The sequence below is a fragment of the Bacteroidales bacterium genome (assembly GCA_035299085.1).
In the GTDB taxonomy this organism is placed as follows: Bacteria; Bacteroidota; Bacteroidia; order Bacteroidales; family UBA10428; genus UBA5072.
Genome location: DATGXG010000059.1, coordinates 1 through 54,368, shown reverse-complemented (window position 1 = coordinate 54,368; position 54,368 = coordinate 1). Strand labels below are relative to the sequence as shown.

Below are 54,368 nucleotides of genomic sequence, written 5' to 3'. Positions count from 1 at the left end.
AGCCCTGACTTACTTTTTTTCTGCAGCAAAAAAAAGTAAGCAAAAAATGCCGCCGCTGCTGAAAAAATCGCTAAAAATTAATTCACTACGCTAAAAGAAAAGAACTCGTCCGCAGGAATCGGACTCAGACAGCTTTTCTTTTTTAACGCTGCGTGAATTAATTTTTTTAACGCGTTTTTTCAGAGGCGGACGTGACGGTCCCCAGGCGTAATCTCTATGTTCAATGAGGAGGATAGTCATTAACATTATCTCACCGCTTTGTTATAAATCACATACGATAATCGAAGCACCGTGGGTTGGCCGGGACAAAACGTGGAGCCGGCGTGGCGGTGAATGCTGCAAGGCATGGAATTTCTACAAACGAGCTTGCGACCGTTTGTTTGAAATTCCTGCCTTGCAGCAGAGCGCGCCGGGAGTCGTTTTGTCTGGTCTTTTCTTTGTTACTTTCTTTGTGACAGGACAAAGAAAGTAATGGGGTTCGGGGCGAAACCCCGGAAATAATCTATCTTTAAAATATCAGAGGTTGTAAAAGCCTGCGCTTATACAACCTCTGCATCATTTACAACCTCTAAAAAACTTCAGGAAATAATCTCGGCCCGAATCAGGTTAATTTGCTTGCTGATCTGGTCAACCTTCTGAAGATAGGTCTGAATTTCTTTTTTGCCTGCAGGCGAAGTGGCGTTGAAATTGCCGTCCATTTCAACCACAAACGAATCGAACACCGGCTGAAGTTCTTTCAGCTTCTGCAGGTTTTTATTAATGTCAACATCCGAGCTGTAATCATTCAGCATGTTGATCACATTGGTGAGCGACTGCTTCTGATCGGCCAGCCGTTCAATCACATCAAGGTCCTTGGTGCTTGTAGCCACATTGGCAGCAATGTGAATGGCTTCAACCCAACCGCCGAGTATAATCTGTGCTGAAGCGGCATACCTTTCATTTTCGCGCAGGTAATTGTCCGAAGCCATATACACTTCATTGGCAATAGCAATAAGAGAGTCCTTGTTATCGATATTCTTGTCGAACCGCTGAGCTGTGTTCTTGAAATAATCGGATGGAATACCCATTTCTTCTGCCATTTTCTGCATGGCATTGAAATAACGTCCCGCTGTTTCGAGCTGTTCACTTACTTTGGCATAACTCAGATCAACTGCATAAACACCCAGGTTAAGGGCTTTTTTGGAGCTGGTTACGTAATTGCTCAGCTTATCCGGACTATTCAATATATCCTGTTTGAAAACGGCACCTGACGTTTTAAAGAGAGATGACATTTCCACTGACAGGTACATATTGTAGAAAATCGGTAATCCTTCTTTCATAGTATCGATCTGGTGAACCAGTGGCTTCACTTCGCCGAGACTGATACTGTCCAATCCTTCGGTGTTGGTAGTTTTGCCGGATTTACAGGATACACCTAACACGGTGATTATCAGCAGGAACAAGCCAGCACGTAAAAGTTTCTTCATATTATCCAGATTTTCGTGAGACGCTGTATTAACGGCATTAAATCTATTAATTATTTCATTTAATTATTAACCGTTTTATCATAACTTTTGAACAATTAGTCAAATTGGAAGAAGTCTTTTAGTCAGTTAGTCAGTTAGTCTGTTAGATCAAAGCCGTCATTGCGAGGCGCATGACAATCATAAATGTATCAAGCGCCTCGCAATGACGGTATTAATCCATTCTACACCAGACTCTTCTTCATAAACTGCACCCTTTCGAAGGCGGCAGTGTTTTCATCGTTTTCAGCCACAAGGCCACGAAAGGAAGGAAGGTTTTCATACCCTTTCTGCATCATCCAGTTTTTAAGATCAGCCAGTATGTTGCTCAGGTACGACAGTCCATTCAGGTACAGAGTTGAGCAAACCTGTACCGAAGTGGCACCGGCCAGAAGCTGTTTCACCACGCCATTTGCGTCATGAATACCTGTTGCAGCAACGATTTCGGTATGAATTCTTTTTGAAACCAGGGCAATCCAGCGCAGGGACAGGGTTAATTCATGAGGTGAACTGTATACATTCTGCCCGATTACCCGAAGGTTTTCGATATCGATGTCCGGCCTGTAATAGCGGTTAAAAAGCACCAGGCTGTTCACATCAAGATTGCTGATCTTATAGATCATCCGGTAAAGGTTGGTGAAGAAATAGCCTACCTTGACACCCACAGGAATCTGGACATTCTTGCGTACCTCGTGTATGATATCGATATAGGTTTCCTCCATTTTATAACCCGTAAGATTGATGTTAGTAGGAGGAATGAAAATGTTAAGCTCAATGCCGTCTGCCCCGGCTTCGGCAATTTTTGATGCAAATGCAGGCCACTCGTTAGGAGTGACGCAGTTTATGCTTGCGATAACCGGAATGTTCACTGCTTTTTTGCACTCTTCAACGAGTTTCAGGTAAGCGGAGAGGCCGACTTCCTTAGAAAATTTGTTCACAAACTGAATGGCCTCCGGATACCAGAAAAACATGTCATCCTTGTTTTCCATTGTTGATTTGGGACTGATCATCTGCTCTTCGAAAAGCGATTTCAACACTACTGCCCCGGCGCCGTTATCTGCACAGGCTTTTACTTTCTCAGCCGTATCGGTAAGTCCCGAACTGGCAACTATCAAAGGATTGGCAATCTTAATGCCCATGAATGTTGAGGAAAGGTCCATGTGGTTTGCGGTTTGAAGTTTGATGTTTGAAGTTCGATGTTTGAAGTTTGATGTTCTTAATCGGTGTTCGGTGTTTGGTGTTTGTCTCTGGGACCTATAGGACGCATGGGACGTATAGGACATTACTGATCCCTGATCCCAAGTAAAGTTACGAATTTTTATTGTTCATATTCATGCAGAGCTAAAACCTGACAGCGTCGAAAACCTGTCAGCGTTGGTTTTTATAACGTTCAAACGCTGACAGGTCCTTTGCCAGGCGAAGTCTGTGACTTCGTCTTACCGGTAAATTTTCAAGCGTAGTTGCAAACTACGCTTAGCTCTTTAAAAACGCCTTCACAAATTCCACCGCCTTTTCAAGGTTTATTTTCGCCGGAGGGGTCATATTGTTCATGAATTCCCAGCTGTAGCCCTTGATATGAAGCAGGTAGGTATCGGGAAAACGGTTAAATGCCTCGTGGCATAAATGCAGGATAAATGCCGGTGAAACAGCATGCATGGTAAATTCTACCGAAGCCGAAGGTACAAGAGGGGAAAACAGGTAATCTGCGATATCCTCCTGTGAAGCATCGGCAAAAATTACGGTATCATAGCCTGAAATAGCTTCGGCATCTTCGAGATTGAGCTGGTAATTTGAATCGGTGACAATGCCTTTCAATCCTTCCTCAGCCGCCCATTTTTCAATCCTTTCAGCCAACAGAACACCCAGACCGTCATCCTGGCGGCCCGGGTTTCCGTATCCGTAAATGAGTATCCTTTTTTCGCTTGTCAACCCCTGTACTTCCTTTCGATCAGTTGCTCTGAAGCATTGTAAATTTCAAATTCAAGCGGCATCTTGCCCAGTGCATGTGTGGCGCAGCTCAGGCAGGGATCATAAGCCCTGATGGCCACCTCAACAGCGTTCATCATGCCTTCGGTGATCTCTTTCTTGCCTGTCATCACTTTTACTGCCACCTGGTTTACCGCAATATTCATCGGCTGGTTGTTATTGGTAGTTGAAACGATCAGGTTGGCCATGGTGATCATATCATTTTCCCCGATCTTGTAATGGTGGAACAGTGTTCCGCGGGGCGCTTCTATGAGGCCCACACCTTCGTATTTCTTTGTGCCTTTTGTCACCAGTTCGCCTTCCATCAGGTCGGGGTCATTCAGCAACTGTTTGATTTTTTCAGCGCTGTGCAGGATCTCGATTAACCTTGCCCAGTGTGCGTGCATCGGACGGTTGCTTGGCTTACCGTTATTATAGCTCCTGAACTCTTCAAATTCCTTTTGTGCCAGGGGAGTGTCAATGAAATCGGCCGTATTCAGTCGTGCCAGGGGGCCTACGGAATACCAGCCGTTTGTCTTCCCGATTTCCTTCAGGTAGGGAAATTTCATATAGCTCCATGATTTTACTTCCTCATCGATGTACTTGTTGTATTCCTGGTAATCCACATCGTGAAGGATTTTTTTCCCTTCGGTATCAACAGCCCTGAGTACACCATGATAAAGGTCGAGTGCACCGTCCTTGCGGACAAGGCTCAGGTAGCTCGACGGAAACTCGGCAAAACCATCAATGACAGCGGTGTTTTTCTTGTGATATTCCTTGAAGAATTCAAGCGCATCCTGTGCCCATCCGATCATTTTATCAATGTTCATGTATTCGTTGCCATGAAGCAGGTAGTCTCTTTCTTCTTCGGTTAGATGCTTGTTGATTCCGCCGGGAATGGCTCCGGTGCCATGAATCTTCTTACCGGCTGTGGCTTTTATCACTTCCTGCCCGTATTTGCGCATCATCACGCCCTGAACGGCCAGGTCTTTGTATTCAAGGGCCACGCCGATTACATTCCTTTTGAGCGGATCTGAATCAATGCCAAAAAGCAGGTCGGGCGAGGCGAGATGAAAGAAGTGGAGAGAATGCGACTGGAACATCTGTCCGTAATGCATTAACCTGCGCATTTTTTCACCGGTGGGAGTGAGGCCTTCCCCTGTGCCGGCTCCTACAATTACATCAAGGGCTTTGGCGGCAGCCAGGTGGTGACTTACAGGGCAGATACCGCACAAACGCTGAACAAGCACCGGCATCTCCCAATAGGGACGGCCCTGGACGAACCGTTCAAAACCACGGAATTCGACTATATGCAGACGTGTCTGTTCTATTTTTCCTTCGTTATCCAGGTGAATGGTAACTTTACCATGTCCTTCAACGCGGGTTACCGGTTCAATGGTTATCTTTTGTCCCATAGTATGCTTGATTTAATCAAATTTGACAACTTCATAAGGTAATTTCATTTCATCGCCGGTCACAAGGGCAACCAGTGCTTCCCAGATGAGATCTGCCCTTGGCGGACATCCCGGAAGGAAGTAATCGATTTTTACGATCTCGTGGCAGGGATATACCCTGTCAAGGATCATCGGCAATTCAGGATCATTGGGTATGATTCCGGCATCATTGCCAACAACTGTGGGACCGTTAAGGTATGCTTCGTTGAAACATTCTTCAATCGGAATGCCGTTACGCATAGCGGGCAATCCACCCATAATGGCGCATTCACCAACGGCTACGAGAATTCTGCAATGTTCACGGAATTCTTTCAGCACATGAACATTCTCACTGTTACAGCACCCGCCTTCAATAAGGCCGATATCGCACTTCTTCGTGAATTTCTTGATATCGTCGATGGGTGATTTGTTGAACTCGACAAGCTCAATCAGCTCCAGGATCTTTTCATCGATATCGAGCACTGACATATGGCATCCGAAACATCCGGCCAGCGATGTGGTAGCTACAATAGGTTTACTCATGGACTTGAAATTTAAATTTTAGTACTTTGCATATTCTCAATATCGCTTCCGATAGGAACTTTGTCGTATTTCCTTTCACCGATCGGCACATGGAATCCTTTTTCCTTAACAAGGATTGAACCTACAGGACAAACGTCCATGGCTTTCTGGGCGAGGTCTTCAGTAAGCTGCTTGCCGAGCTTGGGGTCAACAACCACTTCGACGCTGGCGCTGCGTTTACGGTAAGCGAAAATGCTTCTGCCGCTTTCGTCAGTGATTACCCTGATACAGCGTTTGCAAAGAATACAGCGGTTATGATCTTTTATAATCCTCGGGTGGGAAGCATCCACTGCCCTGTTGGGGAACTGGAAAGGAAAGCGGGGTACCATCATACGGAAACGGTATGCCAGCGCCTGTAATTCGCAGTTTCCGCTTTTTTCACAGGCCGGGCAGAAATGATTTCCTTCAACAAACAGCAGTTCAATAATCGATTTTCTCAGTTCATTAATGTCTGCCGATTCGTTTTCAATGTTCATGCCTTCAGCGACCGGTGTGGTGCAGGCCGTCATCAGTTTTCCGTTTACTTTAACAGTGCAAATCCTGCAGCTGCCTTTTGGCTTAACACCCGGGTAATTACACAGGGTGGGAATGAAAACACCGTTTTCGCGGGCTGCATCTACCAGGTACTGGCCCCTCGAAGCCATACATTCGGTGCCGTCTATTGTAAATCGAACAAATTGACTCATGATGGAATGTTTTAAATATTAGGAACTCTACCGGTTACTTGACACGATTCTTTAACGGCCAGGCTCAGATCGAAACCGCAATCGTATTCTTTGTTTTTCTGGATTTTCTCCTCGTACAGGTGCCTGAAATTTTTAAGGCTCGAAAGGATGGGATTGGCGGCAGTCTGCCCCAGTCCGCATCGGCTGGCCTTAAGAATTTTCCCCCATTCGACGATATCCTCGATATCCTGTTTCACCCCCCGGGCATTCAGAATTTTCAGCAGCTTATTGCGGAGAAGGGTAGGAGTGATCCTGCACGTGGAACAGCTTCCGCAGGATTCGTCAATAAAGAAATCCATAAAATTCAGAACGATATCATTGAGGATATCCCTGTGCTTACTGATGATAATCAATGATCCTCCTGTTGCAAGATCTTCATAACCAAGAATACGGTTAAATTCATTCCGGCCGATGATAGCACCCGAAGGACCTCCGACCTGAACGGCCTGAACATCCTCGCTGTGAGCACCCACCATATCAAGTATATCATTAATTGAAAACCCCCAAACCACCTCATACACACCCGGGAATTTGCAGTCGCCTGAAATACTCAGCAACTTAGTCCCGGTGGATTCAGTAGTTCCGAGCGATTTATACCATTCACCGCCATTCAGCACGACTTTTACAACGGCACAAAGCGTTTCCACGTTATTTACAACGGTAGGCATGTCGAGATAGCCTTTCTCAACCGGGAAGGGCGGTCTGTCGCGCGGTTCACCGCGTTTGCCTTCGGCTGACTCAATGAGGGCTGATTCTTCGCCGCAAACATAAGCGCCAGCACCGAACTGGATACGGATATCAAAGTTAAAACCCTTCTTACCCTGGATATTTTTACCCAGGTAATTGGCGTCGCGGGCCATCTGCAGTATCGATTCGAGATGGGCCTGGAGGTACTTGTATTCATGGCGGATATAGAGGATACCTTCCGTAGCTCCGATGGCATACCCGGCAATTACCATTCCTTCAAACAGAAGCCTGGGTCTTTCGGTAAGGATCACACGGTCCTTGAATGTTCCGGGCTCACCTTCATCGGCATTGCAGAAGATGTATTTCTTTTCACCCTTGGCATTACGGCCAAATTCCCATTTGAGTCCTGTAGGAAAGCCTGCTCCGCCGCGTCCGCGCATGTTTGATTTTTTTACTTCCTCAATTACCTGCTCGGGTGTCATTTTAATGAGCTTGTCGATGGCCTGGCCGGCAGTGAAAGTTCTTTCAAGCACGGGACCGATTTTGCGGATGTTATTGGACACAACCGATTTGATCAGGTCAGAGCGGTTTTCGCCGTCACCCCAGTCCTGCACGAACATATCGTTCACGCTCTTTCCTTCACGGATATCGCGTACAATTTCTTTGGCCCTGAAAGGGGTAAGCCTTGTGAAGATCTGATTATTGATGATGGCGGCCGGTTCCTGGTCGTTCATGCCGATGCAGGCAGTCTCGAAGAGCCCTACAAGCCCGTCGGGTGTGACTTCACCGAATTTAATACCCAGTTCCTTCATGAAGGCAGCGGCAACGTCATTCCGCCCCATCATATTGGCCACAGCGCTATTGTTTAAATAGATGTGATACTTTCCTGTCGGTTTCTGTGAAAAGAAATGATAAAACGAGATGGTCTGGTCAACGTCGACTTCCGACATGCCCAGCTCGTCCGCAATTTGAACGGTGATTTCACGGGGAATAAAGCCAAACTCATTCTGGACATCGATGAGGATGTCCATGAGCCGGGTTTTATCTTTCCCGTATTTCTCCAAGATTCTTTGAGCTCCGGTTTTCATAGTACACGTATTAATTGAGACAGTATTGTTACTTAATGTCGCTTTTGCTCTATTTATCTGTTATTCAAAACACAGCGCTTTTAAAAAGGCCTACGCTAAAGGGTTTTAAAAGCTGTTAATTAATTCACAACTAAAAATAGTTATCAAAACTCATTTTACCAAATGAAAAACGAAATTTAGAATGAGTTTAAGAACCGGTATTAATGAATTGACAAAGAGAAGGTAAAGCAAATTTTTGGCTTAGTGCCTGAGAAAAATCATATCATGCCAGAATCAGTGAAATTGACCGGATTACAAGAATAGTGTGAAGGAATGTTTTGAAAAAGAAAAGAATCTGTTAATATATTAACAAATAAAAGACCTGACAGCGCCCGGCCGGACAAGTCAGCGTCTGAAAAATCATATATCAGCGCTGACAGGTCTTCGACGCTGTCAGGTTGATATATAAAAAAAAAGAGCCCCGCTTTTGGCGGGGCTGGACACTTATTTTAATAAGCTGTCTATGGGGACGCAAGGCATGTTGAATGCCTTTGAAACGTTTTCATACACAAGTTTGCCCTGGTAGACATTGATACCGAGTTTCAACGCCCGGTTTTTCAATGCTGCTTTTTCAAGTCCGTTTTCGGCGATCAGCAATCCATAAGGCAAAGTGGCACTTGTAAGCGCCTTTGTGGATGTGAGTGCCACTGCACCAGGCATGTTAGCAACGCCGTAGTGAACGATCCCGTCAATCACATAAACCGGGTTGTCATGAGTTGTCGGTTTGATGGTTTCAACACAACCACCCTGGTCAACGGCTACGTCAACGATAACGGCGCCTTTCTTCATGATGGACAGATGTTCGCGTTTTACCAGTGTCGGAGCCTTGGCACCGGGAAGGAGAACTGCCCCGATGATCAGGTCGCATTCTCTCAGTATTTTTTCAATATTGGCATCTGTGCTGTACAATGTGGTTACCCGTGATCCGAAGATATCATCAAGGTAAGCCAGCCGGCGTGCACTTATATCGAGTATGGTAACTTCAGCACCCATTCCTGTTGCAATCTTGCAGGCGTTTGTACCTACTACACCGCCGCCGATAATGCCAACCTTTCCGCGCTCAACACCCGGAACACCGCCAAGAAGAACGCCACGGCCGCCAAATGTCTTTTCAAGAAATTTTGCACCTTCCTGAACTGAAAGCCGGCCGGCGATTTCACTCATCGGCTGCAGACAGGGCAGTTGTCCGTCTTCGGTTTCGATGGTTTCATAAGCAACACCCTTAATACCTGCTTTAAGCATGGCATCAGTCAGGCGCTTGTCAGCTGCCAGGTGAAGATAGGTGTACAGGATCTGATCCTTGTGAAATAATTCATACTCCTCGGGAAGCGGTTCCTTTACCTTAATGATCATGTCGCAGGAGTCGAAAATCTTTTTGCGGTCTTCTTCAATCTTTGCTCCTGAAGCCAGGTATTCGATATCAGTAAAACCGGCAGCTTCACCGGCATTCTGCTGTATAATAACTTCATGACCCCGCGAAACATAGGATTTTACATCCGAAGGTGTAAGTCCCACGCGGTATTCATGCGTCTTTATTTCCTTAAGGCATCCGATCTTCATGTTGCTAATGTTAGTGATTAAGCAATTAAGTGATTAAGTGATCAGGTAAAAAACCTTAGCACTTAGGCAAAATAAGACAAGCGCTGCAAATAAAGCTATGATTTTGGTCAGGAAGAAAACTGAGTTTAGTCTGTTAGTCTGTTGGTCTGTTAGTCTGTAGTCCGTAGTCTGTTAGTAATTAAGTAATAAGGAGGTTAAGGCCTAAGAGATTTTTCTGAAATCAAAAATCAGTGTTCGGTGTTCGGTGTTTTTAGGCTATTAGGTTATTAGGCTATTAGGCTATTCGGCAGTTAGTGAACTTCCTAATCGTCAATAGTATTCCTTTCCATTCTTCATCTTTTCATTTTTTCATTCTTCATTCTTTCATTCTTCATTCTTCATTCCTGGGACCTATGCGACTTATGGGACATATGGGACCGCAGGCATCCAGCATCCAGCATCCAGCTCAATACTTCTTCCCCCTATAGTACACATTATTATTATTCATCCCCTTATTCACAACTATCACGTCGCGGTAGAGATTGGTCTCTTCGGCGATGTCGTAGGTAAGCACTTTGGATTCCCCGGCTGAGAAAACTTTCACATTCCGATTCACATCACGGTAAACAATGGTGCTCCATTCGGCCTTGAAATCGCCGGGAGTGAAACTTTCAAGGGTATAGAATTGGTCGTTATACCATACTTTAAAATATCCCTGTTCGCCATATATGACCATTCCGTTAACCACCCTGTAGAAATCGGGTTTAAATGAGCTGATTGTAACCACATCACCCTCCGTGAATACTTTAAAGGAGCCGGTGTTATCAATATAGGCCACAATCCCGTCGCCAACCTGGTACGAAGCAGGAGGAAAATCTTCGACATCATATATTTCACCTTTCAGAAACACGCGCATTTTCTGGTCACCCTGGTTCACCCAGGCTACGACATCCCTGCCGGTTTTGAAACTTCCTCCTGAAATGAACGGTTCGATCTCACGGTTTTCTCCACCGTAAAATATCTTAAAATCTTTAGTCCGTGATGAAACGTAAGCAACCAGGTTACTGCCGGTCCGGAACTGGTTTGCTGGTGATCCGGCAAGGCCGTCTTCAAGCATATGAATTTCACCTTTATAATATACAGCAAGCAATTGTTGTGAGACATCATAAAATGTAACCAGGCTGTCTTCCGCCGCCCAGGTAACCGAATTTGTACTCACTGTAAATACCCTGCCGTTATCGATGATCCGCACAATGCCTCCGATTGAGTATACTGCCAGATAGTCCTTAGCTATATATTTGGTTGGATTGCTTACTTCAAGTTCAGAGACCTGACCATTGTGGTACATTTTAAGATGATTCCTGTTATCCACGTATAACAGGCAATTGCCGCCGACGCTGAAGCTGTTTACCGGCAGGTATTCGGCTTCGGTAAGTTTTCCCCTGTCGAAAATATGAAATTTATCCTGGTTGTCGTGGAATGCCGCCAGTTGGGCATTTGCAGCAGCTGTTGCAAAAAGGAGTAATGCGGTGAAGTTAATCCATGATGAAAAAACCGATTTCTTCAAGCGAAGTGATGATGTCATAATCTTTTAAATAAATTCCGGGTGGAACATCAAGATGCACTGATGTAAAGTTAAGAATTCCCCGGATTCCCGACTGGATTAACATATTGGCTGTATTTACGGCAGCTTCGGGAGGTACAGTGAGTATGGCAATATGAATATCCTGCTTTTTTATGATTTTAAGCGCACTCCTGAGACTGTAGCAATGAACGCCTGCAAACTCGGTCCCGATTTTTACAGGATCAATATCAAAGGCAGCCACCACATGCATTTTGGTGTTGGCCTTACGGATGAAGCCCAAAACTGCTTTACCCAGGTTCCCGATGCCCACAATGGCCACTTTATGGCCTTCCTGCCTGTCGATTGTTTCGCCAATGAGTGAAATGAGCGACCTGATGTTATATCCCTTGCGGTTATTACCGCTGATTCCAATCAGCATGAGGTCACGCCGTACCTGTTCGGGCGTCAGATTCAGCATGGCAGCCAGCTTATGCGAGTGAATATGCGCATCCTCCATATCCTTGTACCTGTCGAGCAGCCTGCGGTATTTGCTCAGTCTTTCAACGGTTCTCGATGGCAATTTTGAATTCATACGGGCTTTTGGTCGTGTTAAATATAGGTTTAATATATCTAAAATTTGTTACTTTTAACATGACCGGCTTAAATATTGTTATTTTTTTCACATTTGAATTCTGATTATTCGAATCATTTTATTGCCCTTACCATTCACATCAAGGGACTGGTTCAGGGAGTGGGGTTCAGACCGTTTGTATACCGCCTGGCCAGGGAACATCATTTAAACGGGTGGGTTGTAAATGGCACCGATGGAGTGACAATCAAAGTTGAAGGGGCCGCCGGCAACATGGCTCCTTTTGTTGAAAACCTGAGGAACAAAGCGCCCGTTGTATCTGAAATTGATGAAATTCTTGTTGACCAGGATTTACCGGAAGGTGTAAACGGATTTTACATCCTGGCCAGCCAGGACATGACGGATGAAACGTCTGAGATCAGTCCGGATATTGCAGTTTGCAACGAGTGCCTGGCCGACATGAAAACTCAGCCGCATAGGGTTTCCTATGCATTTATTAACTGTACCAACTGCGGGCCGAGGTTTTCGATTATAAAGGACTTTCCGTATGACAGGGCCAAAACTACCATGGCGCCGTTTGTTTTGTGTGAAAAATGTAACAATGAATACACTGAGATAACCGACAGACGTTTTCATGCACAGCCTGTTGCATGCAATGACTGTGGTCCGCAATACATACTTTATACAGCCGGAAAATCGCATCAGGATATTCATACTATTATATCAGCAACAGCACAATGCCTTGCAAACAATGGTATTGTAGCCATAAAGGGAACCGGTGGATTTCACCTGATGTGTGATGCACTTAATGAAAAGGCGGTTGATGCGCTCAGGGCCCTTAAAAAGCGGGAAGGGAAACCTTTTGCCGTCATGTTCCGCGACCTGCAAACCTTAAAGGATTATGCACACGTTTCTGATGAGGAGGCCGCAACGCTTGAATCATGGCGGCGACCGATTGTTATTCTTCATATTAAAAAAGAAATGTGCCATGGAATCGGTAAGGGACTCGACACACTGGGTGCTTTTCTTCCGTATATGCCTTTTCATTACCTGCTTTTTGAAAAGCTTACCACTCCTGCCATAGTTCTTACCAGCGGGAACCTGGCCGATGAGCCGATCATCATTGACAATGAAAAAGCAATAAAGGAGTTTTCAGCGCTTACAGATGCTCTGGTTACATATAACCGCGATATTTATAACAGGACCGATGATTCGGTTGTCCGGTTGATTTCTGGAAAGGAGAGGGTTCTCCGGCGGTCCAGGGGATATGCGCCATCGCCTGTCAGGTTGGGATTTTCGGTCGACGGTATCATGGGCACAGGTGCTGAACTGTCGAACTGCTTCTGCATCGGGAAGTCCAACAGGGCCTATCTCAGCCAGCATATCGGCGATCTGAAAAACCATGAAACACTTGAGTTTTATGAGGAATCGGTTAAAAGGTTCAGTCAGTTGTTCAGGGTGAGACCTCATCTTATGGCTTCGGATCTGCATCCTGATTATTTGTCAACCCGCTTTGCTGATAAATCAAGACTTGATGTGATCCGTGTACAGCACCATCACGCTCACATTGCTTCGTGTATGGCTGAGAACGGACTGGATGACCAGGTGATCGGCGTTGCCCTTGACGGTACCGGATACGGAACCGATGGCAAAATATGGGGAAGTGAATTCATGGTTTGCGATTTTGAGCAGTTTGAACGTAAGGCGCATTTCAGGTATATGCCAATGCCCGGCGGCGACAGGGCGGCAGAACAACCGTGGCGGATGGGACTATCCCTTCTCTGGCAGGCATTTGGTGAAGAAATGGTAACATTGGATCTGCCATTATTCAGGGTTCCTGATGAAAAAACATGCCGGAATGTAATTGAATCGATCCGCAAGAATATCAATTGTCCGCTTACCTCAGGTGCAGGACGGCTGTTTGATGGCATTGCAGCCATAACAGGGATTTGCATGAAATCAATGTTTCATGCCGAAGCGCCGATGAGGCTTGAATCAGCGATTAAAAGGGGAACCGAAAGCTATTATGATTTTGAAACCGGAGATAGCATTTCTTTCATTCCGGCAATAAAGCAAATTGTGAATGACGTGGTGCATCATGTTGATCCGTGTGTTATTTCGGCCCGGTTTCACAATACTATAGTTGATGCCTCTATGAAAACGGTGTTGAAAATAGCATCTGAAACTGGTATCGAAAAAGTCGCTCTTTCCGGTGGTACCTTTCAGAATAAATACCTGCATGAAAGGCTTGAATCCAGGCTGGTTGAAAATGGACTGACCGTTTATACTCATTCCAGAGTTCCCTGTAATGACGGTGGGGTGGCGCTGGGGCAGGTGGTGGTGGCTGGTAGAATGAAAGAATGAAAGAATGAAGGAATAAAAGAATGAAAGAATGAAGAAATGATAGGAGAGAACGGCAGAGGCTAAGCGTAGTTTGTAACCATGCTTGATTTTTTTTCTAATTTTACAATGAAGAAGTCACAGACTTCGCCTGGCAAATCTGAACATCTGAACATCTAAACATCTAAACCCCTAAACATCTAAACAGCTAAAAAATGTGCTTAAGCATACCCGCGAAAATATTAACCGTTGACGGAAACACAGCCGAGGCTTCCGTGGGAGGAGCCGTTGTGAAAACCAGCCTGCACCTTGTTGACGATGTAAGACCGGGCGATTATGTTTTAATTCACACCGGTTTTGCCCTTCAAAAAATCAGTGAAGAAGAAGCCATTGAAACCATCCGGCTGATTGAAGAAATGGAATCAGAGAAAAATATACAATGAAGTATATCGAAGAATTCCGTAACCGTGAACTGGTTAACACCCTTGTAAAGGCTATTGCCAATAAATCGACAAAGCCTTTACGGATTATGGAAGTGTGCGGCGGGCACACAATGGCCATACGGAAATTCGGGATTCAGCATTTATTGCCTCCCCAAATTGAACTGTTGTCAGGTCCCGGCTGCCCTGTGTGTGTAACAAACCGTACTGCAATCGACAGAGCTATTGCCCTTGCATCACTGCCTGAAACCATTATCACAACCTATGGTGACCTCATCCGTGTTCCGGGGTCCGCATCGAGCCTGAACCAGGAAAAAGCATTTGGGAAAGACATACGGATCGTATATTCGACAATGGATGCGCTTGAAATCGCCAGGGCCAATCCCGGTAAAAATATTATCTTTCCGGGTATAGGTTTTGAAACCACCACACCCTCCAGTGCCGTGGCACTGATCGAGGCGCAATCCCAAAAATTAGATAATTTCTTTCTGCTTTCCATGCACAAAATAATGCCGCCGGCCATGGCAGCACTCATCGACCAGGGTGTGAAGATCGACGGCTATATCGGTCCCGGCCATGTTACCACCATTGCCGGTGCTGATATGTACAGGCCGCTCGTTGATAAATATGACATTTCGGTTGTGATTTCAGGCTTTGAGCCGGTTGATCTGCTTCAATCGGTTTATATGCTGGTGTCAATGGCTGAAGAAGGCCGCCATGGTGTGGATATTCAATACAGAAGGGCTGTTACCGATAAGGGTAATTCCAAAGCCATGCAAATTGTGAACAGGGTATTTGAACCGTGTGATGATGAATGGCGGGGTCTGGGACTGATTCCTGGCAGCGGTCTCAAAATAAAACCGGAATTCAGCAACCATGATGCTTCAGAACATTTCAGTATTAATACACCACCGGCCCATGAACCCGCAGGATGTCTCTGCGGAGAAGTGCTGAGGGGATTAAAGAAACCCATCGACTGCAAATTGTTTTCCACCGTATGCACACCGGCCAATCCCATCGGCGCCTGCATGGTGTCAGGCGAGGGAGCCTGCCAGGCATATTTTAATTATCGTTAGGGAACAATGGTTTGGTAGTTTATCTATATTTGTGCCTTTCAAACAAATATGAGCCAAAGCAAGCGGATTCTTTTTTCTGTATTTACCGGCCTGTTACTTTCACCGGCCTGGTATACATGGGGTCACGGACTATTCTTACTTGTAGCTTTAATTCCGTTATTACTTGTAGAAGATTACCTGGATGAACATAAAAAGGAGTTTACCTCGGGAACTTTTTTCAGGTATTCGGCTCTTGCCTTTGGCATATGGAATACATGCACAACATGGTGGATATTTAACGCCACGGCTGTAGGTGTAGTGGTCGCCGTTTTTATTAATACACTCATGTGGTCGGTTGTGATGTGGTTGTTTCATGTCGTCAAACGCCGTATGGGCCCCCAGATAGGATACTTCAGCCTTATCCTTTTCTGGATTTCATGGGAGTACCTGTATCACAACAGTGAAATATCATGGCCATGGCTTTCGCTGGGAAATGGCTTCGCTTACAATGTGAAATTCATTCAATGGTATGAGTTTACCGGTATACTTGGCGGTTCCTTGTGGATTCTTGTGGTTAACCTACTGCTATATAATCTTATCCGCAGCTACAGGATGAACATTTCGTCGAGGCGGATAATGGCGCAGATTATTCTTGTGACCGCTATAGCTGCCGTTCCTGTAATTATATCCTTTACCATTTTCTATAATTATAAAGAAAAGCCCGATCCCAAAACCGTTGTGGTTATTCAACCGAATATCGATCCTTACCGGAAATTTGTTTCAATACCCAGTATTGAGCAAACGCAGACACAGCTAAACGAAGCTTCGAAAATTGCGGATTCATCAGTTGATTATTTCATTGCTCCTGAAACTTCGATCAATAACAATATCTGGCTGAACAAAATTGAAGAGGTGCCCGATATTCAGATGATCAGGCAGTTCCTCAAAAAGTATCCTAAGGCTTCATATGTACCGGGAATACAATGCTATAAGGCGTTTTTTCCGGGTGATAAAATATCGGACAATGCCCGTGACCTGCCTGGAACCGATCTGAAATACGAATCGTTCAATGCGGCCATCCAAATAGATTCTACATTAAATGTACCTGTGTATTTTAAATCAAAACTGGTTGCCGGGGTTGAAACCATGCCGTATGCCAAATACCTTAAATTCCTTGAAGGTCTTACACTTAAGCTTGGCGGAACATTCAGGGGATGGGGAAGACAGGATTACAGGGGCGTGTTCTTTTCTGCCACCGATTCAACGGGTGTAAGTCCCGTAATCTGCTATGAGTCGGTTTACGGTGAATTTGTCACCGGGTACGTAAAAAATGGCGCCAACCTTTTATTTGTAATTACTAATGACGGCTGGTGGGGAGATACACCCGGCTATCATCAGCATAATTCTTTATCATCGCTGCGAGCCATTGAAACCAGGCGAAGCATTGCCCGGTCTGCAAACACAGGTATCTCCGGAATCATCAACCAGCGTGGTGAAGAAATTCAATCACTGGGCTGGTGGAAGAGGGGCGCCATAAAAGGAACACTAAATGCAAATGACCGTCTGACCTTCTACGTCAGGCATGGAGATTATATTGGCCGTTCAGCATCTGCATTTTCGGTTATCATTTTATTACTTCTTGCAGTAAGAATACTGACTACAAAGAAATCAGGAGCCTGAGCCCTGTTTTGATTTTGCCAGCGCAGTCTCCAATTCTTTAATCCGGGCTTCTTTTCGTTCCATTTGCTCAATAAGTCCCTTTTCACGACGTTGTGTTTCTTCCTGGGTTGCCAGCAGTTCTTCCATGTTTTGCCGCATCTCTTCCTCCTGGGCTTTCAGTTCTTCAGCCTGCACATTATTTTGTTCAAGCATATGACTGGCTTTCTCGTTGGCTTTTATAATGGTTATTATGGAAGCCAGCGATTCGGCAGCCTTTTCAATTAGCTTTACTTTAACGTCACCCAGTTTTTCTGTCGAAGCAATTTCAATAACACCCACGCAGTCGCTGTCGAGCATTATCGGCACAAAAACGGCGTAATGCAGGGAAATGCTCCCCAATCCTGATTTCATCACAATGAATCCTTCAGGAAGATTATCAAACTGAAGCGTTTGTTTGTCAACAAAGCAGGCGCCGACATTTCCTTCACCCGGTTCAAAAGAAAAATGGATATTTTTTTCAGAGCTCAGACAGAATTCGCCTGTTGCCCTGAGAACAGGGTTATGCGGATCGGAATCATCAAGCACGAATATCCCACCGGCAGATGCATTTATATAACGGATCAACTCTGAAATAATGGCGCCGGAAAGTTCCTCAAGATTACGCCTTTTACGGGCTATGATTTCACTCAGTTTTGCCACACCCTCAGTCTGGAAACGTATATCTTTTTCCCCCTCGTTTCTCCTCTTTATTTCTTCTTCATGTTCTTCCACTTTCCTTGTCTTGCTTTTCAACTCGGCCTGAGCCTCCTCAATTTTCTGTTCGAGGATGATCTTATCCTGTTTGGTTTGTTTCTCACGCCACCGGATAAACCAGATAATGCCAAGCACTATGGCAATGATATATAACGCAATACTTAATTTGGTTACATACCAGGCCGGGCGCACCCGGATGATCAGCTGTCGCGGTGTATCCATCCAAACACCGTCGCTGTTGGATCCTTTCAGCAGGAAGGTGTACTTTCCCGGATCAAGGTTTGTATAGGTCACAAACCGGCGGTTTCCTGCCTGTATCCAATTCTCGTCAAATCCTTCGAGCTTATACATGAATTTATTCTTCGACGGTGAGTTGTAGTCAAGGGAGGCAAACTCAATCGTGAAAACCGATTGCTTATGATGAAGCTTAATATACGAAGTGTAATTAATGTGTGCTTTCAATGGTGATCCCTTTGCGCCGGGGACGGCTGATTCGTTCAATACCTTGAAATCGGTAAAAACCACATCCGGTTTGATTGAGCTTTCTTTTATGCTATCCGGATGAAATATGGTGAGTCCGTTCACTCCTCCGAAAAGCATTCTTCCGTCATCAAGCGTAAATTGCGCATTGTACTTGAATTCATTGCCCTGGATTCCCTGTGATTTGTCAAACAATTCCACAGCTCCGGTTGCAGGATTGAATTTCATCAGACCTTTTGTAGAACTGATCCACAGATTGTCATGACTGTCTTTTAACATTCCCTGCAGCGCATCGGATGACAGGCCGTCATTCCGGGTGTAAAGTTTAAATGAATCCGTTTCTGTGTCCAGCCGGTTTAATCCTCCTCCGTTGGTCGCAATCCAGGCATACTTACCAATAAAAATGACGGATTTGACGTCATTATAAGAAAGCGAATTTTTATTGCCCGGGTCATTGATAAGATTCTTCTTTTCCTGCTTGTTCGGATCAAGGATACAAAGCCCTCCGTTTTCAGAGCAAAGCCACATCCTTTTTTGCGAATCCTCATTAATCGACATTACCGAGTTTGAACAGGAGAAAGGGTACCCGTCGCCTGTCGAAAAGTTCTTAATGGTCCCGGTTACCGGGTTATATAATCCGTAACCTGATCGGAGATCAGAAAACCAGTATTCGCCGTTGCTGTTTTTAAAGAAAGTCCATACATGATCGCTTTCTAGTCCGTTCTGAGAATTATACGACTTTATAACTCTGCGGTTTTCGGGGTTGAAAACCATCAATCCGCCGGCATAGGTTCCCAGGAGAAGGTTTCCATCCGGATCTTCGGTTATGGCAAGGATTACATCAGATGTGAGTGTTCCCGGGGTTCCGGTTTTTTTCCGGATATGGTCAAATATACCGGTAAGCGGGTTAAACAAACTCAGGCCGCCGCCATCCTGACCGATCCAGATTCTTCCCTGTGAATCTTCGAAAATAGCCGTGACAACTTCCCTGTTAATGGATGACGGATTGAACGGATTATGGCTGTATGATTCGAATTTCTCCTTATTTCTTTTCCAAACGCTGATGCCGGCACCAAAATGACCAATCCAGATGTTCTTATCCTTGTCCTGGAACATCTTCGTAATGGCATTGCTGGCTACCGAATATTTATTTTTGGTGTCCATCATCAGGTACTGCACTTCCCCCGAAAGAGGATTATAAATATTAATACCTCCCCCGTCTGTCCCAATCCAGATTTCATTGTCGTTTATGATAAGTACACCGGTTCGGATATTTTCCTGGTTCAACTCTTTTTCTTTTTTATCCAAAAGCTTACAATCGCCAGTTTCCGGGTTGTAAATATGCACTCCTGAAAATTCAGACGTTATGTAGAGCACTCCTCTGGAGTCGGCACGAATGCATTTGCTGTTATTCTGGCCGGGGTAAGCCAGTTTATAGGGCCGCTCAACGAAAGAATCGTTTTTCCGGTCGTATTCATAAAGCGGATCTGCAGCCACAGCAACAAACAGCCGGTTGTCTTTACCAAGACATACATTGTAAACCAGGGTGTTTCCGAGTGATCTGCTGTTTCCCGGATCGCTTATATAGGTTTTAAAAATATTCTTTTTTGGTAAATAATGAACAAGCCCTTTCATTGTTGAAAACCATAGTGTGCTGTCGGAATCGACAACAATGTTGTACACCCGGCCGCCATGGAATGCGTTGGGATCATCCATGTTAACAGGGATGCGGGTCATCCGGTCCTTAACCGGATCATATATATTCAGGCCCTCGGTACCAATCCAGAGTTTACCGGTTTTGTCCTCAGCCATGCAATATACCCAGTTTGAAAACAGGCTTTGCGGATTATTACGTTCGCTGCGGTAAACAGTGAACTGAATGCCGTCATATCGGTTCAGGCCGTCATGCGTGCCAAGCCATAAATAGCCGTGACTGTCCTGGAATATTTCTTCTACAATACCCTGTGAGAGGCCGTCATCAACGGTGAGGTATTCAAATTTGACCTTGGAAATGTCAGTTGAGAATAAACGCGTCAATAGCACCAGACAAAACATAACACTAATCAATCGCTTCATTTCAGCATATTTTGAGTGGATGATCCTTTATACTATAAATTATTTGAAAGGTTTCAACATAAGCCGCCTGTCTGAAGCCGGTTACAGGTTGATACTCAAAATATTTTACTACTTTTAATACACCATACTAATTATTCATGGAATGAAAACAACCGGGATAATCCTCACGACTCTGCTTATGATGTTGAGCTTTTACGGCATCAGCCAGGAATTCAAGCCGAATTATGATGAAGCAAAAATGCCTCCTTATAAGTTACCGGATCCGCTTGTTTTTGAAGACGGAACCCCTGTTAAAGACAAGGAAAGCTGGCAGAAACGCAGAGCTGAACTTTTAAGAATCTTTGAAAAAGAAGAATATGGTGTGAGTCCTGCCTGGAAAGGGAAAATAACGGCCACAGAACTGGCTTCGAACCCGGATGCCTTCTCAGGGATGGGTGTAATGAAACAGGTTAAGCTTACACTCATCAATGGAAGCAAACATCATTCGATGAATCTCCTGATGTATCTTCCAAAAAAAACGGGAAAAATACCTGTTTTCCTGGGTTATAATTTCAACGGGAATTATACGGTAACCGATGATCCGAAAATTATTGCAGAAAACATCTGGGACATTGAAGGAGAAAAGGTGCAACAGGTAAAAGCCGCTGACAGCGACAGGGGCAGTTCATATAACAACTGGCAGGTTAAAGAGATCCTTTCACGCGGATATGGACTTGTTACCCTGTATTATTGTGATGCGGACCCGGATTTTAATGACGGGTTCAAAAACGGGGTTCATTCGCTATATGACTGGAAAAGGGATTCCTCTTCATGGGGAAGTATTGCTGCATGGGCTTGGGGACTGTCGCGTGTGCTGGATTATCTTGAAACGGTTCCCCAAATCGATTCAAAGAAGGTGATAGTTATGGGTCATTCGCGACTCGGCAAGGCTGCCTTATGGGCCGGCGCTACCGATCAGCGCTTTGCGATGGTGATCTCCAATAATTCAGGTTGCGGCGGAGCCGCCCTGTCAAAAAGGATTTACGGTGAAACGGTTGGCAGGATCAACACGGTATTTCCGCACTGGTTTTGCGACAACTACAATAAATATAATGAAAAGGAAGACAAATTGCCTGTGGATCAGCACGAATTGCTTGCGCTAATAGCACCCAGGCCGCTTTATGTGGCCAGTGCAGAAGATGACCAGTGGGCTGACCCCAAAGGTGAATTCCTTTCCTGTGTGGCGGCTTCACCGGTTTATCAATTGCTGGGTAAGGAAGGGCTTCCTGTGACTGAGATGCCGGCTGTTAATTCACCGGTATCAGGAACAATAGGTTACCATATCCGCTCGGGTGGCCATGATGTGAAACTGTATGACTGGCAGCGGTATTTGGATTTCGCGGACAAACTCAGGTGAATGGTGACTGGTAAGTCCCTAACGTCCCTAACACCGATCACCGATCACCGATTTACGATTTAAGAAGTTTACTAGCAGCCTAACGGACTAATTCTCCTCCGTCTCCATATCCTTCAGCACCTGTTCGATTTCGCGGGAGGTATTGAAGAGTTTGGCTTTGCATATTTTCAGCAATTCCGAAGCTTCCTTAACCCGCGTTGCCAGTTCATCCACGTCAAGTTCACCGGTTTCAATCTGTTCAAGAATAGCATCTATCCGGGCAATTGCTTCTGTATAGGAAGGTGTCTTTTCTGCCATATTTCCGGGTTTAAAGAGTTTTACTTTTGAGAGTTCCTCCGGCAAGCCGTGTTTCGATCATTTCATCCGTTTTAATGGTTGAAGGGTCTTTGACCGCTTTGCCGTTGTGATATGTGATAGAATAACCACGCTGTAAGATTAAGAAAGGATCGAGATAGCTGTTCTTCTTTTCAAGAAGTTCAACTTCATGTTTTTTGTTCCGGATGAAATCATTCAGGGTGGTTTTCATTCGGACCTGCTTCGACTTCAGATCGGCCGAATTGCGGTACATCATTTGACGCAATCCTGAATTCAGGCTGTTCATACGGATCAAAAGCCCCTGCTTTTCGTGCTGCAGCTTCTGTTTTACAGATGGTTTCAGAAGAACGGCCAGATTATTCAGTCGTTCCTTTTCAAGTTGCACTGTATGATTCACCAAATCATACAGGCTTTCTGATCTTTCTGCTATTTCCTGTTCCGTGCTTCGGAAACAATCAATCAGGTATTCGGCCACGGCTGTAGGTGTTTTAAGTCGTTTGAAAGCCACCAGGTCTGCGATTGTTTCATCCTGTTCATGGCCTATTCCTGTTAAAATGGGGATTGGAAACTGGCAAATATTGTAATTCAGCCAGTAACTGTTGAAACAATGAAGATCGGATTGTGAACCGCCTCCACGGATAATGACAACGACATCGAAAAAATGATCGTAACTGTATATCCGGTCGAGTGCTTTGATGATCGATTGCTCAGCTTCATTGCCCTGGACCGCTGCCGGAAACAGTTTGAGATAAAATTGATAACCAAAAGGATTGTTCATCAACTGATCCATAAAATCACCGAAACCTGCGGCGGTTTTCGATGATATAACTGCAATACGCGCCGGTATAGCGGGCAATGACAGGCTGCGGTTCATTTCAAATACCCCTTCAGTAATAAGCCTGTTTATGATTTGCTGTTTTTGTTGTGCAAGTTCACCAAGGGTATACGAAGGTTCAATATCGGTAATGTTGAGGCTGAACCCGTATAGCTCATGAAACTCCGCATTTACTTTGAGCATCACTTTAATTCCCGGACAGAGTGTCATCCGCGTTGATGTTTCAAAGTAAGGCTGCAGCATCCTGTATACCGATGACCAGATGGTTGCCCTGACTTTTGCTTTTATCGATTCGGTTTCTTCATTCTTTTCAATAAGTTCGAGATAACAGTGGCCGGAAAAATTCACCTTGATTTCGCTGATCTCGGCAATTACCCACCAGGAGTTCGGGAGCGAGCTTTTCAGCGTCGCTTTTACCTGGCCGAGAAGTTCACAAAGTGTAATGTGTTTTTCCATTTTAATATTTTACCACTTTAATATTACCCGAAAGGGAACCGGCTTCAGTTCGCATAATATAAACACCTTTCTGGAGCCAGTCGAGATCATTGTCTATGACAAGATATTTTCTTGAATCTACTGCAGGATAGGCTTTTTTAAAAATCTCTTTTCCTGCCAGGTCGAACAATCGTACATTTACAGTTACACTTACCGGGGTTTCGAAAAACAGGTATAGCTGGTTTGAGAATGGATTCGGGAAAGCCATAACCGGTTCATGATTCTTGTTTTCACCCGTACTGGCTTTAAGCAACACATCCGCCAGGTTAAAATCGGGAATCCCATATCCATAATCACTATCAGGGTTATAAAACCTGTCAGCACTTTCAACAATAGCCCTGTAAACATCCATGGCGTTGGCACCGGGATTGGCCTGCCAGAGGCAGGCCGATAATCCTGTAATCACAGGCGAAGCGAATGAGGTTCCGCTTCCCTGCCTTATGGTTCCGTCAATTCCCTGGTTATATACACCCTGTCCAGGTGCCACAACGCTGGGTTTTACCCGGCCGTCTGATGAAGGTCCACGGCTGCTGAATTCTGCCAGCGAGCCCGAAGGATCTATAGCCCCGATCGTTAAGGCACTGTCGGCATCAGCCGGGGCTGAAATGTATTTCCAAAGGCCGTTTCCCTGGTTACCGGCACTGACAACCACAAGTATTCCTTTTGATGCGGCAATATCGGCTCCTATTGACACACGGGTTGTATTACCATCCATATCCGCATAGGTGTGATTCTGAACAGAATCATTGAACACTGTATAGCCAAGCGATGAATTGATGATGTCGGCACCGACGCTGTCGGCAAATTCAGCGGCAGCAATCCAGTTATCTTCTTCAATAATATATTCAGAACTGGCATTTTCTGATCGCAGAAGCCAGAAAGATGCATCAGGTGCTGTTCCTACCAGCTGTCCCGGAAGATTGCCACCGATTATTGAAAGCACTGACATTCCGTGACTGGATTGTGTATACACATTGTTTCCTGGTTCTACAAAATCACGCGTACCCAGTATCTGGCCATGTTCATAAAGCCGGTTAAATGCCGGCAGTGTGTCAGCATGATAAAACCCTGCGTCAATAACGGCTATAACCATGGCGTTGCCTGTGTATCCATTGTTATGGAGTACCTGTCCGTTTAATACAGCGGTCTGCCACCATGAAGGCCCGTAATTGTAAGTGGAAACGGTTTGAAATGACTGACTTGCCTGGTCTGCAGCGGATTTGCGGTGTAACTGACTGATTTTTGTTTTTTTATCAACGAATGGCCATGTGGCAATCCGATTAAGAACAGTGGAATCATGAACTTCAACCGTAACGGAATTAAACCATTTAGAAACAGTGAGTATCCTGGCACCTGAATTTCTTACACTGTCAATATACATTGCGGAAACGGGCAGGTCATTGTTTTTGATTATAATGTTCTGTTTCTGTCGTCTTTCAATAGACCTTTGTGACAAAAACTGTTCCGGCGCATCGGTTGTATAAGGAGAATTCTGTTTGTCGGTGAAAACAACCCGGTATTTCGAAGGTGCAGTTTGCTCAAACCCTACCTGGGCAATTATTCCTGCAGGGTGGATACCCAGCAGAACAAATCCGGTAAAAAGTATCCGTAAGAAGATATCACTTCTTATTGGGTTGCAGAAATTCAGTTTCATCGGGTTCATTAAATTTACCCTGTGATTCATCAATTAACCTGAAAAAGTCCTGTTCTTCCTTATTCAGCTGTTTTTCCTCAGCCGCCTTGCCTTCATTGTAATTCAATATATTTTCAACTGCCCCGTCTTCCTTGTAAAAAATCCATTTTCCTTCGCGCAGGCTGTTTTTATACTGACCGGTAATATACGGCTTTCCGTTATTGAAGTAAACAATAAAACCACCCTCCAGTTTATTATTATCGTAGTGTGCCATAAGCTTAGGAACATTGCCGTTGAAGTATTGCTCCCAATTGCCGTTTTTCAGGTTGTTTTTATATTCCGTTTTTTCTGAAATTTCACCATTGGGATAATAATTGATAAAAGATCCTTCACGGCTTCCTTTAATGTAGGATTCCCTTGAAGTGAGTGATTTGTTATAATAACTGTAGTAAGTCCAAACACTATCTTTTTCAGCATTAAAATAATTGCCCTGTGCTGCGAGTGTACCATCCTCGTAATATATTTTCGCCCGGGAAAATAAACCATCTTTGTCATACATTAAAATGGCTTTCAGCGCTCCTGATTCAAAATACCTGCGCATTTCCCCAACCGGCTTATTGTCCCTGAAAAAGCCCTTGTACATCAGTTTTCCGTTTGGCCACGATTTTTTCCAGTAGCCTTGTTTGCGGTTGGCCGCATCGGTTTGATTGAAGACAGTGTCTGACTGGCCAAACAGTGCCACGTTCAGTGAAATGAGAATAACCAGTGAAAGGAATCGCATAGTGTATTGATTATTGAAACAAAGATAGTAAAATTGATTTGTGCCGGTTATTGTATGAGAAAGCCAAAGATGTTCAGGGTACAGTTAAATAAAGTTAAACAAAATTGGCTTTTTGATTAAAACACTTGACATTGGAAAACGGGTTTTGTATATTTAATTCAGTAATTCTCAATGAATAAACCCCTAAATTCTTAAATCATATGAGAAAGTTATTTTTTATTGCCATCCTGTTTTCGGCAACCGGATTTTTATTTGGTCAGTCCCTTCAAAAAGGCAATCTGGTCGGCGTGCATGTGGCTGAACTGAGATTAAAGCCAGGCGTTACAGAGGAACAAGCCGTTGCCTTTATGCTTGAAAAGATGATACCGGCCTGGGAAAAGAATTATGATACAAAAGAATACCTGATGCGCAGTATTAAGGGAAAGGATATAGGAAAATTCGCCATCCTTACGGTTTTCAAAGATGAAAACCACAGGGATAAATACTATTCTAATAGTCCAGAGGCCAGGGGCGAATTAAAAAAGATTGATTTGGCGATGAAGGATGTCAATTCAGAATCCGACAAGTTCTGGTATCCCATTGATGCAACTTATAACGATTATCTGATTTTAGCCGGGAAAGGATGGGAAATTAAAAAGGGATCAATAATCAATATTAATAATGATGCGGTGCAATTGAACCTAGGCTTTACAAATCAACAATTTGTTGATTATTTCATTGACAATATAATACCTGCGGCAAATTCATATTACCCGGATTTGGGCATCAGTGCTTCAAGAATTATTCGTGGCGATGATTCTACAAAGGCAGGATTCATTTATTATTTCGCGGACGAAAATGTAAGGTCAAAGTTGTTCGATAAGGATGGTAATCAAACCCAATTCCTGATAGATTACTGGACTAAATATAAGGATATTTACGAGGGCTGGGGGAAAATTGGGACTATAGATGGTTCATTTAATGACTGGGTGGTATTATAAATTTTAATTTCATTAAGCATGAAACCTCTGAAAGTCCTTATCTGCACCCTGTCTCAGTCGGGTTCCACTGACAAAATCGCCAATAAAATAGGTGAAGGATTAACTTCATCCGGTATGGAAGTCCGGTATCATCCTGTCCTGAGTGGCCCTGTACCTGAAATTCTCTCGTATGATGCTATTGGAATAGGATGTCCGGCATATGTCTTCAGGCCTCCGTTTCCCATAACTGATTTTATACAATCATTGCCGGATTTGAAGAAGAAGTATTTCTTCACCTTTGTTCAGTATGGAACCAATCCCGGCGCCACAGGCAACAGGATAAGGAGACAATTCAGAAAAAAACATGCCATTGATGCCGGCTATCTGACCACACGAGGTGCTGATTATTTCATCGGGTACCTGCGCAAGGGATATTTCTTTTCAGCAGGTTTCCCCGGGGATTTCGAATTGCAAACAGCGGTTGAATTCGGTGTGAAGGTGGCTCACCGCATGCAACATGGTTACCCTGAAACCGAACCATATGATCCTTCTACGCCGCTTCTATATGCCATTGAGCGTTTCAGTGTGAACCGCTTCAATGCAAAACTATACCTGGCCAGGTCATACAAAGCCACAAAAGAATGTGATGGCTGTGGTATTTGTATAAAGAAATGCCCTGTGCAGAATATTAAGGAGGGTAAAAACAAGCGCCCGGTTTGGGGAAATAATTGCATGCTGTGCAATACCTGTGAGCTGAAATGTCCCAAAGACGCTATAAAGTCTCCCTATGACTGGGCTATGAACCAACCGTTTTTTACTATGAATATTAAAAGGGCGTTGAAACATCAATTGCCTTATTCAAAGATCAAGTTCCAGAAATCGAGAATTGAATACAATCCGAATTAGATTATTCATTACAGTCAAAAACTATGGTCCTGGATGATTATACCTTAAACAGGCGCAAATTCCTTAAAACAGGAATGATGAGTGCCGGTGCGCTGGCTGCAGCACCTGTTTTGAAACCGTTTGAAGATATCTTTACTTCGAAAGAACATATCGTCAGCATTGTCAGAATCCAATTCGACAGGGTGGACAAAGCCGTCGAGGAAGCCATTGATCTGTTGGACGGAATATCAAGGCTTACAAAGCACAAGCAGAAGATCATGCTGAAGCCGAACCTTGTTTTTGATTCATCGGATTGTACTACAAAACCGGCTGTTATCAGAACGCTGGCCATGCTGATGAAAAAGGCGGGAAAAGAAGTACTGATCGGCGAAGGATCGGCTGCTGCATCAGGGATTAATGCCGATGAACAGAATGTTTACAGGACACAAAAAGCTGATTTGCTTGACAGGCTTCAGAAACAGATATTCAATAAGCTTGGCTATACGGATATTGCCGACGAACTCGGAATACCACTTGTAAACCTTCATACCGGCGAGATGGTTACAGTGGATGTCCCCGGTGCTCATCATTTTAAAAAATTAACCCTGCACAAATCGCTTAGTGAAATAGATATGCTGTGTTCGGTGCCAATGATGAAAACCCACGTGCTGGCAACCGTAACCCTCGGGCTTAAAAACGTGATCGGACTTTACCCCGGGACTGCCTATTGTTCTGTCCGGAGCTGTGTTCATGCCGAAGCCGAGGAAGGAGGATCAAAAGGGGTTGCCTTCGAGATCATCGATATGGCGAGGGCGAATAAAATGGGACTGACAGTGATTGATGGTTCAATGGCTATGGAAGGTGACGGACCATCAGGGGGCAAACTGGTGAAAACTGACCTGATCATTGCCGGTACAAGTCCGCTCGCTGCTGACATGGTTGCCTCAGCCATCATGGGTTTTGAGCCGAATGAAATTCCTCACTTTAACCTGGCTCATGAATCGGGTATGCACCCAATGAGCCTGGATGAAATTGAAATCCGGGGATTACAAATAAATGATGTGCGGCGTCCTTTCGAACGACCGCACATTATCCCTTTTGGACAGATCAAAGATTTCTGGGGAGTGAAAGAGGTTTAGTCTTCCAGCGCCGAATAAACTAGAACCCTGAATTTGCTTTCAATGTCACCATGAGATAACGGCCATTGCTGGCAGAAAAGCAGGCAGACAAGGTTCTTATCCGGATCAGCCCAATAGGTAGTGCCCCAGAAGCCTCCCCATGAGAAAGATCCTTTTGTAACACCCATAACAGCCTGGCCATCTTCGGTTGTTACCTGGAAACCAAGGCCGAACTTATCTTTTCCAAGTGTAAGGTTTCCTATCTGGTTACATGTCATGAGTTCCACAGTACGTTCTGAAAGAATTCTCTTTCCGTTGTAAACACCGCCATCTACCATCATCTGAAGGAATTTTGCATAATCGGTGATGGTTGAGGATAAGCCGGCCCCGCCTGAATAATAGGTTCCTGAAACAACAGGATAATCCACATTTAAACCAGGAAAAGCTTTTTCATTCCAGTTTACCCACTCTCCTTTTTCATTTTCGGTATGTACCTTTACAACCCGGCTTTGCTTATCTGCAGGTACATAAAAATACGTGTCAGTCATGCCAAGCGGATCAAATATCCGCTGCTTCATGAAATCACTGAGCGACTGTCCGGATAACACTTCTACAAGGTAACCAAGGACATCCACATTCAACCCGTAAGTGAACTGTTCACCGGGCTGGTGAACTAAAGGGAGCCCTCCGAGTTTTTTCATGGCATCGGCCAATACAAGTGGTTCAGCTACGAATCCGGCCTGAATGCCGCTTTTTGCATATATGGCTTTCATAATTGGAGAACCGATTCCTGCATAATCAATACCGGAGGTATGAGTGAGCAAATCACGGATGGTAACCTCGCGGCTTGCAGGTAACGTAGTGTATGTAGTGTCTTTTTCATTGAATTTATCCAGCACAGTGGGGTGGGTAAATTCAGGTATGTATTTTGAAACCGGATCATCAAGCAAATATTTCCCTTCCTCATACAGCATCATAACGGCCACGCTGGTTATGGCTTTAGTTTGTGAAGCTATTCTGAATATAGCATCCTTTTTCATTTCTTTATTCTGATCAGGGTCATCCATTCCGAATGCCCTGTAATAGGCAATTTTGCCGTCACGGGCTATATAGGCCACAGCGCCCGCAATGTAATGGTTATTGATATAACTGTTAACCATCGTATCTATCCGGTTAAGCCTGTCGGCTGAAATCTTAACCGATGAAGAAGTTACTTCAGTGCTGGCATTATTCACACATGAAAGAATAGTGAAGCCCAACAGGGAAAACAGAAGAAAAATTGGTTTCATATTGAGGATATTATGGTTTTGAAAGCAAAGGGTGATACCGACCCTTAAAGTAATAAAAGAAGGACAAAAATCAAAACATTTATCAGAATGACCTGTTATAACCGTAAACCTTTAGCCATGAAATATTTATTGTTACTTTCTGTCATGTTTCTGACAACTTTTTCTTCTTTTTCGCAGGTAACCCATGTTGTGCAGGCAAACGGATTTGCTTATTCGCCTGCAACCCTTACAATAAATCTCGGTGACAGTGTTCGTTTCGAGGCCGGGGCAAGTCACCCTACCCGGCAGGTAAGTTCAGATACCTGGGATGCCAAGGGGACAACCCTGTTAGCCGGTGGTTTTGATTTTCCTTCGGGCAATGGAACCGTGGGATTTGACCAGCCCGGAACTTATTTTTATGTCTGCACGGCCCATGTAGCATCTCACGGGATGAAGGGAAAAATTATTGTTCAGGCGGCGACACCGGTTAATGCGGTCTCTGATGAATCGGTGAGGATATACCCGGTTCCTTTGAAAGGAAATGAACTGTCGGTTGAATGGAAACTTCCTGTGAAAAGTGCTATTATCCAGGTATTCAGCCTTTCCGGGTCCCTTGTGATAAACCTGCGGCATGAAATGGTTTCCGGTGTATCAACGATTGATTGTTCAAAGTTGCCTTCTGGCATGTACTTGCTGAAATTACAGTCGGATGATGTATTGAAAGAGTTTAAATTTCTGAAAGAGTAACGAAATCAGAAAATGAGCAACCAGGTTACCAGGTTACCTGTACTATTTGTGACCATTCCGAATCGCCTGCCTCATTGGTACCTTTGATCCGGTAAAAATAGGTTTTGCCTTTTTCGGCCCATTCATCTGTAAAAAGAGTAAGGGGTTCCGAAGACTCAGAAGAAGCCTCAAATTTGGACACTTCACCTAAAACGGAATCTTCGAGGCCTGTGCGGATAATTTTCCATGGTCCATCGTCCGATTCAGCCCGTTCAAGGGTGTAAAAAGCTGCCCCTGTTGATCCGCGCCATGTAAATCCTGTTTTATTCACAAAAAGGACAGGGGCAGGAGAGGGCTTTTCATATTCCGGTGGCGGGATTCCGCGGATCAGGTAAGCTTCCTTACGGAGTAAGGAAAGCAAAGGAATTTCATCATAGGTAAAACCTGCAGAAAACCCGGGGACATGAAATGAATTTACGGGTGTTCCTCCTTCATTGTGGTAGTACCAGCCGCCGTCACGGCGGTGACTGCGAATGCTCCACATCAGACCACCTGTGATATCCGATTCACGGATTGTCTTCATCAGTTCAGCAATGTTTTCGGTGGTTCCTAGTCCAAATTCATCTACGATCAATGGTTTTTTACCCTTACACATATTGTACGATTCAAGTGCCAGGGGTGCCAGTATGTAAGGCCTCCCGCCCATTTTGTTCCAGTATTCATACAGATGATCACTGATTACATCAATATTGGTGTCGGCCATCAGCTTTTCCCTGTCAGCACCTCCGGCTTCCATGACAAGGTGGTTGGGGTCAACTTTCTTGATGTAAGCAGCCATTTCAAGGCTCCATGCCAGGATCTTCGGTGACCATTCGTCATACTTCAGACCCCTGTCACCTGCATAGCTGCCAAACTCATTGCCAAGCTGCCAGGCGAGTATAGCGGGGTCGTTTTTATACAGAATTCCGTTAACCGTGTTTTTCCGGTTCAGGATAAAATCAAGAAAATGCCTGAAATCAGCTTTTTGATCCGGGTCAGTCCAGAACGAACCTTTCGGTTTCCCTGCCAGGGCTGAAAATTCGTCAACTCCCCTCACACTGGGAAATGACTGCGAAGCGATAAACGGGATAATTAGCCGTACATCGTACTGATGTGCCAGCGCTACAACCCGGTCCAGGCATTGAAAGGCTTCTTCGTTATATTGCCGGTGACCGCTGAAATAAACAGGCATATTACTGTCATCGGGGTGATATACTGAAAGAGAAAAAGTGCGGGTGGCACGTCCTCCCTCACGCCTTATCCCGTCGAGAATATCGCTGATCTCATACTCATCGGGAAAGCGATTGGTGCGGTCATTCCTTACCTGGTTTTCGTTGGCCTGGATATTTGGTGCCGCCAGTCCCATGAAACGGAAGACCTTGTCACCTTCATAAAGCTTGTCTCCTTTTCTTGTGATAATTGGCCAATCAGGGTTTGAGTTTTTCGAGGTTTCAGGTTTTTCCTCAATAAACAGGAAATCAAGATAAGCAAGGTTAGCTCCTTTGTTGTATTTCAATGTGAGCAGGTTTAAGCCCTGGTGAGTGAATATGATTTCACCAACTGTAGCCTGAGCCCAGTAATGCCAGTTTCCGGTTTCTTCGGGCAATAGAAGTTTACAGGCAAAAGAGTTATTCAGCCATAATTCGGAATGATTGTCTTTATTGCCGTACACGGTAATGATCCTGTATTTGCCAGGTTTAATTACGTTTACCGTATAGTTGGTCCATTCTCCGTCCTCCTGCCAGCCTATGTAAAGCTGATTCACTTTCGGATCCACCTTGTTCGGATGGTTAAAATCAGCCCAATCTTTTGTGTATGATATGTCAACACCCTCTTTTTCACGGAAGAAAGCAGTGTAGGCTGTAATCCCCGGACGCCAGTGACTACCGTAGTCGTGCACTTCGTGATTCAGTTTGGAGCCTTCATTTTCAGGTGTGGAATCGTGATAGCCGACACCTTCTCCTCCCAGATCATAATATGCCAGTTCAACCCGACCGGGAATGACCTGGGCTCCGGAACAATACACTGAATCCTGGTATGGCTTCCCTTTATACCCGGCAGGGATCTGAGCCTGAATCGCAGAGGATGCAATCACCAGTGCGCAGGTAACTATAATTTTTAATGCAGGTTTCAGCATACTAATCTTTTTTGAATTGGATTTAACTGGCAATATAAGAAAAAATAAAAAGCCCCGAATATAGTCAGGCAGACTCTTCAAGGGTATCATTAATCGCTGGAAGGGCACACATGTTTGAGATACAGAAGAAGCGGACACCCTTGAAGGGTGATATTTATTCAGTAGTAAGACGACCGAAACGATATTGTAACCCCTTTTGGGCAAAAATAAACAGAGTACGTGAATGAGGAACCGGGTAATTAACCTGGGGTTTGAAATAGATTTCCTCACTCTGGAGCTGAGTATATTTATTTTTAATTATTTCACCAGTCGTTTTGTTTATAGTAATAATGACCGGTACACTGTTTTTAAGTTCTTTTATTAATACCCGTTTATATAGATATTGCCGGTTCAGATAAGGTACATTTTCAATGTGATCATTATAGGCTACATATAAACAGGAATCATCAGTCCATGGCAATATAGATAAGTACTCGCATTTCTTTAACATTTTTGCCGCGGTGAGCATCGAGACCGAAGATTTATTATACTGGCTTTTTGGAATAAGGTATGTATGAAGAACTGTCCCATCTTTTGTCAGATCAAAGATTGCCACATCGTTAAACCATGTAAGGCTGTTCACAGTGTATTGTCCTGCTATAAAACGTCTGTCATACCTTTCACAAAATAAATACATTCCTCCGTCTTTCTTATTTATTGAAATAATATTGGAGTAATTCATGTTTTCAGGATCATCCGGTCTTGAAAAATCGAGAGTTTGACTTAAACTATCGCTGAATTCACTGAACCTGTTAATCATTATTTCTTTTGAGATCCTGTCTATTTCCAGAAAATACAGACCTTCATTCTTATTTGTCAAACCGTATAAACCAGTGACAACCAGGTTTTGGTCATTATTGAAGCCCAGATAAGCACTTTTAAGAATAGTGTTTGGATGTTGTTCGGAAAAATCGATTTTTTCTTCCCATTTTTCATAGTTATTAAACACATCATAGGAAGCTATAAACAGCCCCTCCCTACTGGCTTTCATAAAGTATACCGATCCGTTGTTATCAAGCTGGTAATTGAAAGTCTTGTAATTCAGTTCATCTGATTCAATCCGCTCGGTTTTATCAAGCACAATTTGGAGACTGTCGTTGAAAAGCACATAACTATTCTGATGAATTCTTTTGTTCCGGATATAGCAATAATGATTAACCAATATCATTTTACCATCTTGTGAAGTGATTGCACTGAACTCACCTGCACGCCTGCTATTTTCTACAGGGAGTTTCATTAATTTGATGGCCGTACCTATTCCGCGGCCTGTTACAGCGTCAACCGCAAAAGCACGTAATTCAGCCGTTTTGTCGTTCTCATTATAAAATGAGTAGAAAACAATGAACTTATCATTTATGAGATTTATCAGTTCAATTTCACTTTCCTGGGGTTTAATGACTTTTGTTGAATACACGGGCGTCATTTTATTTATATCGAATTTTTCGATATAGAAATCCGTGTAATCGGATGCCAGTGTATAGATATAATTGCTGTCAGCTTTCAGAATTTGCGGGCTATAATTTTCATTCAGAGATTTGTTCAATTCTCCCCAGGTTATTTCCTGGGATGAAATCTTAATTGCATTGAAAATCAGCAGGCTTAACAGCAGAACTCTTGCCATAATTTATTTTTTTGTGAGTATTTGAAGATCTTTAGTTAAAAGATCTTTTAATGAGCTGGTGGAAAAAGAGCGGTCACTATTTTCATAGACTGTTTCACCATTATAAACATCATAGTATGTCATATTATAATAGTGCAATCCGCCTTTTCCTAATATTACAGGGAAACACAGAAGTAATGTTCCCGATTCATTAATCAGGTTGTAATCTGATAAACTTAATGGGAGAACCGTGCATTTATGATTTGTCAACAGTTCCTCCCTGAGTTCTTTCATTGTACAGAGCTGATTATATCCCTGGATGTTGTCCGGAAGCAATCTTGAGCTTAACAATCTGACAGAACTCTTATTCATCCTGTTGAATTCGTTAACCACTTCGTCTAGTAATACTTTATATTTCTCAGTATTATCCGAAGTATTCGCACCACTGAAATCCAGATCAACATAAATGGGATCAACAACAATGACATTCTGATATTTTATGGGTAATCCATTTTCTCTTAAAGATTGAACGTACAATTCTTCTTGTTTTTCCTTTTCTTTAAAACTTAATTCTTCGGAATGTCTTTTCTGTGAAGCAAAAAATTCAGCTTTATGAAATTTGCTGATCAGAGAAGTATCGTGTTTCTCACCACAGAATGCATTAAGATGGAAATTCTCAAATTTTTTCTTTAAAGCTAACATCTCATTTGCGTCATTACTGCTATGCTCATTTATTCCCGGATATTTATGGTAAATATCATTGAAGTCTTTGAGCAGGATTTTATGAAAGAAGACCAGATCGTTGATCAGATCAGTTTCCATCTGTTCCAGATAAATATTTTCGGGAAAGCTTCTTTTGAGATCATGTACATATTTTAGAGCCACTGTGTTGAGTTGCTGAGCATTCAATTGCCGGAAGAGATAGTATAATTGCTGAGATTCCCCTTCTATTTTAGAATAGGGACTTGTTACCAGATGGAATTCATTAATATTCCTGAATTTAGCCAGGCCATAGAGAGCTTTTGCTATCGAAACCAGGAGGTATTCATTATCCGGGTATTTGTCCATAAGCAGGTAGGCATCATAAAATGCCCTGGTATAGTTTCTTCCCAGAAGTTCAAGCCGCACGCACTCAAATTTACTTATTTCGGACAGCTTGTGGAATTCCGATTCAGAAACCAGGTAATCGTTTCCGTTTTCAGGTCTATTATTAATGATTTTTTCGGCAATTTCCGTGCGCTTTTCAATATTTGGATGTTCGTGGTATTCATCTTTAGTGGTTTCATTGGCTTTGATAACTGCGATGCTATCCTTGAAAAAAACACCCGGTATTGCAAAGCTGTCCGAGTTAAAAAAACCGATATCAAAGGGCTTGTTGGCAAACGGAAGGCCTTCAAATTTCTCAATATTAAAAAATTTGATTATCTCGGATGGATCATATCGGGTTTGCAGATAAAGTTCTATTCCCAGGCTGTCGGCCTCCAGTTCATAATCATGTGAGCGATTGAAATACAGCTCGATTCTTTCATCCAGAGACATACTTCCATAAATACCCTTTCCCTTAATCACATTTTGTTTATCTACATAAGAATCCTTCCAGTGATTCACTTTCATATGAGCGAGTTCATGGCAGATTACGAAAGCCAGCTGGGCTTCATTTTCCAAGTAGGCAAGTGAACCTGTATTAACGAAAATGAACCCATAGGGCGCAGTGGCAGCATTTAAACTTGCAGATTTTAAATTGTAAATTTTTGCCTGAGTTCTTAGTTCCGGCTGATCTTTAAGAATTTCATCAACTATTTTGTTGAAATAAGTGCTAAAAGGATCTCCGAAACTAACTCTTCCGCTTTGCAGAACATCATCTAATACATTGAAACTTTTGATAAGAATTTCTTTATTGTCTTTAAACTCTCCGGGATTAATATTTTTATAACTTTCTATTTTAGAGCTTGTTGAGAGCAGAAATTCAGATGGTATTTCCCCGGCAGAAACGATTCCTGAAAACGGCACATTTGATTGCTGGGCAGATAGCAAAAAACTCACAAATAGTAAACAGATGATTTTGATGAAACGGAGCATTGCAAAAAAGCGGTTTTTGTAAGCAGTTTTTGTTTATTGATACGGTTTTTAGGAAGCTTTGTTTCAACATCAAAGGTGAGGCCAACACTCAAATAAAAAACCCCGCCTCATAGAGCGGGGTTTACTACACTTAAAAACTGAACTTATTTCACTTCTTCAAAATCCACATCGGTAACTTCATCATCTTTTTTACCGCCCTGGTTAGCGCCAGCGTTTCCTGCATCAGCGGTGTAACCCTGCTGAGGACCGCCCTGCGGGCCACCGGCCTGCTGCTGGTTTTTATAAAGCTCTTCCGAAGCGGCCTGCCATACTGAAGTCAGTTCGGCAGTGGCTTTATCAATAGCGCTCAGGTTTTTCGATTTATGGGCCTCTTTGAGGTTATTCAATGCACTCTCAATTGGTCCTTTCTTATCGGCAGGTAGCTTGTCGCCAAATTCCTTGAGCTGTTTTTCAGTCTGGAATATCAGGCTGTCGGCGGCATTCAGCTTATCTACTTCTTCACGCTGGGCTTTATCACGGGCTTCATTTTCCCTTGCTTCGCGTTTCATCTTTTCGATTTCATCGGAAGAAAGTCCTGATGAGGCCTCGATACGGATGCTCTGCTGTTTTCCGGTACCTTTATCTTTTGCCGAAACGTGGAGGATACCGTTAGCATCAATATCGAATGTGACTTCGATCTGCGGAATGCCTCTTGGTGCAGGCGGAATCCCGTCGAGATGGAATCTTCCTATGGTCTTGTTATCAGCAGCCATCGGTCTTTCACCCTGCAGGATATGTATTTCAACTGAGGGCTGGTTATCTGATGCCGTTGTAAAAGTTTCTGTCTTCTTGGTCGGGATGGTTGTGTTGGCCTCAATAAGCCTTGTAGCTACACCGCCCATGGTTTCGATACCAAGCGACAGAGGGGTTACGTCAAGCAAAAGGATATCCTTTACTTCACCGGTGAGAACACCGCCCTGAATAGCAGCACCAACTGCCACAACCTCGTCCGGGTTTACGCCCTTTGAAGGTTTCTTACCAAAGAATTTCTCAACCACATCCTGGATCACCGGGATACGGGTAGAACCACCCACAAGGATTACCTCGTTAATATCAGATGTAGATAAACCGGCATCCTGTATGGCTTTACGGCAAGGCTCAATAGTGGCCTGTACGAGCGGGTCAATAAGACTTTCGAATTTTGCCCGGGTAAGGGTTTTTACAAGGTGTTTGGGAATACCGTCAACCGGCATGATGTATGGCAGGTTAATCTCGGTCTGAGTTGAACTCGACAATTCGATCTTTGCCTTTTCTGCAGCCTCTTTCAGACGTTGAAGGGCCATAGGGTCTTTCTTAAGGTCTACACCTTCGTCTTTTTTAAACTCTTCGGCAAGCCAGTCGATCACACACTGGTCAAAGTCGTCACCACCCAGGTGGGTATCACCGTTTGTTGATTTTACTTCAAAAACGCCATCACCCAGTTCAAGGATGGAAATATCAAATGTACCGCCGCCAAGGTCATACACGGCGATCTTCATGTCATGATGCTTCTTATCCAGGCCGTATGCCAGGGATGCGGCAGTGGGTTCGTTGATGATACGTTTCACTTTGAGCCCGGCAATTTCTCCGGCTTCTTTTGTAGCCTGGCGCTGTGAGTCGCTGAAATAGGCAGGCACGGTGATAACAGCTTCGGTTACTTCATGGCCCAGGTAATCTTCAGCTGTTTTCTTCATTTTTTGAAGAACAAGAGCCGAAACTTCCTGCGGAGTAAATTTGCGGTCATCTATGACTACCCTGGGTGTGTTGTTGTCTCCTTTAACCACCTTGTAAGGAACACGGTTTACTTCCTTGGTGACTTTGTCGAAGGTTTCACCCATGAAACGCTTTATGGAATAAACGGTTTTATGCGGATTGGTAATAGCCTGACGTTTTGCAGGATCACCTACTTTGCGTTCGCCGTTATCCATGAAAGCTACCATCGAAGGAGTTGTGCGTTTACCTTCGCTGTTGGGAATTACAACCGGTTCATTACCCTCCATAACTGCAACGCATGAATTGGTCGTCCCCAGATCGATTCCGATAATTTTACTCATGCCTAAATATTTTATAGGTTAATATTATTCGTTTAGCTGGTATTTGACAATGATTGTGCCATTCAAACCGGTATGACAAATAGACAGAAATCTCAACATTGGAGTGTCACTTACCTGTCATATGTTGAAAAGCCGGCCTTAATAGTCTGACACTTTGTAATGGTTTTGTTGCTTTATCCGTGTTTATTTTTAAACTTTGCCTGCTCATTCTTAACTATAAAAGTATGTCAGTTGCTTCTCCCGAAAAACCCAAAAGAATCACCACGCATGTGCTCCAGGAAATGAAAATGCGCGGGGAAAAAATATCGATGCTGACAGCCTATGATTATTCAATGGCTAAAATAATTGACAGGGCCGGTATTGATGTTATTCTTGTAGGCGACTCCGCTTCGAATGTGATGGCAGGTTATGAAACCACGGTGCCCATCACACTCAATGAAATGATTTATTTTGCATCGGGTGTTGTAAGGGCGGTTGAACGAGCCCTTGTTGTTGTTGACCTTCCTTTCGGATCATACCAGGGAAACTCAATCGAAGCCTTGAATTCAGCCATCCGGATTATGAAGGAAACCGGCGCTCATGCTGTGAAGCTTGAAGGCGGGAAAGAAATAGTACAGTCGGTCATCCGTATCCTTTCAGCAGGTATACCTGTAATGGGGCATCTAGGACTTACCCCGCAGTCGATCCACAAATTCGGAACTTTCGTTGTAAGGGCAAGGGACGAGGAGGAGGCTAAAAAGCTTGTTGAAGATGCCCACCTGTTAGAAGAAGCAGGATGCTTTTCAATAGTACTTGAAAAAATTCCGGCAAAGCTTGGCGCCCAGGTAGCCCAGGAAATAAAAATCCCGATTATCGGAATCGGTGCGGGAAGATTTGTTGACGGGCAGGTACTTGTTCTTCACGATATGCTCGGCATTACCCATGATTTTTCACCCCGTTTCCTTCGCCGCTACCAGAACCTTTACCAGGAAATCACCAGCGCGGTTAACAATTATATCACCGATGTGAAGAATTTGGAATTTCCGAATGATAAGGAGCAATACTAGCTCGTCATTGCGAGGAGCTTGCGGAGCTTGCGACGAAGCAATCTGCCGGAACAGGCAGGACGATGCAAAGACAGATTCTGGATGCTGGATGCTGTATGCTGGATACTGGATGCTGGATGAAAGAATGCTAGGCGAAGTCTCCGACTTCGTCTGAGCGATTGAAGAAAGATGATGCTGGATGCTGGATGCCTGCGGTCCCATACGTCTGCCTAATAGCCTAATAGCCTAAAAACACCGAACACTGAACACCGATTTAAGATTTAAGAAGTTTTACATGCCCGATAACCTTACCATCCTTTACGAAGACAACCACATCATTGCTGTTAATAAAACCCAGCACGACCTGGTGCAGAAAGACATTACAGGTGACGAAGCGCTTGACGACAAGATAAAGAATTACCTTAAAGAAAAATACAAAAAACCGGGGGCTGTCTTCCTGGGCGTTGTACACAGGCTAGACCGTCCCGTTACCGGTGTGGTGTTGTTTGCCCGCACCAGCAAGGCACTTTCAAGGCTCACCACCATGTTTCGCGAAGGTGAAATCAGCAAAACTTACTGGGCTATTGTAAAAAACGCCCCTCCGAATGAGTCCGACAGGCTCGTTCATTACATGGTAAGAAATGCCAAACAGAACAAAAGCTATTGCCATGAAACGGCGAAACCCGGATCGAAACAGGCCATCCTGGGATACAGGCTGGCAGGGCGTTCACAAAACTACTTCCTGCTTGAGATCAATCTTGAAACCGGCCGCCATCACCAGATCCGCTCCCAACTTTCGACTATCGGATGTCCGATCAAAGGCGATCTGAAATACGGTTTTCCCCGTTCCAATCCCGACGGCGGAATCAGCCTGCACTCAAGACAAATCAGGTTCATGCACCCGGTGACGGGAATCGAAACCATAATCACAGCAGAACCGCCCGAAGGGGATGCTTTGTGGACTGCACTTATGGAAAGCGCTTCTAAATAATAACCGACAGGATCAGCACAACCAGGAACGATGTGACGCCCATGATGATTGTTGAAGTACTGTAGACTTTCAGTGTATCATTTGCCTGTATTCCCGAAAAATTAGTAATGACCCAGAAATAGGAGTCATTGGCATGTGAAACCATCATCGATCCGGCTCCCATGGCGAGCATTACCAGCAGTTTTCCGCTTTCAGCTTCAAACCCGAGGCTTTGCAGCATAGGCCCGATTATCGAAGCGGTTGTTATGATGGCAACGGTGGATGATCCCTGGGCAGTTTTGAGTATAAAAGCAAGCAGGAAGGGAATCAGCAGTCCCAGGCGGGTTTGAGATAAAAAGGCGCCTGCCTGTTCTCCTGTGCCCGTTGCTTTGATGATTGCGCCAAAAATCCCTCCGGCCGCTGTGATGATGATAATCGGCCCGGCCTTTTCAATGGCTGCCGACAGCATGTCGTTAGCTATTTTCCTGCTGAAATCGGTCAGCAGCATAAATGCAAGGACCATTCCTATAAATAGGGCAATCACGGGATCGCCAAGGAATGTAATGAATTTCGCAATTGCCGGTGCATTACTTCCAAAAATGATATCCGAAAGGGATCGTCCGGTAATCAGGACAAGCGGGATTAAAACGGGGAGAATGGATTTTCCCGGTGAGGGCAATGTCCGGATATCATTTACATTTTCATTGCCGGAAACACTTTCAGCAGGTTTTGATTTACGTGTCATCCAACGGGCCCAAAGATATCCGGCTGCAGCAGCCGGGAGAGCAACTAACATTCCAACGAGCACAAGATTCCCGATGTTGGCCCCGATAATTCCGGCAGCGGCTGTAGCACCGGGGTGGGGCGGAATCAGGCAGTGAACCGAGTACAAGGCACAGGCAAGGGCGGTTGCCATGAAAACTTTGTTTGTATTGCTTTTTGCGGTCAGTGAATTGTTAATTCCACTCAGCACAATGAAGCCGGAATCGCAGAATATCGGCAAGCCGGTTATGAAACCGGTTATTGCAATAGCACGAGATGCATTGTTCTTTCCGGTTAACCTGAGGATGAATTCTGCAATACTCAGTGTGGCGCCGGTTTTGTCGAGTGTAACACCAATCACTGCCCCGAAAATGATGATAAGTCCGATCGATCCCATTGTATCGCCAAATCCTTTTTTGAGAGCCGGAACAATATCAGCAAAGGGCAGAACTACAATCGCCAATAAAAGTGAAACAAGAAACAGCGAAAGGAATGAATTGATCTTAAGCCACGAAGTAAGAGCGATGATAAGCAGTATACCTGCTATGACAAGGGTAAGGCCGAGTGTCAAGCTCATAGTGGAGTAATTTTAAAACCGAATTTAATTAAAAAACCCGGCCTTTCAGCCGGGTTTTCAAACAACCTAACCCAATCTTACGACTAAAGGGTAATTTGCTTACCCATATATAAATCGAGGATCTTCAATTTGAAAATATACTCATACTTGGCCTGCAACATGCTGCTCTGGGCGCTGATGAGGTTATTCTGTGCAATATTGTAATCAACTGAATTCACAAGGCCCACTTCCATTTTCTGGCTGGTGTACTTGAAAGCTTCTTCATTATAATTGACTGCTTCAACGCTTGAGTTGTATTTTTCACGGGCAGCATTTGCGTCGGCGTGTGCCTGCTGAACTTCTTTGTATAATACATTCTTTGCCTGTTCCAGCTGAAGTTCAAAATCACTCACCTGTAACTTTGCATTACTTATGGATGTTTTTACCTGTAACCGGTTGAAAATCGGAATTGTCAATCCCAGACCTATCTGTTTGTTTAAATCGTCCTTAAACTGATCTTTCACTTTATAATCGCCTGTAGGAAAAGGATTTGGATTTTCACTTGAATAGAATGTACTAAGTCCCCCGCTAAGTTCGATTGACGGACTGGCCTGACCCCAGGCCATAGCCAGTTCTTTTTCAGAACTTTTTACCGCGTATTCTGCGCTTTTAATTTGTGGCATACCTTTAACCGCGAGATCAAAAATGCCTTGAATTGATTCCAGTTCAGGAAGGAGGCCTACCTGGATGTTGGGTGGTACGACTACATCAAAACCAGCGGCGGAATCCAGGTCAAGAAGCTGCGTAAGATCAAGCAGCGCAATGGTAAGATCGTTCTGCGCGTTTATCAGTGCTGTTTTGTCATTAGCTTCCTGCGCTTTGATCTGCAGATATTCCCCCTGTGCCACATTTCCCACATCCAGCAGTTTCTGCGTTCTTTGCGCCTGAAGTGATGTCACATCGAGTTTGTTTTTTGAAACGTTGACAATTTCTTTAGAAAACAAAACCTGGAGATAAGCAAGCGCGAGCTGAAGCTGAATGTCGTTCTTTGATTTCTCTAAATCAGACTGGCTTTTCAGAAAATCATATTTTGATTTTAGTATACTATTGATAATCTGGAAACCACCGAATAAGGTTACGCTACTCCTTGCCCCCAAATCTCCGGACCAACTACTCTTATTCTCAAACCTAGGGGGTTCTGCATATTGGTTGAATGTCTGACCTGATGAATAATTTTCATTATACTGAGCGTTAAGATTTGGCAGTGTTCTGAATTTACTCTGATTATAGTTGTTTTTATTGTATTGAACGTTTAATTCCTGGCGTTTCACCTGGAGGTTATTCTCAAGTGCATAACTGATGCATTCCTGCAATGACCAGACTTTTTGGGCTTTCATTGGTGTTAAACCCAAAATCAGGAGTGAACACAGGAATAAAATGGCTTTTTTCATAGAAGAAATTATTTAGAGTTTATGCCTATAGCTTTTTCCGGTAAAGGACATGAATATGATCGGCATGCCCGTCCGGGTTGAAGATCTGAATTAATTCCCATTCCTTATCATAACTTTCAATTGCACCTTTCAGCTTATAAATCCTGGCGAGCGATCTTTCCAGCGGATCCACAAGGGAGGCAAATTCGCTTCCCAATTCCCACGGAAAGGATTCAACCCTGAAACTGTACTTTAATTTCTGTCCGGCAAGAGTTACCTCAACATCGGCAATTTCCTGCTCTTTCAGATACGGTATAGGAATGCAGATCTCTTTCATGATACATGATTATAAAATGTGCCGTATATTCTCGGTTACAATATGACCGTCGAACAGCTGAACAATGCGGTGTGCCTTATCAGCATCCGAAGGGGAGTGCGTTACCATTACAATGGTAGTGCCTTCGTTATTGAGTTCTGTAAGGAGGCTCATTACTTCTTCACCGTTTGCCGAGTCAAGATTTCCGGTGGGCTCATCGGCCAGGATCAGGTGCGGCCTTGTAACTACTGCACGGGCTATGGCAACTCTCTGCTGCTGACCGCCCGATAGCTGCTGGGGAAAATGCTTTCTTCTGTGAGTGATTTTCATTCTTTCGAGTACTTCATTCACCTTCTTTTTCCTGTCGGACGGCGAAACCTTCAGGTACAACAGCGGTAGTTCAACATTTTCATAAACCGTGAGTTCATCAATAAGATTGAAGCTCTGGAATACAAAACCGATGTTGCCCTTTCTGAGATTGGTGCGCTGTTTCTCCTTGTAGCGGGCTACTTCTTCACCATTGAAAAAGTACTGACCGCCGCTTGGAGTGTCGAGCAGACCCAGAATGTTCAGCAGGGTTGATTTACCGCAGCCCGAAGGCCCCATAATGGCTACAAATTCACCTTTTTCAACGGTGATGTTCACCTTGTTCAAAGCAGTGGTTTCCACTTCATCTGTTCGGAAAACCTTGACCAGATCGGTTGTTTTAATCATAGGGGAATAATTATATAAGATTAGTACTAATTCCTGCTTTTTTTAAGTATCAGTTTATCGGCGTCGCCGAAGCTTTCATAATCCGATATGATTACCTGGTCGCCGGGTTTCAGGCCGTCAAGCACCTCGAAATAGCGGGGATTCTGCCTTCCGAGCCTGATATTATGTTTCACTGCAAACTGGCCCGATTTGTCAACCAGGAAGATCCATTGTCCGCCGGTATTCTGGTAGAATCCGCCTTTAGGCAAAAGAAGAGCATCTTCCGATTCGCCAAGTTCCAGGTGAATCCTGGCTGTTTGTCCGATTCTTATCTGGTCGGGAATCGGGCTCGTGAAAACCATATCCACAGCGAAAGTTCCGTTTTGTACCTCGGGATATACTTTTGAAATGACAAGAGTGTTTTTCCTTCCGGCGAAATCAAAGTCGGCTGTTAGCCCCCTGTTTATGCGGGTGATATAATGCTCATCAATCAATACCCTCATTTTATAGGAGTCCAGGATATTGATCGTGCCCACACGGGTGCCATAGTTTATTACTTCGCCGATCTCGGGATTAAGCGTTGCAAGCTCACCATCAACGGGTGCTTTTATACTGAGCTCATCAAGCCTGCGGCGGGTAAGATTAAGGTTGCTTTGCATCCTTTCAATCGATTCCTGGTCTACAGAAATCCTTGTCCGGGCATAAGTTGAATCTCTCAGGTACTTCTGTTGCTGCAATTCGAGCTGCAGTTTTGTCTCTTCATACTGTTCCTTTGAATATTCAAAATCCTCTTTTGAAATAAGGTTTTGCGAATTCAGCTTGATGTTATTGTTATACTGGCGTTCAAGTTTCTTTAACCTGAATTCTAGCTCGAGGATGTTTGAACGCGTTTGAAGATTCTGGTTTTCAAGGTTCAGCCTGGCAGTTTTCAGATCGTTTACTGCTCTTGATACATCAGCCTCATTACCCGAGATATCCAGCAACAGGTTTGAATTACTCAATTTAAGGATAATATCACCTTTTTTAACCCGGGTTCCTTCTTCAATAAGGATTTCCTCGACGCGTCCTGATTCAACAGCATCAAGGTAAACAGTTCGGATCGGCTCTACGGTGCCATTCACTGAAATATAATCCTGGTATTTCCCTGTATCAACAGTGCCCAAAGTTATTTTGTCTTCTTCGACATTCAGCCGGGCACTTTTATCTCCAAAAACCATCTGCACAAAAATCAGGATAATCACTATGACGCCAACACCAATCCAGATCTGCTTTTTACCGAATCTTTTCTTTTCAATTTTACGATCCATTCCATCCATAGCCGGAGTACAATGAGAGAAAATTAATTTTAATTTTTTTTAACAAATTACATATATTATGCCAATAATCCTAAGTACATTTAAATCAAAGTAATATCGAAATTAGTCTAAGTTGATTTTAAAATAATCTGTATAAAAGTGAAACACCGGTCGTTCGTTTTCGGACACTTTATTGATATAACCTGACCCTTCAAAAGCTTTTAATTCAAACTAATTATTTAATTTTGTTACAATACAGATTAATTGAATGAAAATGAGTGAAAAGACAGGAAATATACTGGCAATTGATGACAATGAGGATATTCTTTTTGCGTTGAAGCTTCTGCTGAAGCCGCATGTAGAAAAACTCACCACTCTCAATAATCCTGAAAAAATACCTGAGGTCATGTCGAAAGAGAATTTTGACATGATCCTGCTTGACATGAATTTCAATAAAGATGCCATCAGCGGACAGGAAGGCTTTGACTGGCTGGGCCGGATACTCCAGATTGATCCGCAGGCCGTTGTAGTTTTCATTACTGCTTACGGTGATGCTGAAAAGGCTGTTAAGGCAATTAAATCAGGGGCAACTGATTTTGTCCTGAAACCCTGGCAGAACGAGAAACTGCTGGCTACCATTTCGGCATCGGTAAAACTGAGAAGATCCAGGCTCGAAGCGGATGACCTGAGGGCGAAACAAAAAGAGATGAGTGCTGTAATGGACCAGCCTTTTACCGATTTTATCGGAAGTTCAGCCCGTATGCAGGAAGTGTTCACCACAATTAAAAAGGTAGCTCAAACTGATGCCAATGTGCTTATCCTTGGTGAAAACGGTACCGGCAAGGAATTGGTGGCAAGAGCACTGCACCGCAACTCACCGCGCAGGGATGAGGTTTTCATCAGCGTTGACCTGGGCTCATTGAGCGATACATTGTTTGAAAGCGAATTATTTGGTCATGAAAAGGGCGCATTTACCGATGCCAAGAAAGAAAAGCCGGGACGTTTTGAGATCGCATCACGCGGAACGCTTTTTATGGATGAGATCGGAAACATACCTCTGCCGCTTCAATCTAAAATATTAACTGTAATTGAACGCCGTGAGGTTACCCGCGTTGGTGCCAACCGCCCCGTTTCGGTTGACGTTAGGCTCATTTGCGCCACAAACAGTGATTTATATGAATCGGTCAGCAATAACCTGTTCAGACAGGACCTTTTATACCGGATCAATACAGTTGAAATTCACCTTCCACCCTTGCGTGAACGGGGAGACGACATTGAACTGCTGTCCAATCATTTTCTGAAAATATACGCAAAGAAATACAGGAAGCCGATTCGTGGTATTACGTCGGCATCCCTTAAAAAGCTGATGCATTACGGCTGGCCCGGCAATGTGAGGGAACTTCAGCATGCCATTGAAAGAGCGGTTATCATGACTGAAACACCTTCCCTTGAACCGGATGATTTCATTCTTTCTACACCCAGGAAAAAGTCGGGTGACCTTGAATTCGATACCTATAATCTTGATGAAATCGAAAGAAGGGTAATCGAGAAAGTAATGAAACAGAACCAGGGAAATATATCACAGGCTGCAAGCGAATTAGGCCTTACACGGACATCCCTGTATCGCAGGATGGAAAAATATGGGTTTTAAAAATTACAGGTTTAACATTGTGGTCAGGGTTGTGTTGCTGGGTGCGACCTTTTTCCTGTTTTTCTATTCAATCTTCCTGGTTGACAAGCCGTTGTTGATTGCGCCTGTCATTGTGGCAGTGACTGTTATCTTTGAGCTTACTTCACTTATCCGGTATCTTGATAAAACGAACCGGGAACTTACCAGTTTCCTTCAGTCCATCCGGTTTGCCGAATTCCAGAGCACCTTTCAGATCGAAGGTATGGGAGGCAGTTTCAATGAACTGAACAAGGCTTTTAATGAGGTTATGCTTGACTTCCAGAAAGTCCGTGCCGAAAAGGAAGAAAGCTTTCACTATCTGCAAACCATTGTTCAGAACATTGATGTCAGCGTGATTGCTTACAGTGCTGACGGAGACATTGAGCTGATCAATAAAACAGCCAAAAAGCTGTTCCAGATGTCGAGCATCCGGAATATCAAAGCCCTTGAAACGCTGAGCAGTGAACTCGTTCATATTCTGCTTACAATTAAACCCGGTGAAAACAAGCTGGTTAAGGTGCAATTTGAAGACGATTTCCTGCAACTGGCTATATATGGATCTACAATAAAGGTGAAGGATAAGCTGGTGTATCTTGTAACGATCAAGGATATACAAAATGTGCTTGAAGAGCAGGAAACCGAGGCCTGGCAGAAGCTGATCAGGGTGCTTACCCATGAAATCATGAATTCGATTACCCCTATAGCGTCGCTTTCTTCAACACTCGACCTGATGCTGAAAGGGATGGTGGGAGAGAATTCGGAAAGTGAACTTAAAATCGATACGGAAAGTGTGGGAGAGATCCAGGAGGCATTGCAGACAATCAATAAAAGGAGTACAGGACTGCTTCACTTTGTGAATACTTACAGAAATCTTACCCGCATACCCAAGCCTGATTTCAAGCTGTGCAGTGTTAAGGAATTGTTCGACAGCATTGTGAATCTCATGGAAGATGAGATAAAAGCGAATAAAATTGAATTCGTTGTCGTTGTTGAACCTGAAAGCCTTGAATTTACAGCCGACGATAAACTGATTGAACAGGTTCTGATCAACCTGTTAAAAAATGCGATTCATGCACTCAATGGCCAGTCAAATGGCCGGATTCAGCTCCTGGCTTTCATGAACAAGAGGGGAAGGATTACGCTGCAGGTTATTGATAACGGCCCCGGCATTCTCAAGGATGTACTCGATAAAATATTCATACCATTTTTCACCACCAAACCTTCCGGCTCCGGAATAGGTTTAAGTCTCTCGAAACAAATACTCCGTCTCCACAACGCCACCATCACCGCCCACTCCGAGCCCGGGGAGGAGACGGTGTTTACGATGACGTTTTAGGCTATTAGGTTGTTAGGCTATTAGGCTATTAGCAATAAAACCCAATTTAATAATCCGTAAAAACCAAAGTTATGAGAGAACACAAAAATCTTAGAGCATTTACACTTGCTGACGAAACCGTTTTATTAATTTATAAAGCAACTCAGTCATTTCCCAAACAGGAAATGTTTGGCCTGACTTCTCAAATCAGAAGAGCAGCCATTTCGGTTCCATCGAATATTGTTGAAGGGTGTGCCAGATCGACCCAGTCAGAATACAAGAGATTTCTCGATATAGCGTATGGCTCACTTAAAGAGTTACATTATCAATTTGGTCTGGCTTTCAGGCTGGGATTTATTGAACAGGACATGAATAAAAACTGTGAACCAAAGATTATCGAAACAGAAAAAGTTCTTTCTGCATTAATAAGAAGCATGCGTTGACCTTTTTTCCTAATAGTCTAATAGTCTAATAGCCTAATAGTCTAATAGTCTAATAGTCTAATAGTCTAATAGTCTCCAACTATTAATTTTTACCTCACATATAGATAAATCTAAATAATTATATATATTCGCCCCCACAATCACATCAATGGACACATCATCTATAAACATCCGTTACTCGGCTCTGGCGCAGGAGTCATGTTGCCTGTCGTGCGGGGGAGCCATAAACTACGCAAAACCACAACCCGGTGAAATATGTATTGACCTGGGAAGCGGCCGCGGTACCGACGTGCTGAGAATGGCTGATGAAGTAGGATCGAAGGGCTTCGTTTACGGCGTTGATATTTCCGATGGCATGCTCGAAACGGCCACCGCCAACGCGGAAAAGCTTGGAATCACCAATGTAAGCTTTCTGAAATCGGATTTGGAGCATATTGCCATTCCGGGGGGTATTGCCAACCTGGTTATATCCAATTGTACTATTAACCATGCATCGGATAAGCTGTCTGTATGGAAAGAAATTTACAGGATGCTCAAACCCGGAGGCCGGTTTGTTGTCAGTGACATATATTCAACTGAACCTGTGCCTGAAGAATACAGGAATGACCCGGTTGCAGTATCGGAGTGCTGGGCAGGGGCGGTTACAAGGGATGAATATATGAAGACCCTCGATGAGGCAGGCTTCAGCAATATAAGTGTAATGGAAGAAAGCAAACCCTATAAAAAAGGTGCTGTATTTGTATCCAGTTTCACTATATTTGGTAAAAAGGCGTCAGCATGTTGTTGCTGCGGTTAAATGTTTACCGGACCGGATTGATTAGAATAAACATTTAAAACTATATACTATGAAATCAATTATCAGAAAAAAGAAAGCTGTTGAGAACAAGAAAAAAGTAGCCCAGTGCTGTGCCAAAAACTCAAAAATTGTTGCCGGTTGCCACGATTGATTGATCATGGAGCTCTCGAAGCATAATATTCTTTCGCGGGTCTATAATTCTGAAAAGTACTTTATAATAAACCTTATAAGCGGAAACGCTGATTTCATCTCTGAAAAGGAAGCAGGGTTGATCCTGAATAACAGCATTCCTGACGACCCGGATTTCATCCATAAAGGGTATGCAGTTGAACCGTCAGAGGAAAATAAATTATTCCGCAGGAAGTATCTTGATTTTATTGATGCCCGTGAAACCGATGAAGTTCAGCTGTTTTTTGCTCCTACCTATGAGTGCAATTTCAACTGCTCCTATTGCTACCAGGATGATTATGTGAACCGGAGAAGCGAATCGCGGATAGCCGTTACGGACGCATTCTTTAACTACGTGAATGAACATTTTGCAGGTCGCAAAAAGTATGTCACTCTATTTGGCGGCGAGCCGCTGCTTTCAGGTAACAGCAATATAGAGTTTATAACGTACTTCATCGAAAAGTGCAACCAGTCACAACTCGAACTCGCCATTGTAACAAACGGATATAATCTGACCGAATACCTGCCGGTTATTTCAATGGCAAAAATTAGGGAAGTGCAGGTTACCCTCGATGGCACTGAAACAACCCACAACCTGCGCCGTCATCTGAAAGACGGAACCGGAACGTTTTCAAGGATAGTTGACGGCATTGATTCAGCACTGGGCATGGAAATACCCGTTAATCTCAGGGTTGTACTCGACAGGGAAAACATAGGTACATTGCCTGAACTGGCTGAATTTGCGTATAAGAGAGGATGGACAACGTCATCTTCGTTTAAAACACAGCTTGGACGCAATTACGAGCTGCATCATTGCCAGAGTGAGCAGTCGAAGCTATACTCACGCATTGAACTCTACCGCGATCTGTATGATCTGATTCAGAAATATCCCGTGATAACCGAATTTCATAAGCCGGCCTATTCTGTATCGAAATTTCTCTTTGAAAATGGAGAACTTCCGGATCCTCTCTTTGATTCGTGTCCCGGCTGTAAAACAGAATGGGCATTTGATTATACAGGAAAAATATATTCATGTACTGCCACTGTCGGGAAAGCAGGGGAAGAGCTGGGTAGCTTTTACCCGGATGTAATGCTTAACAATGAAAAAGTTAAAGCGTGGCAACAGCGTGATGTATTGAGCATACCGGCATGCCGGACCTGCAACGTGCGTTTGGCCTGCGGCGGCGGTTGTGCCAGTGTGGCATTTAACCGTGATGGGAATCTGAATGCCCCCGACTGCCGTCCTCTGAAGGAATTGATGGAGATGGGGATCGCATTATATAAGTTTGAGGTTTGAGGTTGGATGCACCCTAAAAAACACCGAACATCGAACACTGATTTTTGATTTCAGAAGAATCTCTTAGGCCTTAACCACCTTATTACTTTACTAACAGCCTAACAGCCTAATAGCCTAATAACCTAACACAATGAAAGAAATCACCACAGACCAATTCGAAGCCGAAGTGATGCAAACCGGCAAAGCAGTTGTCGATTTTTATTCAACAGAATGTCCGCCCTGCGAGGCGCTGGCTCCTAAATTTGAATCACTGGCATCGGTGTATGGCAGTGATATTAAATTTGTGAAAATTTACAGGCAGCAGAACCGCGAGCTGGCCGAAAAACTGGGGGTAAGAAGTTCACCCACACTGATTTTCTTCGAAAACGGCAAAGAAACCGGCATCCGGTTGTCAGGGGCAATTAAACGGTCTGATATCATTTTCAACCTGAATTCAATGATCCCTGCAGAAAAGGCTCAGAAAATTAAAAATTCGATCAGGCCTTTTACAACCGAATATGATGTGGCTATTATCGGAAGCGGTCCCGGCGGATTAACAGCCGGCCTTTATCTCTGCCAGGCAAGAATAAACACGGTACTTATTGACACCGGGTTACCTGGCGGTCATGTGAGTCTCACCCACCAGGTTTCGAATTACCCGGGATTCATTGATCCCCAGCCGGGTTACCTGCTTTCTCACAACATGTCGGAGCAGACAAAGAAATGCGGCACCGTCTTTAAAGTGGCAGTGGATGTCACACATGTCGACCTTGAAAAGAAGGAAATCGTTATTGACGAATTTGAAACTCTCCGGCCCAGGAAGATCATCATAGCAACGGGAACTTCTCCGAACTATCTGAATATCCCGGGTGAAAAGGAGTTTAAAGGGCAGGGTATTTCTTATTGCGCTACATGCGATGCCAAATATTACGCCGATAAGGAAGTGATCGTGATTGGAGGGGGCAATTCGGCCGTTGAAGAAGCTGAATTCATTACCAGGTTTGCTTCGAAAGTCACTATGATCCATCAATTCGACAAATTCCAGGCGAATAAGCAGGCACAGGAAAAACTGCTGGCAAATCCGAGGGTGGAGGTTCTGTTCAGTCACGAGCCGCGGTCCTTCAGTCGCCAGGGTGATAAAATGATCGTAATGGCTGAAGATCTGAAAAATAAGGCGACCAAAAAGCTTGTGACTGACGGCATTTTTATATTTGTGGGATTAAAGCCAAATATTGACCTTTTCGGTGGAAAGCTTGAACTGGACAATTACGGTTACCTCAAAACGGATGAAGATATGCGCACAAGCATTAAGGATGTTTATGCCGTAGGTGACGTCAGAAGCAAAAAGTACCGCCAGATAACTACGGCAATTGCCGATGGAACGATAGCCGCAATCAACATTACAAAGGAAATGGACAATTGATCCGGCTGTTATTTGTTTAAATCCTTTGAACCTTCAACCGGTTAAACTGTTTAAATCGAAGGGTTTAGGGTTAAACATAATAATCGGAAAAATGAACATTCATTTTTTAAGGACTTTTATTGTCTTTCTTCTGTTATCGGGAGTTGGCACGCTTTATTCACAACAGGCGATACACATAGATACAGCGGACAGCCGGATAAAATGGACGGCAAGCAAACCTACGGGTGAACACAGGGGATATATTAAATTGTCAAATGGCCAGCTGATCGTAAGCAACAACAAGGTAACCGGCGGGACATTTGATATTAATATGAAATCCATTGTGGATAGTGATTTGAGTGAGAGGCAGAGTAATGATAAACTCATAAATGATCTGAAATCTCCTCAATTTTTCGATGCCTCAAAATATCCGATTTCTCATTTTGTGATCACAGGTATAGAAAGCTTAAATAATAAAGATGTTGAGCACAGGAAATATACCCACCGGATTGAAGGTGACCTGACTATCAGGGGAATTACTAAAAAAGTAAGTTTTGATGCCAGTATTAACCTGTTAAACGGAAAATTTACAGCCAGCACACCTGCATTTACAATTAACAGGACAAAATGGGGAATCAACTACCAGTCGAAATCCTCCAAAACAAAGGATGAATACATCTATGATGATATAACGCTGGAGATTGATCTGGTTTCGGAGTAATTTTCGGGGTTTCACCCCAAACCCTGAGCTACTTTTTTTCTGCAGCAAAAAAAAGTAGCCAAAAAATGCCGCCGCTGCTGAAAAAATCGCTAAAAATTAATTCACTACGCTAAAAGAAAAGAACTCGCCCGCAGGAATCGGGCTCAGACAGCTTTTCTTTCTTAACGCTACGTGAATTAATTTTTTTAACGCGTTTTTTCAGAGGCGGACGGAGCGGTCCTCAGGCGCTATCTCTATGTTCAATGAAGCGGATAGTCAAAAACACCATCTCACAGCTTTGTTTTTAAACCACCAACTAATCGAAGCCACCGTGGGTGGGCCGGGACAAAACGTGGAGCCGGCGTGGCTGTGAATGCTGCAAGGCTTGGAATTTCTTACAAACGAGCTTGCGACCGGTTGTTAGAAATTCCTGCCTTGCAGCAGAGCGCGCTGGGAGTCGTTTTGTCTGGTCTTTTCTTTGTTACTTTCTTTGTGACAGGACAAAGAAAGTAAATGAGTTCGGGGCGAAGCCCCGATAAACAAAAAACCTGCTGAACTCTCGTCACAGCAGGTTTACATAACCCCAATATAGTGTTTACACATATTCTTTCATATTAGTTGCAGGCCAGCATTTCGTTTCCGTTTACAGTTGCATCATC

The 54,368-nt window shown here is 43.9% G+C and carries 43 protein-coding genes; 18 read left to right on the top strand and 25 right to left on the bottom strand.

Features of this window, described 5'->3' with window-relative positions:
* Window positions 1–578: 578 nt before the first annotated feature.
* The 10 genes from VK179_20110 to VK179_20065 all read right to left on the bottom strand — a co-directional run bounded on the left by VK179_20110 (window position 579) and on the right by VK179_20065 (window position 11,716).
* Window positions 579–1,466 carry a hypothetical protein gene (locus tag VK179_20110; protein ID HLO61065.1) on the bottom strand — a complete coding sequence of 296 codons (888 nt, stop codon included), beginning with the start codon at window positions 1,464–1,466 and terminating at the stop codon, window positions 579–581.
* A gap of 221 nt (window positions 1,467–1,687) precedes the next feature.
* Window positions 1,688–2,662 (bottom strand): dihydroorotate dehydrogenase-like protein, encoded by a 975-nt coding sequence (locus tag VK179_20105; GenBank protein ID HLO61064.1) that lies wholly within the window; start codon window positions 2,660–2,662, stop codon window positions 1,688–1,690.
* Window positions 2,663–2,975: 313 nt separating this feature from the next.
* Window positions 2,976–3,431, bottom strand: coding sequence for a hydrogenase maturation protease (locus VK179_20100; GenBank protein ID HLO61063.1), 456 nt, complete (start codon window positions 3,429–3,431; stop codon window positions 2,976–2,978).
* Window positions 3,428–4,882, bottom strand: a complete 1,455-nt coding sequence (locus VK179_20095; protein ID HLO61062.1) for a Ni/Fe hydrogenase subunit alpha — start codon at window positions 4,880–4,882, stop codon at window positions 3,428–3,430. The genes VK179_20100 and VK179_20095 overlap by 4 nt, the downstream gene beginning before the upstream one ends.
* Before the next feature lie 12 nt (window positions 4,883–4,894).
* Window positions 4,895–5,443 carry a hypothetical protein gene (locus VK179_20090; GenBank protein ID HLO61061.1) on the bottom strand — a complete coding sequence of 183 codons (549 nt, stop codon included), beginning with the start codon at window positions 5,441–5,443 and terminating at the stop codon, window positions 4,895–4,897.
* Window positions 5,444–5,454: 11 nt separating this feature from the next.
* A complete protein-coding gene (locus tag VK179_20085; GenBank protein ID HLO61060.1) occupies window positions 5,455–6,168 on the bottom strand; it encodes a 2Fe-2S iron-sulfur cluster-binding protein in 714 nt (237 codons plus the stop codon).
* Window positions 6,169–6,179: 11 nt separating this feature from the next.
* Window positions 6,180–7,982, bottom strand: coding sequence for an NAD(P)H-dependent oxidoreductase subunit E (locus VK179_20080; protein ID HLO61059.1), 1,803 nt, complete (start codon window positions 7,980–7,982; stop codon window positions 6,180–6,182).
* A 483-nt stretch (window positions 7,983–8,465) separates the two neighbouring features.
* Window positions 8,466–9,581, bottom strand: a complete 1,116-nt coding sequence (ald, locus tag VK179_20075) for an alanine dehydrogenase (protein ID HLO61058.1) — start codon at window positions 9,579–9,581, stop codon at window positions 8,466–8,468.
* A gap of 445 nt (window positions 9,582–10,026) precedes the next feature.
* Window positions 10,027–11,145: a hypothetical protein gene (locus VK179_20070; GenBank protein ID HLO61057.1), complete on the bottom strand. Its 1,119-nt coding sequence runs from the start codon at window positions 11,143–11,145 to the stop codon at window positions 10,027–10,029.
* The gene (locus VK179_20065; protein HLO61056.1) at window positions 11,096–11,716 is read right to left on the bottom strand and encodes a redox-sensing transcriptional repressor Rex; all 621 of its coding nucleotides are present in this window, start codon (window positions 11,714–11,716) and stop codon (window positions 11,096–11,098) included. Before VK179_20065 ends, VK179_20070 begins: the two co-directional genes overlap by 50 nt.
* Before the next feature lie 93 nt (window positions 11,717–11,809).
* Here VK179_20065 and hypF point away from each other — a divergent pair, with 93 nt between their 5' ends.
* The 4 genes from hypF (at window position 11,810) to lnt (ending at window position 17,228) form a co-directional block, all read left to right on the top strand.
* The gene (hypF, locus tag VK179_20060; protein HLO61055.1) at window positions 11,810–14,077 is read left to right on the top strand and encodes a carbamoyltransferase HypF; all 2,268 of its coding nucleotides are present in this window, start codon (window positions 11,810–11,812) and stop codon (window positions 14,075–14,077) included.
* A 191-nt stretch (window positions 14,078–14,268) separates the two neighbouring features.
* Entirely contained in the window at window positions 14,269–14,496 is a 228-nt protein-coding gene (locus tag VK179_20055; GenBank protein ID HLO61054.1) for a HypC/HybG/HupF family hydrogenase formation chaperone, read from the top strand.
* Window positions 14,493–15,569, top strand: coding sequence for a hydrogenase formation protein HypD (gene hypD, locus VK179_20050; GenBank protein HLO61053.1), 1,077 nt, complete (start codon window positions 14,493–14,495; stop codon window positions 15,567–15,569). The genes VK179_20055 and hypD overlap by 4 nt, the downstream gene beginning before the upstream one ends.
* A 48-nt stretch (window positions 15,570–15,617) precedes the next feature.
* Window positions 15,618–17,228: an apolipoprotein N-acyltransferase gene (gene lnt, locus VK179_20045; protein HLO61052.1), complete on the top strand. Its 1,611-nt coding sequence runs from the start codon at window positions 15,618–15,620 to the stop codon at window positions 17,226–17,228.
* Here the strand turns inward: lnt and VK179_20040 are convergent.
* Window positions 17,217–20,516 carry a two-component regulator propeller domain-containing protein gene (locus VK179_20040; GenBank protein ID HLO61051.1) on the bottom strand — a complete coding sequence of 1,100 codons (3,300 nt, stop codon included), beginning with the start codon at window positions 20,514–20,516 and terminating at the stop codon, window positions 17,217–17,219. The genes lnt and VK179_20040 overlap by 12 nt on opposite strands.
* A gap of 142 nt (window positions 20,517–20,658) precedes the next feature.
* Here VK179_20040 and VK179_20035 point away from each other — a divergent pair, with 142 nt between their 5' ends.
* Window positions 20,659–21,912: a hypothetical protein gene (locus VK179_20035; protein HLO61050.1), complete on the top strand. Its 1,254-nt coding sequence runs from the start codon at window positions 20,659–20,661 to the stop codon at window positions 21,910–21,912.
* An 87-nt stretch (window positions 21,913–21,999) separates the two neighbouring features.
* Here VK179_20035 and xseB read toward each other — a convergent pair whose 3' ends face one another.
* From xseB to VK179_20015, 4 genes are read right to left on the bottom strand one after another with little or no spacing between them, the layout of a single operon-like run.
* Window positions 22,000–22,209 (bottom strand): exodeoxyribonuclease VII small subunit, encoded by a 210-nt coding sequence (gene xseB / locus VK179_20030; GenBank protein HLO61049.1) that lies wholly within the window; start codon window positions 22,207–22,209, stop codon window positions 22,000–22,002.
* Between the two features lie 10 nt (window positions 22,210–22,219).
* Window positions 22,220–23,518, bottom strand: coding sequence for an exodeoxyribonuclease VII large subunit (xseA, locus tag VK179_20025; GenBank protein ID HLO61048.1), 1,299 nt, complete (start codon window positions 23,516–23,518; stop codon window positions 22,220–22,222).
* Between the two features lies 1 nt (window position 23,519).
* Window positions 23,520–25,211 carry a S8 family serine peptidase gene (locus tag VK179_20020; protein HLO61047.1) on the bottom strand — a complete coding sequence of 564 codons (1,692 nt, stop codon included), beginning with the start codon at window positions 25,209–25,211 and terminating at the stop codon, window positions 23,520–23,522.
* On the bottom strand, window positions 25,177–25,971 hold the full coding sequence (locus VK179_20015) for a hypothetical protein (GenBank protein ID HLO61046.1): 795 nt from the start codon (window positions 25,969–25,971) through the stop codon (window positions 25,177–25,179). The genes VK179_20020 and VK179_20015 overlap by 35 nt, the downstream gene beginning before the upstream one ends.
* A gap of 200 nt (window positions 25,972–26,171) precedes the next feature.
* On the opposite strand from VK179_20015, the gene VK179_20010 reads away from it, so the two are divergent.
* From VK179_20010 to VK179_20000, 3 genes are read left to right on the top strand one after another with little or no spacing between them, the layout of a single operon-like run.
* The gene (locus VK179_20010; GenBank protein HLO61045.1) at window positions 26,172–26,951 is read left to right on the top strand and encodes a hypothetical protein; all 780 of its coding nucleotides are present in this window, start codon (window positions 26,172–26,174) and stop codon (window positions 26,949–26,951) included.
* 18 nt (window positions 26,952–26,969) lie between these two features.
* Window positions 26,970–27,836 (top strand): flavodoxin domain-containing protein, encoded by an 867-nt coding sequence (locus VK179_20005; protein ID HLO61044.1) that lies wholly within the window; start codon window positions 26,970–26,972, stop codon window positions 27,834–27,836.
* A gap of 23 nt (window positions 27,837–27,859) precedes the next feature.
* Window positions 27,860–28,954: a DUF362 domain-containing protein gene (locus VK179_20000; protein HLO61043.1), complete on the top strand. Its 1,095-nt coding sequence runs from the start codon at window positions 27,860–27,862 to the stop codon at window positions 28,952–28,954.
* Here the strand turns inward: VK179_20000 and VK179_19995 are convergent.
* Window positions 28,951–30,222 (bottom strand): serine hydrolase domain-containing protein, encoded by a 1,272-nt coding sequence (locus VK179_19995; GenBank protein ID HLO61042.1) that lies wholly within the window; start codon window positions 30,220–30,222, stop codon window positions 28,951–28,953. The genes VK179_20000 and VK179_19995 overlap by 4 nt on opposite strands.
* Window positions 30,223–30,339: 117 nt before the next feature.
* Between VK179_19995 and VK179_19990 the strand changes: the two genes are divergently transcribed.
* The gene (locus VK179_19990; protein ID HLO61041.1) at window positions 30,340–30,948 is read left to right on the top strand and encodes a T9SS type A sorting domain-containing protein; all 609 of its coding nucleotides are present in this window, start codon (window positions 30,340–30,342) and stop codon (window positions 30,946–30,948) included.
* A gap of 25 nt (window positions 30,949–30,973) precedes the next feature.
* On the opposite strand, the gene VK179_19985 is transcribed toward VK179_19990, so the two are convergent.
* The 4 genes from VK179_19985 to dnaK form a co-directional block, all read right to left on the bottom strand.
* The gene (locus VK179_19985; GenBank protein ID HLO61040.1) at window positions 30,974–33,103 is read right to left on the bottom strand and encodes a hypothetical protein; all 2,130 of its coding nucleotides are present in this window, start codon (window positions 33,101–33,103) and stop codon (window positions 30,974–30,976) included.
* Between the two features lie 154 nt (window positions 33,104–33,257).
* Window positions 33,258–34,763 carry a hypothetical protein gene (locus VK179_19980; protein HLO61039.1) on the bottom strand — a complete coding sequence of 502 codons (1,506 nt, stop codon included), beginning with the start codon at window positions 34,761–34,763 and terminating at the stop codon, window positions 33,258–33,260.
* A gap of 3 nt (window positions 34,764–34,766) precedes the next feature.
* Complete coding sequence (locus VK179_19975; GenBank protein HLO61038.1) at window positions 34,767–36,821, bottom strand: M48 family metallopeptidase; 2,055 nt, start codon at window positions 36,819–36,821, stop codon at window positions 34,767–34,769.
* Window positions 36,822–36,964: 143 nt separating this feature from the next.
* Window positions 36,965–38,893 (bottom strand): molecular chaperone DnaK, encoded by a 1,929-nt coding sequence (gene dnaK, locus VK179_19970; protein ID HLO61037.1) that lies wholly within the window; start codon window positions 38,891–38,893, stop codon window positions 36,965–36,967.
* Between the two features lie 224 nt (window positions 38,894–39,117).
* Here dnaK and panB point away from each other — a divergent pair, with 224 nt between their 5' ends.
* Complete coding sequence (gene panB / locus VK179_19965) at window positions 39,118–39,939, top strand: 3-methyl-2-oxobutanoate hydroxymethyltransferase (protein ID HLO61036.1); 822 nt, start codon at window positions 39,118–39,120, stop codon at window positions 39,937–39,939.
* Between the two features lie 274 nt (window positions 39,940–40,213).
* The gene (locus VK179_19960) at window positions 40,214–40,909 is read left to right on the top strand and encodes an RluA family pseudouridine synthase (GenBank protein ID HLO61035.1); all 696 of its coding nucleotides are present in this window, start codon (window positions 40,214–40,216) and stop codon (window positions 40,907–40,909) included.
* Here the strand turns inward: VK179_19960 and VK179_19955 are convergent.
* The 5 genes from VK179_19955 to VK179_19935 all read right to left on the bottom strand — a co-directional run bounded on the left by VK179_19955 (window position 40,902) and on the right by VK179_19935 (window position 45,952).
* Complete coding sequence (locus VK179_19955; GenBank protein ID HLO61034.1) at window positions 40,902–42,227, bottom strand: GntP family permease; 1,326 nt, start codon at window positions 42,225–42,227, stop codon at window positions 40,902–40,904. The two genes, VK179_19960 and VK179_19955, sit on opposite strands and share 8 nt — an antisense overlap.
* An 83-nt stretch (window positions 42,228–42,310) precedes the next feature.
* On the bottom strand, window positions 42,311–43,657 hold the full coding sequence (locus VK179_19950) for a TolC family protein (GenBank protein HLO61033.1): 1,347 nt from the start codon (window positions 43,655–43,657) through the stop codon (window positions 42,311–42,313).
* Window positions 43,658–43,682: 25 nt separating this feature from the next.
* Window positions 43,683–43,973, bottom strand: a complete 291-nt coding sequence (locus VK179_19945; protein HLO61032.1) for a hypothetical protein — start codon at window positions 43,971–43,973, stop codon at window positions 43,683–43,685.
* Window positions 43,974–43,982: 9 nt separating this feature from the next.
* Entirely contained in the window at window positions 43,983–44,666 is a 684-nt protein-coding gene (locus VK179_19940; GenBank protein HLO61031.1) for an ABC transporter ATP-binding protein, read from the bottom strand.
* A gap of 26 nt (window positions 44,667–44,692) precedes the next feature.
* On the bottom strand, window positions 44,693–45,952 hold the full coding sequence (locus tag VK179_19935; GenBank protein ID HLO61030.1) for an efflux RND transporter periplasmic adaptor subunit: 1,260 nt from the start codon (window positions 45,950–45,952) through the stop codon (window positions 44,693–44,695).
* Window positions 45,953–46,214: 262 nt separating this feature from the next.
* Here VK179_19935 and VK179_19930 point away from each other — a divergent pair, with 262 nt between their 5' ends.
* From VK179_19930 to VK179_19900, 7 genes are all read left to right on the top strand, one after another.
* Complete coding sequence (locus VK179_19930; GenBank protein ID HLO61029.1) at window positions 46,215–47,591, top strand: sigma-54 dependent transcriptional regulator; 1,377 nt, start codon at window positions 46,215–46,217, stop codon at window positions 47,589–47,591.
* Window positions 47,581–48,945: an ATP-binding protein gene (locus tag VK179_19925; GenBank protein HLO61028.1), complete on the top strand. Its 1,365-nt coding sequence runs from the start codon at window positions 47,581–47,583 to the stop codon at window positions 48,943–48,945. Before VK179_19930 ends, VK179_19925 begins: the two co-directional genes overlap by 11 nt.
* Window positions 48,946–49,016: 71 nt before the next feature.
* Window positions 49,017–49,367 carry a four helix bundle protein gene (locus tag VK179_19920; GenBank protein ID HLO61027.1) on the top strand — a complete coding sequence of 117 codons (351 nt, stop codon included), beginning with the start codon at window positions 49,017–49,019 and terminating at the stop codon, window positions 49,365–49,367.
* Between the two features lie 148 nt (window positions 49,368–49,515).
* Window positions 49,516–50,163, top strand: coding sequence for a methyltransferase domain-containing protein (locus VK179_19915; protein ID HLO61026.1), 648 nt, complete (start codon window positions 49,516–49,518; stop codon window positions 50,161–50,163).
* A gap of 157 nt (window positions 50,164–50,320) precedes the next feature.
* Window positions 50,321–51,628, top strand: coding sequence for a radical SAM protein (locus VK179_19910; GenBank protein HLO61025.1), 1,308 nt, complete (start codon window positions 50,321–50,323; stop codon window positions 51,626–51,628).
* Window positions 51,629–51,758: 130 nt separating this feature from the next.
* Window positions 51,759–53,030 carry an FAD-dependent oxidoreductase gene (locus tag VK179_19905; GenBank protein HLO61024.1) on the top strand — a complete coding sequence of 424 codons (1,272 nt, stop codon included), beginning with the start codon at window positions 51,759–51,761 and terminating at the stop codon, window positions 53,028–53,030.
* Window positions 53,031–53,121: 91 nt separating this feature from the next.
* Window positions 53,122–53,730: a YceI family protein gene (locus tag VK179_19900; protein ID HLO61023.1), complete on the top strand. Its 609-nt coding sequence runs from the start codon at window positions 53,122–53,124 to the stop codon at window positions 53,728–53,730.
* Window positions 53,731–54,368 lie beyond the last annotated feature (638 nt).

Excerpts from the sequence above, each read along its gene's own strand:
- VK179_20110 (HLO61065.1), bottom strand. The coding sequence starts at position 1,466 with ATGAAGAAACTTTTACGTGCTGGCTTGTTCCTGCTGATAATCACCGTG.
- VK179_20105 (HLO61064.1), bottom strand. The coding sequence starts at position 2,662 with ATGGACCTTTCCTCAACATTCATGGGCATTAAGATTGCCAATCCTTTG.
- VK179_20095 (HLO61062.1), bottom strand. The coding sequence starts at position 4,882 with ATGGGACAAAAGATAACCATTGAACCGGTAACCCGCGTTGAAGGACAT.
- VK179_20090 (HLO61061.1), bottom strand. The coding sequence starts at position 5,443 with ATGAGTAAACCTATTGTAGCTACCACATCGCTGGCCGGATGTTTCGGA.
- VK179_20085 (HLO61060.1), bottom strand. The coding sequence starts at position 6,168 with ATGAGTCAATTTGTTCGATTTACAATAGACGGCACCGAATGTATGGCT.
- VK179_20080 (HLO61059.1), bottom strand. The coding sequence starts at position 7,982 with ATGAAAACCGGAGCTCAAAGAATCTTGGAGAAATACGGGAAAGATAAA.
- ald (HLO61058.1), bottom strand. The coding sequence starts at position 9,581 with ATGAAGATCGGATGCCTTAAGGAAATAAAGACGCATGAATACCGCGTG.
- VK179_20070 (HLO61057.1), bottom strand. The coding sequence starts at position 11,145 with ATGACATCATCACTTCGCTTGAAGAAATCGGTTTTTTCATCATGGATT.
- VK179_20065 (HLO61056.1), bottom strand. The coding sequence starts at position 11,716 with ATGAATTCAAAATTGCCATCGAGAACCGTTGAAAGACTGAGCAAATAC.
- VK179_20055 (HLO61054.1), top strand. The coding sequence starts at position 14,269 with ATGTGCTTAAGCATACCCGCGAAAATATTAACCGTTGACGGAAACACA.
- hypD (HLO61053.1), top strand. The coding sequence starts at position 14,493 with ATGAAGTATATCGAAGAATTCCGTAACCGTGAACTGGTTAACACCCTT.
- lnt (HLO61052.1), top strand. The coding sequence starts at position 15,618 with ATGAGCCAAAGCAAGCGGATTCTTTTTTCTGTATTTACCGGCCTGTTA.
- VK179_20040 (HLO61051.1), bottom strand. The coding sequence starts at position 20,516 with ATGAAGCGATTGATTAGTGTTATGTTTTGTCTGGTGCTATTGACGCGT.
- VK179_20035 (HLO61050.1), top strand. The coding sequence starts at position 20,659 with ATGAAAACAACCGGGATAATCCTCACGACTCTGCTTATGATGTTGAGC.
- xseB (HLO61049.1), bottom strand. The coding sequence starts at position 22,209 with ATGGCAGAAAAGACACCTTCCTATACAGAAGCAATTGCCCGGATAGAT.
- xseA (HLO61048.1), bottom strand. The coding sequence starts at position 23,518 with ATGGAAAAACACATTACACTTTGTGAACTTCTCGGCCAGGTAAAAGCG.
- VK179_20020 (HLO61047.1), bottom strand. The coding sequence starts at position 25,211 with ATGAAACTGAATTTCTGCAACCCAATAAGAAGTGATATCTTCTTACGG.
- VK179_20015 (HLO61046.1), bottom strand. The coding sequence starts at position 25,971 with ATGCGATTCCTTTCACTGGTTATTCTCATTTCACTGAACGTGGCACTG.
- VK179_20010 (HLO61045.1), top strand. The coding sequence starts at position 26,172 with ATGAGAAAGTTATTTTTTATTGCCATCCTGTTTTCGGCAACCGGATTT.
- VK179_20005 (HLO61044.1), top strand. The coding sequence starts at position 26,970 with ATGAAACCTCTGAAAGTCCTTATCTGCACCCTGTCTCAGTCGGGTTCC.
- VK179_20000 (HLO61043.1), top strand. The coding sequence starts at position 27,860 with ATGGTCCTGGATGATTATACCTTAAACAGGCGCAAATTCCTTAAAACA.
- VK179_19995 (HLO61042.1), bottom strand. The coding sequence starts at position 30,222 with ATGAAACCAATTTTTCTTCTGTTTTCCCTGTTGGGCTTCACTATTCTT.
- VK179_19990 (HLO61041.1), top strand. The coding sequence starts at position 30,340 with ATGAAATATTTATTGTTACTTTCTGTCATGTTTCTGACAACTTTTTCT.
- VK179_19985 (HLO61040.1), bottom strand. The coding sequence starts at position 33,103 with ATGCTGAAACCTGCATTAAAAATTATAGTTACCTGCGCACTGGTGATT.
- VK179_19980 (HLO61039.1), bottom strand. The coding sequence starts at position 34,763 with ATGGCAAGAGTTCTGCTGTTAAGCCTGCTGATTTTCAATGCAATTAAG.
- VK179_19975 (HLO61038.1), bottom strand. The coding sequence starts at position 36,821 with ATGCTCCGTTTCATCAAAATCATCTGTTTACTATTTGTGAGTTTTTTG.
- dnaK (HLO61037.1), bottom strand. The coding sequence starts at position 38,893 with ATGAGTAAAATTATCGGAATCGATCTGGGGACGACCAATTCATGCGTT.
- panB (HLO61036.1), top strand. The coding sequence starts at position 39,118 with ATGTCAGTTGCTTCTCCCGAAAAACCCAAAAGAATCACCACGCATGTG.
- VK179_19960 (HLO61035.1), top strand. The coding sequence starts at position 40,214 with ATGCCCGATAACCTTACCATCCTTTACGAAGACAACCACATCATTGCT.
- VK179_19955 (HLO61034.1), bottom strand. The coding sequence starts at position 42,227 with ATGAGCTTGACACTCGGCCTTACCCTTGTCATAGCAGGTATACTGCTT.
- VK179_19950 (HLO61033.1), bottom strand. The coding sequence starts at position 43,657 with ATGAAAAAAGCCATTTTATTCCTGTGTTCACTCCTGATTTTGGGTTTA.
- VK179_19945 (HLO61032.1), bottom strand. The coding sequence starts at position 43,973 with ATGAAAGAGATCTGCATTCCTATACCGTATCTGAAAGAGCAGGAAATT.
- VK179_19940 (HLO61031.1), bottom strand. The coding sequence starts at position 44,666 with ATGATTAAAACAACCGATCTGGTCAAGGTTTTCCGAACAGATGAAGTG.
- VK179_19935 (HLO61030.1), bottom strand. The coding sequence starts at position 45,952 with ATGGATCGTAAAATTGAAAAGAAAAGATTCGGTAAAAAGCAGATCTGG.
- VK179_19930 (HLO61029.1), top strand. The coding sequence starts at position 46,215 with ATGAGTGAAAAGACAGGAAATATACTGGCAATTGATGACAATGAGGAT.
- VK179_19925 (HLO61028.1), top strand. The coding sequence starts at position 47,581 with ATGGGTTTTAAAAATTACAGGTTTAACATTGTGGTCAGGGTTGTGTTG.
- VK179_19920 (HLO61027.1), top strand. The coding sequence starts at position 49,017 with ATGAGAGAACACAAAAATCTTAGAGCATTTACACTTGCTGACGAAACC.
- VK179_19915 (HLO61026.1), top strand. The coding sequence starts at position 49,516 with ATGGACACATCATCTATAAACATCCGTTACTCGGCTCTGGCGCAGGAG.
- VK179_19910 (HLO61025.1), top strand. The coding sequence starts at position 50,321 with ATGGAGCTCTCGAAGCATAATATTCTTTCGCGGGTCTATAATTCTGAA.
- VK179_19905 (HLO61024.1), top strand. The coding sequence starts at position 51,759 with ATGAAAGAAATCACCACAGACCAATTCGAAGCCGAAGTGATGCAAACC.
- VK179_19900 (HLO61023.1), top strand. The coding sequence starts at position 53,122 with ATGAACATTCATTTTTTAAGGACTTTTATTGTCTTTCTTCTGTTATCG.